This window comes from Leucobacter musarum subsp. musarum (assembly GCF_001273845.1).
GTDB classification, from domain to species: Bacteria; Actinomycetota; Actinomycetes; order Actinomycetales; family Microbacteriaceae; genus Leucobacter; species Leucobacter musarum.
On sequence record NZ_JHBW01000065.1, the window covers coordinates 285,833 to 342,418 of the forward strand.

Here is a 56,586-nt window from a genome sequence, read left to right on the forward strand (position 1 = left end):
TCGAACGCGAGCTCGGTGGCGATCGGGTCGGCTGATTCGATCCCTTCGCGCATGCGGCTCCACCCGCTCGACAGCAGCTCCCAGTTCGGCGTGCGCGCGTCGATGGTGATGCGGTACTGGAAGCTGAGCGAGGTCACCGTGCCGGCGGCCAGCTTCCGCAGTGTCGGGTTGGGGCACTGCTGCACCAAGAAGTCGTAGAGTTCGACCGCAATGGCCATGTGTCCGCGCACATCGCCCGCAGCAATTGCTTCTTGCGCACGGTCCGTGAACGCGAGCATCTCCGTGCGCGTCGCGTCGGTGAGCGCCGGAACCACCGTGCGCATCACACCGCCGAGCACGACGCCGACGGTTTGAATCGCGTCTTCGACGCTCTCCTTGCTCGGCTGCACCACTCGGGTGTGGGTCTGCGCGGCAATTTCGACGAGACCCTCGACTTGGAGTGCGATGATCGCCTCGCGAATCGGAGTGCGCGAGATGCCGAGCCACTCCTGCAGGCTGGCATCGTCGAGCTGCTCACCCGCGGCGAGTGTGCCGTCGAGAATGGCGTCGCGGATGGCGTCGTGCGCCTCGTCGCGGAGCAGACGACGGGCGATCTTGGGCTTCGAAGAAGCGGGAATGGGCATAAGTTCCTCCTGGAGGGATTCTAATGGATCAGATGTTCAAATATGATGCGTCGGCATACAAGATCTTGCCTTGCTCGGGGCCTTCGGTAGCGTTGAAGAGCCATGGAGTCTGCGCAGCGAACGACCACATAGATCACCCCCTCAGAATTGGAGAGTCTCTGTCGTCAGGCGCTCCAGAGTGCCGGGGCTGACCCTGCGTCTTGTGCATCCATCACGACGGCAACGATCGCTGCAGAACGGCGTGGTCGCGGGGAGGTCGGGGCGGCGCACCTGCTCGACTACGTGCGGGCGTTGCGAGCTGGGGACCTCAACGGATGCCCACAGCCGGTGATATCGACGTCGAGACTGGCGGTCACCCAGGTCGATGCGGATCGCGGAGCGATGCAGCGAGCATTCGACGAAGCTGTGCCCGGTTTCGTCGACCGAGCGCAGCAGATCGGGGTTGCAGTGCTCTCCGTGCATAACGCATTCAGTGCAGGAGCACTCAGCTATTACACACAGGCCGTCGCCGAACGGGGTTTGCTCGCATTCGCTGCGAGCAATGTGCGGCCGCTCATGGCAGCACTGGGCTCCGTCGCTCCGATCCTGGGAACGAACCCGATGTCGTTCGCAATACCGCACGCTGATGGGCCGCGGCTGTTCGATCAAGCATCGAGCGTTACTGCGTGGGTAAACGTGCGCGATGCGGCGCAGCGCGACGAAACCATTCCGAGTGGGTGGGCAATCGACTCGAGAGGTGAGCCCACGCAAGATGCGCACGCCGCGCTCAAGGGCGCTCTGCTTACGTTCGGCGGTGTGAAAGGTGCGAATCTCGCGTTCATGGTCGAATTGCTGGCAACGCTAAGCAGTGGCGCGGCAAAGACTCCGACGAGTGCTTCGCCCGACCGCGAAATGGATTCTCCCCGTCTGGGGCTCTTTGTCTTCGCGATCGACCCCGCTGCATTCGATCTCGAGTACGTCGAACGTTCAGAAGAACGTGTGGTCGATCTCGCGCAACGCTATCGTGCCGACTTCGGGAGGCGGAAGCCGCCGAGAGAGACCTTTGAGATTTCAGCATCGGTGTATTCGGCTCTCTTGGCGGCAGCGGGCGGATTCGCGGGTGACGACACAGAGGTCGCTGCATGAGAAGCTGCCGCACGATTCAGGCCGTCGACGCGCACATCGCGGGCCTCGGAGTACGCGTGGTCACCGGAGGCGTGCCAGCGTTTCCTGGATCCACGATGCAAGAACGGCGCGAGTGGTTCATCGAGCACTCCGATCACCTGCGCACATTCCTGCTCACTGAACCGCGCGGTCACAGCGCGCTCTCGGGGGCGATCCTGCAGCCCGCGACGCATCCCGACGCCGACTGGGGCGTGCTGTTCATCGAGGTCACCGGGGTGTTGCCGATGTGCGGGGCAGGCACCATGGCCGTCGCAACGGTACTCGTCGACACCGGCATGGTCGAGGTGAGCGAGCCCATCACTCGCGTGCCGCTCGATACCCCTATCGGGCTCATCGCAGCCGATGTCGCAGTGCAAGACGGAAAAGCGCAATCGGTGACGATCACCAACGTGCCCTCATTCGTGCAGCAGGAGGGGGTCGTCATTGACACGGCGACTCATGGTTCGGTGAGTGTCGATGTCGCTTTCGGCGGCAACTATTACGCGTTCATCGAGCTCGCGTCGCTCGGCATTCCTTGGGAACGCGATTCTGCAGATCGGCTCATCTCGGCTGCACGCGAGATTATGGACGCCGTCAATGCGCAGGCGCGTCCCGTGCATCCGGAGACCGGATACTCGGGTTGCGAACACGTCGTCTTTCTCGCACCCGATTCGAATGCGCGCCACACGCGCCACGTGCTCGTGAATTATCCGGGCTGGATCGACCGGTCGCCGGGGGGAACCGGCACGAGCGCCCGCATGGCGCTCCTCAACGCGCGCGGCGAGCTTCCGCTCGACACTGACTTCGTGAACGAGTCGTTCATCGGCACCAGGTTTACGGGGCGTCTCGTCGACCGAGTGGTCGTCGCCGACCGCGAAGCGGTGATCCCCACCATTACGGGAAGCGCGTGGATCACCTCGTTCGCGCAGTTCGTGCTCGACCCTGAGGATCCTTTTCCCGCGGGATTCGCACTGTGATCTGACGGGAGACCGCGACGGCTCGCAAGGCCCTCGCTCCTCCGTGTGGCAAGCGGCTACGGTACCGCTATGTCTCACCGCATTCTCGACCGCGTCGCCACACCCGTTGAACATGCAGCACTCGCCGCAGCCGTCGGCTGGCAGCACCATTTCGACGACGAGGTGCGCGCGTCGTCACTTCGGGCTTCGCTGGCGGGCGTCGTCTGTGTCGATGATGACGGCAGTGCGATCGGGATGGCGCGCGCCGTGGGAGACGGACTGCAGTACGCGTATGTTCAAGACGTAATTGTCTCGCCGGAAGCTACGGGAACGGGGATCGCAACGGACCTGGTTGCACGACTGCTCGAATTGCTGCGGCCGGCCGGCGACGTCGAACTGTTCGTGGGGTTGTTCGCCAGCAATGATGCGGTTGGCGTGTACGAATCTCTCGGCTTCGCTCATGAGGGAGCTTCGGGCATGCATCAGGTATTGGTCGCCAATACCGATTGACCGTCACACGCCAGTGGTGCATGGGTGTCCGCCTGCGGCAGAATATGGGAGTTCGCCTTCAGATGTGAGGACCCCGATGACGCCGACCGACGCTCCCACGCGCTCCACCACCCGACGTCGCGTGTTCGCGGCGCTCGCCGCAGCGGCGGCACTCCTCATCTTCACGGCCATCGTGGGGCAACTCGTGTACAGCCTAAGCTTCGATCCCGCAGACCGCGCGTTCTTCTACACGAACTTCTTCAGCTTCTTCACGATTCTGTCGAACGTGCTGGCCGTCATCGCACTCATCACAGCCGCATGGTTCTCGTCAACCCGGGCGGTTGATCCCGCATGGTTCACCGCATTCTTCGGCGCCGTCGCGACCTACATGGCGACCACGGGCATCGTCTACAACACCCTGCTGCGCCAGATTTCGCTCGACCAGGAGGGGACGCTCGGGTGGTCGAACGAGGTGCTGCACCTCGTCGGGCCGATCCTCGTCGTCGCAGCTTGGATCTTCGCTCCCGGTCGGGGAGCGCTCACCTTCCGGCATCTGTGGGTCGCGGCAATCTTCCCGATCATCTGGGTCATCTACACGCTCATTCGCGGCGCCGCGACCGGGTGGTACCCCTACCCGTTCCTCAACCCCGAACGCATCGGCGGGTACGGCATCGTCGCGATCTACGTCGTGGTGATCGCCGTCGTGATTCTCGGTTTCGACGCCATCGTCGTGTGGGTCAGCCGCAAGCTGCGTCCGCGCGCCTGACGACTGATTTCACGCTGATGGCTCAGTAGCATGATCGCATGACGAACCTCGAGCTTCGCCCCGACCGCCGCGCCGTCGGCTGGGGCCTCGCGGCGACCATCGTATCGGCGGCCGGGATTCTGCCCATCGCGATCGTGATCCTACTGATGGTCACCATCGATCAGAACTACGGGTGGCTGCTCCTCATCGTCATGCCACTGTCGGCATTGATCGGTGCGGTCGGTGCGGTGCTCGGGATCGTTGCACTCTGCTTCGCCATCTCGGCCAGGCGCACCTACGCCTGGCCGATCACCGGCATCGTGCTCGGCGCGGTGCAAGTCATCGCGATCGTCGGGCTGCTCACCGGGGCCTGGAGCTGAGACTTCACCCGATCGTGCGAGAGTGCATGGTGCTCCCGCCTAACGCTTGTCAACACTCAAATCGCTCGGTGTATGGCGCAAACTCGCGCATATGAAAAAAGCTCCCACCGCTGACGCGATGGGAGCTGATGTTGCAGTGCCCCCGGAGGGATTCGAACCCCCGACCTACGGTACCGGAAACCGGCGCTCTATCCCCTGAGCTACGGAGGCGAGCAGATGCAACCCAACCAGCCTAGCGCACAACCTCCGACCTCTCCTACCGGGCGAGCCCGACCTGAACGGCCGGGTGCGCCGCGGCGACTAGAATCGATGCTCGTGACGCCTCAAGAACTCGCTACCGCACTCGCCGCCATCCTCTCCGACCTCGTCGCCGCTCGCGGCTCCGACATCGTCGTGACGGAACAGGACACGCCGGTCGAGCGACCGAAGAACCGCGAGCACGGCGATTGGGCGTCGAATGCCGCCATGAAGTTCGCGAAGCGCGTCGGGGCGAACCCGCGCGAGCTCGCCGAAGAAATCGTGGCGCGCGCGCTCGAGATCGACGGCGTCGCGAAGGCCGAGGTCGCGGGCCCCGGATTCATCAACCTGACGCTCGATGCCGCGAGCGCGGGCGAGACGGCGCGTCGCGTCGTCGAACAGGGCGAGAACTACGGTCGCAGCGACATGCTCGCCGGCCAGAACATCAACCTCGAATTCGTCTCCGCGAACCCGACCGGTCCGTTGCACATGGGCCACACCCGATGGGCCGCGCTCGGCGACTCGACGGCGCGCGTGCTGCGTGCCGCGGGTGCGCAGGTCACGAGCGAGTACTACATCAACGACGCCGGCGCGCAGATGAACAAGTTCGGCCGCTCGGTGCTCGCTGCCGCGCTCGGCGAAGAGGCACCGGAAGACGCGTACCCGGGTGCGTACATCCAGGAACTCGGCCGCAAGATTCTCGAGCGCGAGCCCGAGCTGCCCGAGCTCGCTCAGAGCGACCGCGATGCGGCGCTCGAGCAGGCGCAGGAGCTGGGCTACCAGATCCAGCTCGCCGAGATCAAAGACTCGCTTGAGCGCTTCAACGTGCACTTCGACGTCTACTTCTCGGAGCGCACGCTGCACACCGAGGGGGCCGACGGCTCGCCGAGCCCGATCGCTGCGGCGGTGGATCGTCTGCGCGAGCAGGGCCACGTCTTCGAAGAGGATGACGCCATCTGGGTGCGCACCACCGCGTTCGGAGATGACAAGGACCGCGTGTTCACCCGCGGCAACGGCATCTACACCTACTTCGCTGCGGATGCCGCCTATTACCTGTCGAAGATGGATCGCGGGTTCGGTGAGAAGATCTATCTGCTCGGAGCCGACCACCACGGGTACATCGGTCGTCTGACGGCGATTGCGGGCGCCGCGGGCGACAACATCGAGACCGACGTCACCGTGCTCATCGGGCAGCTCGTGAACCTCAACGGCGCGCGCCTCTCGAAGCGTGCGGGCAACATCATCGAGCTCGACGACCTGCTCGAGTGGTTGGGGTCTGACGCTCTGCGCTACTGGCTTGCCCGTTACCCGGCCGATTCGCCTTTGGCTCTCGACGGTGAGCAGGTGCGCAGCCGCACGAACGACAACCCGGTCTTCTACGTGCAATACGCGCACGCGCGCACCTGCGCCGTCGACCGCAACGCGGCAGCTGCGGGCATCGACCGCAGCGCGTTCGCACCCGAGCTGCTGACGCACGAGACCGAAACCGAGTTGCTCGGCAAACTGCAGCAGTACCCCGGCATTGTCGCGGGCGCTGCGGAGCTGCGCGAACCGCATCGCATCGCGCGCTTCCTGGAAGAACTCGCAGCGGCGTACCACCGCTGGTACGACAACTGCCGCGTGATCCCGCTGGGCGAAGAGCCGGTCGAAGACCTGCATCGCACGCGGTTGTGGCTGAACGACGCGGCCGGTCAGGTGCTGCGCAACGGGCTCGATCTGCTCGGCGTGACCGCCCCCGAGCGGTTGTAGAGCGGAGTTTCGGCATGGGGGCCGAGCGGCGGGGGTCGCGATGGTGGACGAAGCTCATCGCGGTCGTGGTGGTCGTCGGGCTGCTGGGGGCTGCAGCGGAGTTCGCGCTGCGCCTCATCATTCCGGGTGTCATCGCGGGTGCCGTGCGCACAGAACTGAAGCTGACCGATGACCATCCGGTCGACGTGTCACTCGGCGGGTCAACGCTGCTGAACGCGGTGCGCGGCGGGGTCGGCGACGTCACAGTCGAGGTGCCCGACGCTCCGGTGATGAACGGCATCCAGGCCGGCGGTTCGCTGCACGCTGATCTCGTGCCGTTCAATCCGACGTCGGGCGACATCACCAACGGTACGGTCGATCTCACGCTCGACAAAGATCAGCTCGGACCCGTGATCTCTCTGCTCACCCAGGGAGTTGCGCAGACGGGCGAAGTGCAGGGCGGCGAACTGGTCGTCGGCCGATCGGTGGAGACGTTCGGGCAACAGCTCACGATCTCGGCGCGACTCGGCGTCAAGGCGGTGGACGGAGCGGTCGAAATCGATCCGCTCGGTCTGAGCGCTGCGGGCTTCGACCTCTCGACCGAGCAGCTCGCGCAGGCGACGGGCTCACTGCTCGACCCGATCTTAAAGCCGCAGACCGTCTGCATCGCCGACCAATTGCCCCGCGGGATCACCCTGACCGACATCGTGCTTTCGAGCACGGGTTCGGTGACGCTGCGGGCCTCGCTCGCACCCGGCATCATCTCCGACTCGGCCGAGCAGCAACAGGGCACCTGCGACTGACTTCGATCGCCGCGGCCTCGCGGAGCGTCACAGGCCGGCTGCCCGCAGCGCGAGCCATGCCGCGGCCCGGTCGTCGGCGCGGTCGAGTGCGAGCCCGGTGAGATCCTCGATGCGACGAACGCGCGAGACGAGGGTCTGCCGGTGGATTCCGAGGCGCGTCGCACTCGAGCGGTGCGCTCCATGCTCCGAGAGGAATACGTGCAGCGTGCGGGTGAGCTCGCCATGCGCTCCATCGGTTTCGCGCAAGGGGTCGAGCAGTACGGTGAGGCCGCCGCGGTTCGCGGATTGCAGGGTGGAGAGCACGAGGTCGACGGTGGGCAACTCGGCGTAGCGCACGGCGGGGCGGCCGTCGTCGAGGGCGGCACCGAGCGCCTGGTGAGCCTGGGTTGCCGAGTGCGCGAGAGCGGTGACCGGAGCAGGGTCGCCGACGCCGAGGTGCACGCGCAGGCCGCCGACCGGGGCGAACTCCAGTACACGCGCGTGCAGGTGCGCAGCGAGATCGTCGCGCACAAATCCGCGAATGTGGCCGTGATCGGCGGCGAAAACGTGCTCGGCGCCGAGCTCATCGCACCAGCGTCGCAGCAGTCGTTCGAGATCGATCGTGCGTGTGCGCGCCCCGAGTTCGAACGCGGTGAGGGTGCGCTCGTGCACACCCCAGCGGTGCAGCAACTGCTCGGCGCGATCGCCGCCGGCGACGAGGGTATCGAGCAGGGCTCCGCGCCCCAGATGCTCGGTGAGTGAAGGGTCGTGGCTGCGCAGCAGCAGGTCGAAGAGCGCGGCGGCGAGCGAGGAGAGATCGCGGGCATGGCTCGTGCGGCTCGAGCGCGTTGCGATCACGAGTGACCCGGCGAGGTCCTGGTCCGATCCGACCCGGTGCAACTGCAGGCCGTCGTGCCGCACGCGCACGGGGCGCCCCAGCGCGAAGGCTGCGGCGTCCGAGACGTGCAGGCGCCCGGCACCTGCGCTCGCGATGACCTGGCCGTGCGCGTCGAGCAACACGGCCCAGCCGTCGATGCGGTGGGCGAGCTCGGCGATCACCGCCGTCACGCCTCCGCGTCGCGCGACTTGGGTGAGCACGTTCATGCCGGCGGTGACGAGACGATCGGCGGCGGCGCGATCGTCGGCGATCTGCGCGCGCAGCGCGGCGTGCAGCGTCGCGCCCGAAAGGTCGGTGCCGAGGATCGCGGTCATGCCGTGCGTTTGCAGCGCCGAGCGCAGCACCCCGTCGTTTTCTGGCGAGATGAACACCGCGCCGAGCAGCGCTTCGCGCCGGTCTCCGGGGGAGTCGAGGCGAGCGAGCAGCAGCTCGGATGGGCCGGTCACGAGCGTGGTATATGCCGGATTGCCGATGACGACGTACCCGTCGATCTCGGCGACGCCGTCGACGGGCGTGCGATCCGTCAACCTCCCCGCGGCAACCGATCCGCCGACCGCACGCACCACCGCGGAGAGATCAAGAGCCATGTCGAGAGTGTACCAAGTGGTGAAGTGTGATGGCGAAGATCGTCACTTGGTGCAATGACAAAGGCCGTGACCGCTCCGTAGCCTCATCTGAGTCGCCATCGCGGTCGCACGCTGCGATCCGAGGCGTTCCGAATCCGTTGAACGAAGGAGTGCAGCATGCAGGCTGTCGTGTTCCGAGATCCCTCGACCCGCGCAGAGGTCACCGACGTCACACTGGCGGCGCCGAAAGCCGGTGAGGTGCGCGTGAAGATCGCTGCCGCCGGTGTCTGCCACTCCGACCTGCACGTGAAGCGCGGCGAGTGGGATGCCCCTGCTCCCATGGTCATGGGCCACGAGGGCTCCGGCGTCGTCGTCGAGCTCGGCGAGGACGTCACGTCGCTCGCCGTCGGCGACCACGTCGTGCTGAGCTGGGTGCCGCCGTGCGGCGAGTGCCGCTACTGCCTGCAGGGGCACGAAGCCCGCTGCCAGAAGGTCGTCGAGGTGAACAACACCCACGGCTCGCTCTTCGATGGCACCTCGCGTCTCAGCCGCACCGACACGGGCGAGCCGATTCACCACTACCTCAGCGTCTCTTCCTTCGCCGAAGAGGTCGTCGTGCCGGTCTCAGGCGCCATCAAGGTGCGCGATGACGCACCTCTCGATGTCATCGCGGTCGTCGGCTGCGCCGTCGCGACCGGCGTCGGCGCCGTGCTGAACACTGCGGGTGTCGAGCCCGGCTCGACCGTCGCCGTCATCGGCTGCGGTGGCGTGGGCCTCAACGTCGTGCAGGGCGCGAAGCTCGCCGGCGCTGAGCGCATCATCGCCGTCGACGTCGTGCCCGAGAAGACCGCGATGGCCCTGCAGTTCGGCGCGACGGATCGCATTGACGCCTCCGACCGCGACGCCGTGGAGCAGCTGTTTGAGCTCATTCCCGACGGTGTCGACTACGCGTTCGATGCCATCGGCCGCACCTCGACCACGGAGCAGGCGATCCGCATGCTCGGACTCGGCGGCGCCGCCGTCATCGTGGGCCTGCCGCCGACCGGCGCGAAGGCGTCGTTCGAGCCGCTCGTGCTCGCCGAAGCCGACCAGCGCATTCTCGGCTCCAACTACGGCTCGGTGCGTCCGTCGATCGATATTCCCGCGCTGGTCGACCGCTACATGGACGGACAGCTCAAGCTCGATCCGCTGATCTCGGGCCGCCGCCCCCTCGCCGAGGCCGCAGAAGCGCTCGACGATCTCGAAACCGGCGGCGTGCTGCGCACCCTGCTCATCCCGTAATCCGTTCGCGGATCACCCACCCACTCGAAGGAGAGTCACTCACATGACCACCACCACCCAGCAGGCTCCGGTCGACGCCGGCCTGCGTCGCGGCGTGATGTCGGGGCCCGAGCTCGCCGCTCAGGCCATCGCGAACATCGCACCGAGCGCGGTCATCGCGTTCACCGCGGCGTCGATCTTTATCGGCGCCAGCAACGGCACGATGCTGTCGTTCATCCTCGCGACGATCGTTATCGTCTGCGTCGGCTACTGCGTCGCAGTCTTCGCGAAGAAGAACGCGTCGGCCGGATCCCTGTACACGTACGTCGCGAAGGGCCTCGGCCCGACCGGCGCCTACATCGCGGGCGTCGCGCTCATTATCGGTTGCTGGGGGATCGCCGCCGGTTCGCTGGGCGGTGCGGTCTCGTACATGTCCGACTTGCTCGTGTCGTTCGGCCTGCCCGCATCGAGCAAGTTCTGGCTCATCGCGCTCGCCATCGTGATCGGCGGTCTCGCGACGTTCTTCACGATTCGCGGCATCCGCATCTCCGCGCGCGTCTCGCTCGTGCTCGAGCTCGCCTCGGTCGCCATCATCTTGATCCTGCTTGTCACGGCACTGATCGCGATTGGGCCCGACGCGTGGGATCCGAAGCAGTTCTCGTTCGAGGGCGTGCCGTTCCAGGGCGTCGCGGCGGGCATGGTGCTCGGCATCCTCGGCTTCGTGGGATTCTCCTCGGCCGATGCGCTCGGGCGCGAAGCGAAGAACCCCTACACCGCGATTCCCCGCGCCATCATGTGGAGCGCCGTGGTCGTCGGTGTGCTGTACGTCTTCGCCGCCTACACGCAGATCGCCGTGCTCGGCGATGATCTCGGTGAGGTCGCGAGCCCGTTGCAGGCCATCTCGGAGCGCATCGGCATGCCCGGATGGTTCACCCCCATCCTCACCTTCGGTGTCGCCGCGTCGTTCTTCGCCGTGGTCGTGGCACCGCTCAACGTGGTCGGCCGCATCGTCTACGTCATGGGCAAGGAAGGCGTCGTCGCCGAGCGCTTCGGCCGCACGCACGACACCCACCTGACCCCGCACCGCGTGCTGCTCATTGCCGGGCCGCTCGCGATCCTGCTCGATGCGATCCTGCTCATCAGCGGCACGCACCCGATGGACATCGTGGTGTGGGTCGATACCTACGGCACGTTCGGGTACATGGTCGCCTACGCGCTGGTCGCCATCGCCTGTGTGGCGTGGGTGCGCCGCGAGGGGATGCGCAGCGCGCTCGTAAGCATCTGCGCGTTCATCGCCGTCGTCGCAATGGTCTACGTCTTCTTCGCGAACGTGTACCCGGTGCCGGCCTTCCCGCTCAACGTGATTCCGTATCTGTTCCTCGCGACCATGGTCGTCGCGCTCGGGTGGTTCGTGTTCCTCCGCAAGAGCCGTCCCGAGGTCATCGCGAACATCGGCAACACCGAGACCGACATGCTCGAGGGTGTGGGCTAGCCTCACGACCCGACTGCACGGTACTCGCTCGAGGGCGGGCCGCGATCCTGCACCGTCAGGGCCGTTGCCGGCCCTCGTCGTATGTCCAGTCCTCGTGCCTCACCCGGTAAGCTGAACGGGTTCGTTCAGAGGATTCCTCCGCGCGCACGGCTTCAGGGGCCAATCCGGGTCCGCTCGCCATCGGTCGCTCTCTCGCGGCCCGCGAGTTCGACGGACACGAGATCGAGACCCCAGGAGCACACATGGCAGAGGCGAACGCTGCGAACCCGAACGCGATCGATGCGCGCGTGTTCCCGCCGTCCGCCCGCCGCGGCAGCGAATGCCGCCAGCTCAAGCTGGGAGGCGTGCGCGCCACCGACCTTACCGAGCAGTTCGGGTCGCCGCTGTACGTGATCGACGAGTCAGCGGCCCGCAGCCGTGCGCGCGAGGTGCGCGAGGCGCTGCAGCGCGAAGCCGAACGCGTCGGCACGAGCGCGACGGTGTACTACGCCGGCAAGGCCTTCCTGTGCGTCGAGGTAGCGCAGTGGATGGTCGACGAGGGGCTCGCGGTCGACGTTGCGAGTGGCGGCGAACTGGCCGTGGCACTCGCGGCGGGCGTCGACCCGGCGCGCATCGGCTTCCACGGCAACAATAAGTCTGAGCGCGAGATCCGGCGCGCGGTCGAGGCCGGAGTCGGCACGATCATCATCGACAGCGAGATCGAGACCGAGCGCATCGCCGCGGCCGCGCGCGCCGCGGGACGGCAGCAGCGCGTGCGCCTTCGGGTGAATAGTGGGGTGCATGCGTCCACGCACGACTTCCTCGCGACGTCGCACGAAGACCAGAAGTTCGGGCAGCCCCTCGACGATGCCCCGCGGCTCGTGACGGCGATCCTGGCGCATGACAGCCTCGACTTCGTCGGTCTGCACTGCCATATCGGGTCGCAGATCTTCGCCACCGATGGCTTCCGCGAATCGGCGCGCCGTCTGCTCGGCGCCTACCCCGAGCTCGAGCGGATCGCCGGGCGCCCCATTCCCGAACTCAACCTGGGCGGCGGCTTCGGCATCGCCTACACCTCGGCCCAGGCCGACGAAGCCCCCGACGTCGCGCGCATCGCCGCCGAATTGGCAGACATCGTCGCGGAGACCGCCGCTGAAGTGGGCGTCGCGATCCCGAAGCTCGCCTTCGAACCCGGTCGCACCATCATCGGCCAGGCCGGTGTCACGCTCTACACCGTCGGCACGACGAAGTCGGTCGCGCTCGCCGGCTCCGATGCCGCAACCGACCCGGCCGATCTCGGCTTCCCCGAACGGCTCTACGTGAGCGTCGACGGCGGCATGAGCGACAACGCGCGGCCGGCGCTCTACGGCGCCGATTATCAGGTCAGGATCGCCAACCGTGAGAGCGACGCCGCCCCGGCGCTCGTTCGCGTCGTCGGCAAGCACTGCGAATCGGGTGACATCGTCGTACAGCGCGACGTGCTGCCGGGTGACGTGCAGCCGGGCGACACGCTCGCCGTCGCCGCGACGGGCGCGTACTGCTGGTCGCTCTCGAGCAACTACAACTACGTGCCCCGTCCGCCGGTCATCGCGGTCGCCGACGGCACGGCCCGCATCATCGTGCGCGGCGAAACCGAAGACGAGCTGCTGGCGAAGTCGGTCATTCCGGCGCCGGTGGCCCCGGCCCGTGCAGACTGACGAACTGCCTCAGACCTCACCATTGCGCCGCGAGCGGCGATCCCGAACCACACCCTCAAGGAGATACAGATGAACGGATATCGCGACCTTCGCGTGGCACTGCTGGGCTGCGGCTCAGTGGGCGCGCAAGTGGCACGACTCATCCTCGAGCACGGCGACGAGCTCGCAGCGCGCATCGGCGCGCGCCTCACGCTCGCCGGCATCGCCGTGCGCGACGTGAACGGCAAGCGGGATGTCGAGCTGCCTCAGGAGCTCTTCACGACCGACGCTGAGCGCCTGGTGCAGGGGTCCGACATCGTCATCGAGCTGATGGGCGGCATCGAGCCCGCGCGCACGCTCATCACGCAAGCGCTGCAGGGCGGCGCCGACGTTGTCACCGCGAATAAGGCGCTCATCGCCGCTCACGGCCCCGAGCTCTCCGAGGTCGCTGAGCAGGTCGGCGCGCAGCTCTCATACGAGGCTGCGGTCGCCGCGGCGATCCCGATTCTCCGCCCCCTCCGCGAGAGCCTCGCCGGCGACCACATCACCCGGGTGCTCGGCATCGTCAACGGCTCGACGAACTACATCCTCGACCGCATGGACCGATTCGGCGACAGCGCCGAAGACGCCTCGCGCGTCGCCAGCGAGCTGGGCTTCCTCGAAGCCGACCCGACCCTCGATGTCGAGGGCTACGACGCCGCGCAGAAGGCCACCATCCTCGCGAGCATCGCCTTCCACACCGAGGTTCCGGTCGACGCCGTGCACCGCGAGGGCATCACCAGCATCACCGGGGCGCAGATCGACGCGGCGAAGAACGCCGGCTACGTCATCAAGCTTCTCGCGATCGCCGAGCGCCTGGAGGCCGCCGACGGCACTTCGGGCGTTTCTGCGCGCGTATACCCGGCACTCATCCGCCGCGACCACCCGCTCGCGGCGGTCTACGGCGGCAAGAACGCCGTGTTCGTGGAAGCCGAAGCCGCTGGTGAGCTCATGTTCTACGGTGCGGGTGCCGGCGGCGCAGAGACGGCCTCGGCCGTGCTCGGCGACGTTGTCTCCGCGGCGCGTCGACACGTGGTCGGTGGGCCCGGTATCCCGGGGTCGCTCCACGCCGAACTGCCGATCCTCCCTGTTGGCGAAGTGACGACGGCGTATCAGATCATGCTCGCCGTTCGCGACCAGCCCGGCGTGCTCGCGAGCATCGCCGGCATCCTCGCCGAGCACGGCGTCTCCGCGGCCAGCGTCGAGCAGACCGTCGCGCAGGGCGCGGAAGGCGCCGAACCGAGCGCCGCGCTCGTCATCGGCACGCACCGCGCGCGCGAAGCCGATCTCGCGGCGACCGTCGAGGCGCTGCGCGCCGCCGACGTGGTCACCGACGTCACCAGCGTGCTGCGACTCGAGGGTCAGGCGTGAGCGCGGCGAGCGGCGTCGGCCGCGCCGTCAAGGTGCGCGTTCCCGCGACCAGCGCCAACCTCGGCCCCGGATTCGACACGCTCGGCATCGCGCTTGCGTACGGTGACGAGCTCGTTGCCGTCGTACGCGACGCGCCCGGGGCCAGCGTCACCGTGTCAGGCGTCGGCGAGGGAGAGGTGCCCACCGACGAGACCAACCTGGTGGTGCGCTCGACCGCGCACGTCTACGCCCAATTGGGCCGCGACATGCCCGGACTCGACGTTTCCGCGACGAACCGGATTCCGCACGGCCGCGGCATGGGGTCTTCGGGATCCGCGATCGTCGCGGGCGTGATGATCGCAGCCGGCCTGCTGCAGAGCGACCCCGTCGCGCCGCTCGAGCTGAGCGAAGAGCAACTGCTCGCCTTCGCCACCGAACTCGAAGGGCACCCCGACAACGTCGCGCCGGCGCTCTTCGGCGGGCTGACGATCGCCTGGACCACCGAGCAGGGCCCCCGGTTCAAACGACTCATGGTGCACCGCGGGGTCGCTCCGCTCGTGCTCGTGCCCAGCTTCACGATGTCGACGGAGCTCGCGCGCAGCCTGCAACCGAAGCAGGTGCCGCACGAGGACGCGGTGTTCAACGTCTCACGCTCGGCGCTGCTCATTGCGGCGCTGACGCAGAGCCCCGAACTGCTGCTCGAAGCCACCGAGGATCGCCTGCACCAGAACTACCGCGGCGCCGCGATGCCAGCCACGCGCGACCTCATCGGTGATCTGCGATCCGCCGGTCACGCCGCCGTGGTGTCGGGTGCCGGGCCCTCCGTGCTCGTGCTCTCGAACGGGCCGCTCGACCGCATGCAAGCGGCCGACCAGGTCGCCGAAACGCACCCGGATTGGCGCGTGCTCACCCTGGCGGTCGATACCAAGGGTGCTACAGTGGAGGCGATCCCCGCGGGTTCTGCGCACTAGCCGAAGCCGTCGATGTCCGCTCAAGCGGAACTGTGGATCGTTATCTCACCGTGAAGACATCGCGCGGTGATCCCGAAGCACATCAGTGCACCACCGCGGGAAGGCGAGGCCGTATGCGCGCGCTGTTCTGGCGGCGTTCCGAAAGGAAGAACGTGGAATCCAACGTTGACGACACCACCACCCCTGCTGCGGCCGACGCCGCAGCACCGACCGAGACGGCGCCGCCGCGTCGACGTGCCTCGCGCCGCGTGAGCGCCGCCGCAGGCGCTGCGGTCGCGAGCGAGCCGGCTGTTGCCGAAGCACCCGCCGCGGCGGCTGAGTCCGCTGCGGCTCCGGCGGCTGAGGCTGCTGCGGCTCCGGCCGAGGCTGCTGAGGCGCCGAAGAAGCGCGCGACGCGCAGCCGGAAGAAGGTTGAGGCTCCTGCAGCTGACGCCGAGGTAGCCACCGACGCACCTGCGGCAGAGGCGCCGGCGGCCGAGGCTGCCGAGGCACCGAAGAAGCGCGCGACGCGCAGCCGCAAGAAGGTAGAGGCTCCTGCAGCCGACGCCGCGACAGAGGCTCCCGCGGTAGACGCCGCTGCTGCCGACACGGCTGAAGCGGAAGCGCCTGAGGCGCCGGCGAAGCGCACGCGCAGCCGCCGCGCGTCGGCCGCAACCGCGGCTCCGCAAGCGGCCGAGTCTGCCGAAGCCGAGGGTGCTGTGACGCCCGCCGCTGAGCAGCCCGCCGCCGATGCTCCGGCAGAATCGGCTGGAGAAGCCGCCGAGCAGACAGAAGCCGGAGAGAGCGAGCGCCCCAGCCGCAACCGTCGCGGCCGTGGACGTGGTCAGAAGAATGACGCCGAGGGTGCGGAATCGACCGAAGCCGCCGCTGACGACGACAACGAGACCCGTCAGAACGGCAAGGGCCAGGGCGGCAACAGCCAGAATGCGCAGCGCCAGAACGGCCAGAACCAGAATGGCCAGGGTCAGAACGGACCCAAGGACGACAAGGGCGGCGACAACTCGAACCGTTCCAGCCGTACCCGTCAGCGCGACCGCAAGCGCCGCGGTCAGGGCGACGATCTCGAGCCCGAGATCACCGAAGACGACGTACTGCTGCCGATCGCAGGCATTCTCGACGTGCTCGACAACTACGCGTTCGTGCGCACGAGCGGGTACCTTCCCGGCACCAGCGACGTGTACGTATCGCTTGGCCAGGTGAAGAAGTACGGCTTGCGCCGCGGCGATGCCGTGGTCGGCGCGATTCGTCAGCCCGGCGCCAACGACGGTGCGAGCCGTCAGAAGTACAACGCGATCGTCAAGATCGATACGATCAACGGTCGTCCGGTCGACGAGCAGCAGCAGCGCGCAGACATCGCGGAGCTGACGCCCATCTACCCGCAGGAGCGCCTGCGCTTCGAGACTGCGCAGTCGGGCGTGCTCGGCCGCGCGATCGATCTCGTGGCTCCCGCAGGACTCGGCCAGCGCACCGCGCTCGTACTCCCGGCGGGTGCCGATGGCACCGCACTCCTCGGCGAACTCGCCGAGGCGGTCAGCACCAACCGACCCGATGCGCACCTCTTGCTCGTGCTCGCCAATGCGCAGCCCGAAGAAGTGACACGTCTGCAGCGCTCCGTGCGCGGTGAAGTAGTCGCGGCCACCTTTGACCGCAGCGCTGAAGACCAGGCCACGATCGCGGAGCTCGCGATCGACCGTGCGAAGCGTCTCGTGGAGCTCGGGCACGATGTCGTCGTGCTCGTCGACTCGCTCAACCGCTTTGCTCGCGCGTACGCTCAGGCGCAGCATGCGCAGAGCCGTCCGGGGCTCGAAGAGATCGACGAGTTCGCGCTCGCTCAGATCAAGCGCTTGCTCTCGGCCGCCCGCAACGTCGAGAATGGCGGGTCGCTGACGGTCGTGGCCACCGTGCAGACGAAGACGGGTCTGTCCGCAGACAAGTTCCTGCTGCGCGAGGTGCTCGCCGTCGTCAACAGCGAAGTGCGCATCGTAAAGGCGATCCCGGGCCTTGCGGCCGAGGTTGATTTCGCTGCCTCGCGCACGCGCCAGGCAGAATCGGTGCTCGGCGCCGACGAAGCCGGTGTGCTTGCGCGCCTCCGTGCCGAGCTGACGCAGGAGGGCGCGCAGGATCGCCTGCGCGAACGCCTGGCTGCGAGCGCCTCGAATGCGGCGCTGCTCGTCGAGCTGCAGCGTTCCGGCACACTGTCCTAGTGCACCTGAGCCCGCCCTGGAATCCTCCGGGGCGGGCTCAGCCATTGCCGGATCCCGGCGGTAGATTGGGGCGCGACGACGTCGCGGCTGCGAGAGGTGAGGAAAGAACATGTTCGAACAGGTCGAAGGGCTGATCGCCGAGCACGCGAAGCTGCAAGACGAGCTGGCCGATCCCGCGTTGCACGCCGACGCGTCGCGTGCGAAAAAGGTCAACCGCCGCTATGCCGAGCTCAGCAAGATCAAGGCTGCGTCCGAGCACTGGCAGCAGGTGGGCGACGACCTCGAAGCTGCTCGCGAGCTCGCCAAAGAAGACGAGGCATTCGCCGAAGAGATCCCTGCGCTTGAGACCGCACTTGCCGAAGCGCAGGAGCGCGTGCGGCGTCTGCTGATCCCGCGCGACCCCGATGATGCGCGTGACGTGATTCTCGAGATCAAGGGTGGTGAAGGCGGTGCGGAGTCCGCGCTGTTTGGTGCCGACCTGCTGCGCATGTACATGCACTACGCCGAGTCGAAGGGGTGGAAGACCGAGCTCCTCGAGAAAGACGAGAGCGATCTGGGCGGCTACAAGAACGTGCAGGTGGCGATCAAGGCGAACCCGTCGGATCCGTCGCAGGGCGCGTGGGCGCACCTCAAGTACGAGGGCGGCGTGCACCGGGTGCAGCGCGTGCCCGTGACCGAGTCGCAGGGGCGCATTCACACGTCGACGACCGGCGTGCTGGTGTACCCCGAGGTTGACGAGCCCGAAGAAGTCGAGATCAACCAGAACGATCTCAAGATCGATGTGTACCGGTCGTCGGGCCCCGGTGGTCAGTCGGTGAACACGACCGACTCCGCCGTGCGCATCACCCACTTGCCGACCGGAATCGTGGTCGCGATGCAGAACGAGAAGAGCCAGCTGCAGAACCGTGAAGCGGCAATGCGCGTGCTGCGCGCCCGTATTCTCGCGAAGCAGCAGGAAGAGGTCGCTGCCGAGGCGAGCGCCCACCGTTCGAGCCAGATCCGCACCATGGACCGTTCGGAGCGCATCCGCACCTACAACTTCCCTGAGAACCGCATCGCCGATCACCGCACCGGCTACAAGGCCTACAACCTCGACCAGGTCATGAACGGTGCGCTCGACGCCGTGATCGAATCGTGCATTCGCATGGACGAAGAGGCGCGACTGGCCGACCTCGGCCAGTAGGATCGTCGTGCCCACCCCGCACCCGCTACGCTGAAGCCATGTCCGATGCAGTGCAGCCCCTGGTGGGCCCCCTCGTTACCCTCCGCGGCCCGCAGGCGGCCGACCTCGAACCCCTGGTGGCAATCCTTGACGAACCCGAGGTGTCGCTGTGGTGGGTGGGCTACACCCCGCAGCGCGTGCAGGCCGAGTTCATCGATGCGGCAGATGTCACCCGAATCATCGAGGTCGACGGCCAGACGGCCGGCGCGATGTTCGTGCTGCGCGGCGATGACCCGGAGTACCCGACGACCGTGATGCACCTGTTCATCGGCACGCGCTTCCGCGGGCGTCGCATCGGCGAGGAGGCGCTCGCGCTCGCGATTGGCGCCGAGTTCGCCGATGGGGTGACACGCGTCACTCTTGATCCGAATGTGAACAATGCGGGCGCGATTCGCAGCTATGAGCGGCTCGGCTTCCGCCGCATCGGGGTGCTGCGCGACTATCAGGTGCGTCCGGGCGGGCACCTGGAAGACGCCATGTTCCTGGACCTCACGCGCTCTGATTTCCCCGACGGCCCGCCGTTGCCGCAGCGTTCCTGAGTCGCTCGCTGCGTCGCGTCGATGCACGATCAGGTGGGGTCGCGGCGGTAGCATGGCACCATGCGTGCAACTCGACCAGTCCTCCCGTGGGTGGTCTGGGGAGTCGCAGCGATCTCGTATGCGGTCGCCGTCATCAATCGATCGTCGTTGTCGGCGCTCGGCCCGGCGGCGCAAGATCATTTCGGCATTGACGCCACCACGCTCTCGATCTTTCCGGTGATTCAGCTGCTCGTGTACGCGGGCCTGCAGATCCCGGTGGGGGTGCTCCTCGACCGCATTGGTGCGACCTCGATGATCTTGATCGGCGGAGCCTTGATGATCGCCGGTCAGGTCGCTATGGCGACGGTGCCCGAAGTGTCGCTCGCGATTCTCGCGCGCGTACTCGTCGGCGCCGGTGACGCGTGCACCTTCATCAGCGTGATGCGGATGCTGCCCGAGTGGTTCTCGTTGCGGCAGTTGCCGACGATCAGCCAGGTGACCGGCCTCATCGGGCAGGCGGGGCAACTCGTGTCGGTCGTGCCGCTGGCGATCCTCGTCGGCGCGACCGGGTGGATGAGCGGTTTCCTCGGGCTTGCCGCGCTCGCACTGCTCGTCGTGATCCTGGGGTGCGTAGTGCTGCGCAACGCCCCCGGAGACGCCACCCCGTTCGAGCGCGTGCTTCGGCGGCGCGGCCGAACGACGGAGAACGCGCAATCGTTCGCCGAAACTAACACGGCGGCGCTCAAAGCGATGCAACCGCCATCGACTGAGCTCATCCCGATCATCGCGGAGACGAAGCTGCCCGGTCTCGGATTCTGGAACCGCGCTCGCAAGCTACTCCGGCTGCCGGGAGTGCGTCTTGCCTACTGGTTGCACTTCGCGTCGCCGTTCGCGTCGAACGTCTTCCTGCTGCTGTGGGGCACCCCGTTTCTCGTTGGCGGGCTCGGTCTCGACCCTGCAGCGGCCCGCGGCCTGCTGAGTCTCACTGTGGTGTCGTCGATGGTGGCGAGCGTGGTGCTCGGGCCGTTGAGTTCACGGTTCATCGAGCGCCGTGTCTGGTTCAACCTGAGTATTACGGTGTTGATCGCGCTGGTCTGGACCGCAGTGATCCTGTGGCCCGGCGTGCCTCCGATGGCACTCATCATCGTGCTGCTCGTGGTCATCCCGCTCGGAGGGCCGGCCTCGATGATCTCGTTCGAGGTGTCGCGCTCGCACACGCCGCGCAGCTATTCGGGCTTCGGCACCGGACTCGTCAATACGGGCGGGTTCACGGCCTCACTGCTCGTGATTCTGCTGATCGGCCTCGTGCTCGACCTGCAGGGTGCCGGATCACCCGAGAATTACTCGCTGCACGCGTTCCAGGTGGCATTCGCCGTGCAGATCCCGTTCTGGCTCCTGGGCATCGTGATGGTGCTCATCGAGCAGCGACGCACCAAGGGGTGGATGGACGAGAACGGGCGCACGCTGCGCTGAGTCGATTCGAGACGGCTCGGCAAGGCGCCGCCGCGTTCAGATGACGTAGAAGTCAGCCATGTCGGGCTGCTCCATGATCGGCGCCCCGCGGCGCGGTCGACCCTGCGCGGGGATGCCGGTGAGCGTCGTCCACGGGGGAGCGGAGCGCACGACGACGGCGTTCGACCCGACAGCGCTGTCGTGGCCGAGCTCGATGTTGCCAAGAAGTTTTGCTCCGGCGCCGATGACGACGCGATCGCCGATGGTCGGGTGGCGTTTGCCGCGGTCGTGGCCGGTACCGCCGAGTGTGACCCCGTGGTAGATCAGCACGTCGTCGCCGACGACGGCGGTTTCGCCGATGACCACGCCCATGCCGTGGTCGATGAAGAGGCGCCGCCCGATGGTGGCGCCCGGGTGAATCTCGATACCCGAGAAGAAGCGTGAGATCTGCGAGATCGCGCGCGGCAGAAACCTCAGACCGCGCTGCCAGAGGGTGTGTGAGACCCGGTGCCACCAGACGGCGTGGAGCCCCGAATACACGAAGAACACCTCCGCCGAACCGCGCGCAGCGGGATCGTGCGCGCGGGCGGCGGAGATGTCTTCTCTGATGCGGGAGAACACGCTCACTGCAGAACTTTCGGGATCGTGACTAGGCGCCCAGATCCTCGAACAGCACGGTCGAGAAGTAGCGCTCGCCGAAGTCGGGGACGACGACCACGATCTTCTTACCCGCGTTCTCGGGGCGCTTTGCGACCTGCGTGGCGGCCCAGACGGCTGCGCCACCCGAGATACCTGCGAGGATGCCCTCTTCGGTGCCCAGGGCACGAGCCTTCGCGATGGAATCGGCGAGCGTGACGTCGATGACCTCGTCGTAGATCTCGCGATCGAGGATGTCGGGCACGAAGTTCGCGCCGAGACCCTGAATCTTGTGCGGGCCGGCCGTGCCCTCGGTGAGCAGCGGGGAGTCGATCGGCTCGACGGCGATGACCTGCACGCCGGGATTCTGCTCCTTGAGGTAGCCGCCGGCGCCGGTGATGGTGCCGCCGGTGCCGATGCCGGCGACGAAGATGTCGACGCTGCCGTCGGTGTCGTTCCAGATCTCGGGGCCCGTGGTGGCGCGGTGGATCGCGGGGTTCGCGGGGTTCGCGAACTGCTGTGCGAGAATCGCGCCTGGCGTGCTCTCCGCGATCTCCTGAGCCTTGGCGACGGCGCCCTTCATGCCGAGCGGGCCCTCGGTGAGTACGATCTCGGCACCGTAGGCGAGCAGCAGCTTGCGGCGCTCGATGCTCATCGTCTCGGGCATGGTGAGGATAACTCGGTAGCCGCGCGCCGCACCGACGAACGCGAGTGCGATGCCGGTGTTGCCGCTCGTGCCTTCGACGATGGTGCCGCCGGGCTGCAGAGCGCCCGACTGCTCAGCGGCGTCGATGATGGCGATGCCGATGCGATCCTTCACCGAGCCCGCGGGGTTGTAGAACTCGAGCTTCGCGAACACCTCTGCACCGGCCTCTTCCGTGACGCGGTTGAGGCGCACGAGGGGAGTGTTACCAAATGCCTGCGTGATGTTGTCGTAGGTCCGTGCCATGGTGCTGCATCCTCCTGAGGTCTGAGATGGGGTTCCTGCCGCATCGATGTTCCGGCAGCGAGACGCCCCGCGGCCACCTCAAATTATATCGATTCCTTATTCGAGTCGTTCGAGTGGGTTATGCAGTAAGTCGTGAGATGACAGGGGCGGCGCGTCGCAGGATGCCGATTCGAGAGTGCCGGTGACGTGTGCGAGTCTGGGGGAGTGCAGCACACCCCAGCGACCGGCGGAGCCGGTACCCCGGTCTCCCTTCTCCTTGACGAGATTGGTGAACAGCTCGTGGCGAGCGGCATCGTCGATGCGCGGGCAGACGCTGAACTGATCATCGGGCATGTGCTGGGTGTGACACGGGGGCGCGTCCAAGCGCTGGCGATTCTGGCAGGTTCGGTCTCCGACGACGACGCGTCCCGCATGCGCGAGATCGCCGACGAACGCGCCCGGCGCGTGCCGCTGCAGCACCTCACCGGGCGGGCGCCCTTCCGCTCCATCGAGCTCTCGGTCGGCCCCGGTGTGTTCGTGCCCCGGCCCGAGACCGAGACGGTGGCCCAGTTCGCGATCGACGCCGCGAGGCGGGTGCCGGATCCCCAGCCCATCGTCGTGGATCTGTGCACGGGGAGCGGGGCGCTTGCCTTGTCGATCGCCCACGAAGTGCCGCGGGCGCGTGTCTGGGCGGTGGAGAAGAGCCGAGATGCGCACGCGTGGGCGCAGCGCAACGTCGACGAGTGGGGTGACGGCCGTGTCGCGCTGCTGCTGGGTGACGTGGAGCATCTCGACGCGCTGCCCGAGCTCGCAGCGTTGCGCGGAAGGGTGCACGTGCTCGTCTCAAATCCGCCGTATGTGCCGAGCGGCATGGTTCCTCGCGACCCCGAAGTGCGCGACCACGACCCCGAGCTCGCGCTCTACAGCGGAGTCGACGGGCTCGACCTCATCAGGATCATCAGCCGCGCCGCACTTCGATGGGTGCTTCCGGGCGGATCCCTCGTGCTCGAGCATGCCGAGTTGCAGGGGCGGGCGATCCGGGAAGTACTCGCAGCCGATGGGTGGCAACAGACCGAAACCCACGTTGACCTCACCGGGCGCGATCGCACGACGACAGCGATTCGCTGAACCTGTCGAAGGCGGTGACCGGAGAGCGCTCGGAATTCAACTCGTGCGCGGGAGTAGACTGGCGCGTTATGGCCGACGTCTTCGATTGCACCGACAACTCGCAACTGCTCGCGGGCACCCGTACCGCTCGGCAAGCGATCGGGCGCGGCGAGCTCATCGTGATGCCGACCGATACCGTGTACGGTGTCGCGGCTGACGCGTTCAGCCCGGAGGCAGTGCAGCGTTTGCTCGATGCGAAGGGCCGAGGGCGGCAATCGCCGCCGCCCGTGCTGATTCCGAACACCGACACCCTCGCAGCACTCGCCGCAGAGGTCGTCGCCCCCGTTCACGCGCTCGCGGAGGCATTCTGGCCCGGTGCGCTCACCATCATCACGCGCGCCAATCCGCTGCTCAGCTGGGACCTGGGGGAGACGGGCGGCACGGTCGCCCTGCGCATTCCCGACCAGCCGCTCGCCATTGAATTGCTGCGCGAAACGGGGCCGCTCGCGGTCTCGTCGGCGAACCTGACGGGCGAGCCCGCAGCCCGCACCGCCGCCGCCGCGCAAGACATGCTCGGCGATGCGATCGCCGTGTACCTCGAAGCCGGCGAATCGGGAGCCGATGGGGTCGCCTCCACGATCGTCGACGCGACCGGCTTGACGGAAGCCGGCGGAGAGATTCGAATTCTGCGTCAGGGAGGCGTGTCGCGCGAGGCCATCGCGGAACTGCTGCCGCAGGTCGTTTTCGGGGAGTGACATGCTCGCCTACGTGACGGTCGTCGCGGTTGCCGCGCTCGTCACTGCGGCAGCCTCCTGGGGGGTGCTGCGCCTCAGCCGGCGATTCAACCTCGCCCCCGAAGTGCGTGCGCGAGACGTGCATCAGGCCCCAACTCCTCGGCTGGGTGGGATCGCGATGTTCGTCGGCATCATCGCCGCGTTCATCGTCGCTGCGACGCAGCGAGAGTTCGCATCGCTGTTTTCGGGCAGCAACCAGATGTGGGCACTCTTTGGGGCCTGCGCGCTCATCGCGGTCGTCGGTGTGCTCGACGATCTGCTCGACTTGGACTGGATGATCAAGCTCGCCGCGCAACTCGCTGCGGCGGGACTACTCGCCTGGAACGGTGTGCAGATCGTGTCGTTGCCCTTCGGCGACACCCTCATCATCGGGTCTCCACTCGTGAACTTCGTCATCACGGTCTTTCTCATGACGCTCGTGATGAACGCGGTGAACTTCGTGGACGGCCTTGATGGACTCGTCGCCGGTGTCGCCATCATCGCCAATGCGCTCTTCTTCGTCTACACGCTGCTGCTCAACGACCAGATCGGCCGCGTCGATTCCGTGATCTTCGCGAGTCTCATCGCCATCGTGGTCGTCGGCATCTGCATCGGCTTCCTGCCATTCAACTGGCACCGTGCGCGCATGTTCATGGGAGATACCGGGGCGCTGCTGGTGGGGCTGCTCATGGCGACGTCGACGGTCTCGGTGACCGGTCAGTTGAACCCGGCGGCACTCGACCAGAAGCTGGTGCTTGCGAGCTACATCCCGATCATTCTGCCGATCGCGGTGCTCGCGCTTCCGCTCGCCGACTTCTCACTCGCGGTCTTCCGCCGGCTCCGTGCCGGAACAAGCCCCTTTACCGCGGATCGCCTGCACCTGCACCATCGTCTCCTCGACATGGGCCACTCGCCGATCCAGGCCGTGTGCATCTTCTACTCGGGAACCGCGACGATTTCGATCGCGGTGCTCTTAGTCTTCACGACGCAGGACTTCCTGCTCCCGGGCATCGTGCTCGCCGCCGGTACCGCTGCGACCTTCGCACTGTTGCGATTTCCGGCGAATCGGGTACGCGCAGCGCTCGCACGCCGTCACTTGGTACCGTTGAGCGGACGGAACTCCCGAGCCGACGCAGCGCGCGCCGAATCGCTCGCCAGGAAGACTCCGCTGAAAGGACCCCAGAGTGAGTGACGCCGTGCAGCCCGACGAGATCGAGCCGAGGCCAATGCCGGCTTCGCAGCCCGTATTGCTGCGGGCGCTGCGATGGGGGCTCGTCGTCATCGGTGCACTCGTCGTCGTGTTCGCCGTGATCGGCTACCTCGTCAGCGGCACGGCCGGGCTGTGGGGAGGCATCATCGGGACGGCGCTCGGCGGCCTGTTCCTCATGATGACGGTCGGCAGCATCGCGTTTGCGAACCGATTCATCGAGCGAGACTTTTACATCACCGCGTTCTTCGGCATCGTGCTCGGCAGTTGGGTGTTCAAGTTCATCGTCTTCATCGTTGTGGTCGTGCTGCTGCGCGACGCGGAGTGGCTCGACACGCGAGTGATGTTCTTCGGAGTGATCGCGAGCGTCATCGCATCTCTGGCCCTCGACGTCGTGGTCATCACCCGCTCGCGCATCCCGATTCTCTCCGCTCCGACGCAGTCGTAGTCAACTTCATCACACCAAGCCGCTTCGGGTTTCTCCTGGAGCGGAATTATTGATAGACTCAGATACGTTCCCTGCAGGGCTGGCTTGAGCTGTGCCTACGACGCCCCGGGGTATGACCACCGTTCGACACTGTGCAGGCTGATGCCGCACCGAAGTCAGGAGAATGGCGCTGTTCGCTAACGCTTTGCACCTCGTGGCCCCCGTCTTTTTCGCGGCCGAAGAGGGTGAATTCCACGCGCCGACGATGGCCGAGTTCTTCCCCGACATCGTGCTCTTCGAAGGCACCCCGTTTGCCATGAACCGGATCATGATGATCCGCGTCCTCATGATGGTCGTGCTGCTCGTCCTGTTCTGGCTGGGCACCCGCCGCATGCGAGTCATCCCAACCCGTGGCCAGTCGCTCACGGAGATGGCGCTCGACTTCGTGCGCGTCAACATCGCCGAAGACCTGCTGGGCAAGAAAGACGGCCGTCGCTTCCTGCCGATCCTCACTGCGATGTTCTTCTCGATCCTCGCGCTGAACATCACCGGCATCGTGCCCGGCCTGAACATCGCCGGCACGTCGGTCATCGGCTATCCGCTGGTGCTCGCCGTCGTCTCGTACGTCACGTTCATCTACGCAGGCGTCAAGAAGAGCCCCGGCAACTTCTTCAAGAACGCGCTGTTCCCCTCGGGTGTGCCCAAGGCGATCTACATCATCGTCACCCCGATCGAGTTCATCTCGACCTTCGTCATCCGTCCGGTCACGCTGACCCTCCGACTCCTGATGAACCTGCTCGTCGGCCACCTGCTGCTCGTGCTGCTGTTCGCAGCGACGCAGTTCTTCCTCTTCTCGGGCGAGGGCTTCTTCAAGCTCTTCGGCGTCGGCACCTTCGCCTTCGGTGCAGCGTTCACGCTCTTCGAGATTCTCGTCGCCGTTCTGCAGGCCTACGTCTTCGCACTTCTCACCGCCGTCTACATCCAGCTCGCGCTGGCTGAAGAGCACTAAACCCACGGGTTCGGCAACCGCCGCACTCACATACGGAAGGAAACACATACCGTGTCTGTTCTCGCTGAAATCTCGGGCAACATCGCAACCGTCGGTTACGGCCTCGCCGCTATCGGCCCCGCCATCGGCGTGGGTATCGTCGTCGGCAAGACCATCGAGGGTGTCGCTCGCCAGCCCGAGCTCGCCGGCCGCCTCCAGGTCCTCATGTGGATCGGTATCGCGTTCACCGAGGCCCTGGCCTTCATCGCGATCGCAACGCCGTTCATCTTCGCCGCGTAACCCGATTCCACCTTTCCCTAGTCTCGAAAGGGAGGCTCGATGAATAACGCAGTCTTCGTTGCTGCGGAAGAGGGCGCGAACCAAAACCCGCTCCTCCCCGCGACGTACGACATCGTGTGGTCTGCGGTCGTCTTCGTCATCATCCTCGTCGCGTTCTGGAAGGTCTTCCTCCCCAAAATGCAGACGATGCTCGATGCACGTGCAGAGGCGATCGAGGGCAACATCGCCAAGGCCGACGAGGCTCAGGCGAAGGCCGAAGCCGCACTCCAGGAGTACACCGCGCAGCTCGCCAGCGCACGCCAGGAAGCCGGCGAGATTCGCGAGTCGGCTCGCCTCGATGCGAACAAGATCGTCGCCAAGGCAAAGGACGACGCGACGACCGAGCAGGCCCGCATCGTTCACGCGGCGCAAGCGCAGATCGAAGGCGAGCGCCAGAGCGCGGTCGTCTCGCTCCGCAAGGACGTCGGCTCGCTCGCGATCGACCTCGCCTCGAGCGTGGTCGGCGAATCGCTCTCCGATGATCAGAAGGCTTCGGCGCTCGTCGATCGCTTCCTCGCTGATCTCGAAGCATCAGAGAAGGCGGCACAGTAATGGGCAGCGCGTCACGCGAAGCACTGGCTCAGGCGCGCACCGCGCTGGGAGCCGGACTCGACTCGAACGCCGGGAGTGAGCTGCTCGCAGCGGCTCGTCAGATCGCGGGGAGCCCTGCGCTCGCTGCGGCGCTCGGCGACGCCTCGGCCGATGTGCAGGCCAAGACGCAGGTGGTCGAGCGGCTGTTCAGCGGTCTCTCCGCTGGCGCGCGCTCTGTTCTCGCCGCAGCCGTTCAGGGACGCTGGTCGAATGTCGACGAGTTCGTCTCGGGCGTCGAAGAGCTGGGGATCCGCGCCGTGGGCGCGGCGAACCCGACTCTCTCGGACGATCTGCTCGCGGTGGTCGACGTGATCGACCGCAACCACGATCTGCAGCTCAGCCTCGGCAGCAAGCTCGCTGAACCCGCTGGGAAGGCCGCACTCGTGCAGCGTCTCTTCGGAGGCAAGACCTCGGAGGCCGCGCTCGCCGTGGTCTCGCACCTGGTCACCAGCCCGCGCGGTCGTCGTCTCGATGCGACGCTGCGACAGGCTGCGCACACCGCGGCCGACCAAGCCGGAAGCGAACTCGCGACGGTGACCGTCGCCGCGCCGCTCTCTGCTGCGCAGCAGGATCGCCTCGCTCGAGCTCTCGAGCAGTCCGCCGGACGCCCGGTGCGCATCACCACAGTGATCGACACCGAGCTCGTCGGCGGCATCCGCGTGCAGGTCGGTGACAACGTCATCGACGGTAGCGTCCGTGCCCGACTCGACGATCTGCGCCAGCAGCTCGCCGCGTAGCGACAACTTTTCACACCCGGGGGCGGCGCTTCCGGAACAGACAGAGGAAACGAAATGGCAGAACTCTCAATCAGCCCGGACGAGATCCGTAACGCGCTGAAGGATTTCGCAGCGTCCTACGAGCCGACCGACGCTGGCAAGACTGAGGTCGGCACTGTGGTCGACGCCTCCGACGGCATCGCGCACGTCGAGGGCCTCCCCGGCGTCATGGCGAACGAGCTCGTTCGCTTCGCCGACGGCACCCTGGGCCTTGCCCAGAACCTGGAAGAGAACGAGATCGGCGTCGTCGTGCTCGGCGAGTTCACCGGCATCGAAGAGGGCCAGCAGGTCACTCGCACCGGTGAGGTGCTCTCGGTTCCCGTGGGCGAGGGCTACCTCGGCCGCGTGGTCGACCCGCTGGGCAAGCCCATCGACGGTCTCGGCGAGATCGCGGGCATCGAAGGCCGTCGCGCACTCGAGCTCCAGGCCCCGGGCGTGATGCAGCGTAAGTCGGTGCACGAGCCCCTGCAGACCGGCATCAAGGCGATCGACGCCATGATCCCTGTCGGCCGCGGTCAGCGCCAGCTCATCATCGGCGACCGCCAGACCGGTAAGACGGCCATCGCGATCGACACGATCATCAACCAGAAGGCCAACTGGGAGTCGGGCGACACCACCAAGCAGGTGCGTTGCATCTACGTCGCCATCGGCCAGAAGGGCTCGACCATCGCTTCGGTGAAGGGCGCGCTCGAGGACGCCGGCGCGATGGAGTACACCACCATCGTCGCTTCGCCCGCATCTGACCCCGCAGGCTTCAAGTACCTCGCTCCCTACACCGGTTCGGCTATCGGCCAGCACTGGATGTACGCGGGCAAGCACGTTCTGGTGATCTTCGATGACCTGTCGAAGCAGGCCGAGGCATACCGCGCCGTGTCGCTGCTCCTTCGCCGTCCGCCGGGACGCGAGGCATACCCGGGCGACGTCTTCTACCTGCACTCGCGTCTGCTGGAGCGTTGTGCAAAGCTCTCTGACGAGCTCGGCGCAGGTTCGATGACCGGTCTCCCGATCATCGAGACGAAGGCCAACGACGTCTCGGCGTACATCCCGACCAACGTGATCTCGATCACTGACGGCCAGATCTTCCTCCAGTCCGACCTCTTCAACGCGAACCAGCGCCCCGCTGTCGACGTGGGCATCTCGGTGTCCCGCGTGGGTGGCGACGCTCAGGTGAAGTCGATCAAGAAGGTCTCGGGCACGTTGAAGCTCGAGCTCGCGCAGTACCGTGCGCTCGAGGCGTTCGCAATGTTCGCTTCGGACCTCGACGCGACCAGCCGCAAGCAGCTCGCTCGAGGTGCTCGCCTCACCGAGCTCCTCAAGCAGCCGCAGTACACGCCGTACCCGGTTGAAGAGCAGACCGTGTCGATCTGGGCCGGCACGAAGGGCTTCCTCGACGAGGTTCCGGTTGAAGACGTGCTGCGCTTCGAGCGCGAGTTCCTCGACTACCTCGGGCGCAACTCGGAGGCACTGTCGAAGCTTCGCAGCACCAACGTGCTCGATGACGACATCGTCGCCGAGCTCGAGAGCCAGATCGCGAAGTTCTCGAGCGAGTTCCGCACCTCGAGCGGTAAGACGCTTGCGGAGCAGTTCGACGCTATCGACGAAGCCGAGATCCAGCAGGAGCAGCTGGTCGTCACCAAGAAGTAGGGGCTCCGGGGCGGCGGTATGAGCCGCCGCCCCGATCCCGAACCTTGATCACCAGCCAGCCCCAACCACTACAGGAGAGACATGGGAGCGCAACTTCGGGTCTACCGGCAGAAAATTCGTTCTGCCCAGACGACCAAGAAGATCACCCGTGCGATGGAGCTGATCGCGGCATCTCGCATCCAGAAGGCGAAGGCACGCGTTGAGGCTTCGACGCCCTACGCCACGGCGATTACTCGCGCCGTGTCGGCCGTCGCCACGCACTCGAACACCGATCATCCGCTGCTCACCGAGGCCGACAAGGTCGAGCGCGCAGCGGTCGTCATCTTCACGTCGGACCGCGGCCTCGCCGGTGCCTTCAACTCACAGGTGCTGCGTGAAGCCGAAGAGCTGAGCGAATTGCTTCGTTCCGAGGGCAAGGAAGTCGTGTACTTCCTCTTCGGGCGCAAGGCGCAGGGCTACTTCGCGTTCCGTCGCCGCCCTTCGGAGCGCGTCTGGACCGGAGACACCGAGAACCCGACGTTCGAGACGGGTGCCGAGGTCGCGGAAGCACTGCTCGAGATCTTCGGTCGCTCAGCGGCCGAGGGTGGCGCGCAGGAGATCCACCTTGTCTACAACCGCCTCGTGAGCATGGTCAGCCAGGTGCCCCAGGTGCACCGTCTGCTGCCCCTGCAGATCGTTGAGGGTGTCGCCGAGGCCACTGATGGGCCGGCACCGCTGTACGAGTTCGAGCCGGACGCAGATACCGTGCTCGATCGCCTGCTTCCCGCATACATTGAGTCCCGTGTGTACAACGCGATGCTCGAGTCGGCGGCCGCGAAGCACGCAGCGACGCAGAAGGCGATGAAGTCCGCGAGCGATAACGCAGATTCGCTGATCCGGGATTACACCCGCCTCGCGAACAACGCGCGTCAGGCGGAGATCACCCAGCAGATTTCCGAGATCGTGGGCGGCGCTGACGCGCTGTCCGGTTAATACAGCACGAAGAGAGAGAATCATGACCGAAACCGCCGCAGTGGCGACTGAGGCCACCAAGGTTGTCGGGCGGATCGCTCGAGTTACCGGGCCCGTCGTCGACATCGAGTTCCCCCACGATGCCATCCCCGCCGTATACAACGCACTCGAGACCACCGTCGATTTCGGTGATGGCACCGAATCGTCGAAGCTCGTGCTCGAGGTTGCCCAGCACCTCGGCGACAACCTCATCCGCGCCATCGCGCTGAAGCCCACCGACGGCCTCGTCCGTGGCCAGGAAGTGGTCGACACCGCTGGTCCGATCAGCGTTCCCGTCGGCGACATCACCAAGGGCAAGGTCTTCGACGTTGCCGGTAACGTGCTGAACCTGCCCGAGGGCGAGACCATCGAGGTCACCGAGCGCTGGGGCATCCACCGCACCCCGCCGGCATTCGATCAGCTCGAGTCGAAGACCGAGCTCTTCGAGACCGGCATCAAGTCGATCGACCTTCTGACCCCCTACGTGCAGGGTGGAAAGATCGGTCTGTTCGGTGGCGCCGGTGTGGGCAAGACCGTTCTGATCCAGGAGATGATCCAGCGCGTGGCGCAGGATCACGGTGGTGTGTCGGTGTTCGCCGGTGTCGGCGAGCGCACCCGTGAGGGCAACGACCTCATCCACGAGATGGAAGAGGCCGGCGTCTTCGACAAGACGGCCCTCGTGTTCGGCCAGATGGATGAGCCGCCGGGAACGCGTCTGCGCGTCGCACTGTCGGCACTGACCATGGCGGAGTACTTCCGCGATGTGCAGAAGCAGGACGTGCTGCTCTTCATCGACAACATCTTCCGCTTCACGCAGGCCGGTTCCGAGGTCTCGACGCTGCTCGGCCGCATGCCCTCCGCTGTGGGCTACCAGCCGAACCTCGCCGACGAGATGGGCATTCTCCAGGAGCGCATCACCTCGACCCGCGGTCACTCGATCACCTCGCTGCAGGCGATCTACGTCCCCGCGGACGACTACACCGACCCGGCTCCGGCCACGACGTTCGCGCACCTCGATGCGACGACCGAGCTCTCGCGTGAGATCGCATCGAAGGGTCTGTACCCCGCGATCGATCCGCTGACCTCGACCTCGCGTATTCTCGACCCCCGTTACTTGGGCGAGGATCACTACCGCGTGGCGACCACGGTCAAGGCGATTCTGCAGAAGAACAAGGAGCTCCAGGAGATCATCGCGATCCTCGGTGTCGACGAGCTCTCCGAGGAAGACAAGATCACCGTCGCGCGTGCGCGTCGCATCCAGCAGTTCCTCTCGCAGAACACCTACATGGCGAAGAAGTTCACCGGTGTCGAGGGTTCGACGGTTCCCCTCAAGGAGACCATCGAGTCGTTCGACGCCATCGCCAAGGGTGAGTTCGACCACGTGGCCGAGCAGGCCTTCTTCAACGTCGGCGGTATCTCCGACGTCGAAGAGAACTGGGCGAAGATGCAGAAGGACCTGGCATAAGCATGGCGTTGAACGTCAGCGTCGTCTCGGCTGAGCGACAGGTCTGGGCGGGCGAAGCCTCCCAGGTCATCGCGAAGACGGTCGAAGGCGAGATCGGCATCCTCACGGGTCACGAGCCGCTCCTTGCTCTGCTCGCGCAGGGCGAGGTGCGCGTGACCACCGCAGGTGGCGAGAAGGTCTCGGTCGAGGCAGAGGGCGGTTTCCTCTCGGTCGACCACGACACGATCACCATCGTCGCGGGTCGCGCCACCGTCGCGTAACCCGATATCACCACACTGAGGCCGACCGCCCTCCTTCGGGAGTGGCGGCCGGCCTCACGTGTGTGCACTCCAGAAAGGTTCTCCATGCTCCTCCTGCTCCCACCGTCGGAGACGAAGCGCACCGGTGGATCCGGCGCGTTCGATCCGACCGCGCTGCGTCACGCCGAATCCTTGCGCTCAGCGCGGGAACGTGTGCGCGGTGCGCTGGAAACGGTGAGCAGCGACCCGGAGAGCGCCGTCAAGGCGCTGAAGCTCGGCGTGAAGAACCGCGATGAGGCGCAACGCAATCTCGAGCTCGAGTCGAGCGGGGTGCTCCCCGCGATCGAGCGATACACCGGAGTGCTCTACGACGCGCTTGATGTTGCGTCGCTCGACGCGGACGCGCGCGCGTGGCTGCATGCGCACGTCGCGGTGCAGTCCGCGCTGTTCGGATTGATCGGTGCGGGCGATCCGATCCCGGCGTACCGACTTTCCGCGAGCTCGCGGCTCCCAGCGCTCAGCGCGCCCATGAAGCGGATCTGGACTGAGGCGCATGAGCATGCGGGGTGGCACGCGGAGAGTGACTTCATTCTCGATCTCCGTTCCCAGGACTACGCCGCGCTCGCACCGTTGCCGGAAGGCGCAGGCTGGTTCTTGCACGTTGCCCAACGTGCGGAAGACGGTGAAGTGCGCGCGCTCAACCACTTCAACAAGTCGGCGAAGGGGGATCTCGTGCGTCGGCTCGCCACGTCGGCCGCGCGCATCGACGACATTGACGGGCTGCTCGTCTGGGCGGTTGCCCAGCAACTGGAGATGCAAATCGACGCCGCACATGCCGTCGTGACCCTGGTCACCGACCATGGTGCTCCTGGCCGGGACGCCGTGCGCGCGTCAGAGGCAGGGTAGTATGGCTCGGGTGTCTATGAGAGGGAAGCTGTGACGGCTCGCGGAGAGAACGGCGTTCGACGTCGTCTGAACTACCGCGCCGGCGGCGACCTCGAACTCGAGCTCTCGTGGTTCGCGCTGACCGATGTCGGTCGCAGGCGCGAAACGAACCAGGACAGCTACGTGACCACGCCGCCGGTGTTCGCGATCGCCGATGGCATGGGCGGGCACTCCGCGGGTGAAATCGCGTCGGCTGCCGTGGTGCGGCGGCTTGCCGAACTCGGCGGAAGAGAAACGGTTTCCGAGACCGACATCGATGACACCCTCGGAGATGCGGTCGACGATATCGAGCTCGACGCCGGCGACACCGAACTGGGTGCTGGAACGACGGTCACCGGTGTCGTGCTCGGCACTGACGCCGACCCGACCTGGAAAGTCTTCAACATCGGGGATTCCCGGGTCTACCAGTACTTCAAGGGCGCGTTGAGTCAGATCACCGTGGATCACTCGGTCGTGCAGCACCTGATCGATACGGGTGCGATCACCGAAGAAGAAGCCGAAGTGCACCCGCACGCGAACGTGATCACCCGCGCGGTGGGGTTCAATGAGGCACCGATTCCCGATTACACGTCGCTCGCGCTGATTCCCGGCCAGCGGTTGCTGATCTGCTCCGATGGGCTCACCAAAGAGCTCACCGATATCGGCATCCAGCACTTCCTTGCGACTGAGCCGACCGCCGAGGCTGCCGCTCGGGCGCTCGTGCATCACGCGCTCGATAACGCTGGTCGCGACAACGTCACGGTCGTCGTGATCGACGTGCACGCAGTGGGCGATGTCGTCGACACGGGCAGCCTCGCCGGCTCCGGCATTGAACTCGAAGATGCGCCGGTGCCAGAGACCCCTGTGGCGGACGACGACACCGTGTCCGCTCCCGAACGCGATGGCGCGGAATCGGCCGAAGCCGGCCCAGACGCACCTGATGCAGAGGTCGACGTCGCAGATGAGGAGCCGGCCGATACCGAGCCCGTGATCCTCCCGGATACTCCGACGGCTGAGCGGGCCTAGCCAGCACTCACCCCGCAGCCCGGGCTGCACTACTTCGAAAACGATAGAGCGCCCCGAGCCATGATCGGCTCGGGGCGCTCAATCGTCAACCGGGGTTACTGGCTCGCGATCGCGAATGACTCGTCGAGCACGGAGAGCACATCGGCGATGAGTTCGTCAGTGATCTTGAGCGAGGGCAAGAAGCGGATCGCCTGGTTGTGCACGCCGCTGCTGAGCAGCAGCACGCCGCGCTGCGCCGCCGCATCGATGACGCGGGCGACGAGTTCGGCGTCAGGCTCGAGCGTGCCGGGTCGCGTCACCTCGATGGCGAGCATCGCGCCCTTGCCGCGCACCTCGGCGATTGAGGGGAAACGCTGCTGCAGTTCGCGCAGGCCGCCCCCGAAGTTGGCCTCGATGCGGCGTGCCTCTGCGAGCAGGTCGAGCTCTTCGATCTGTTCGAACACGGCGACGGCCGCGGCGCACGACACCGGGTTGCCGCCGAAGGTTCCGCCGAGCCCGCCGGGCTGCGAGGCATCCATGATCTCGGCGCGACCGGTGATGCCGGCGAGCGGGAGGCCCCCGGCGATGCCCTTGGCCGAGAGCACGATGTCGGGGACGACGCCGAACTGCTCGATCGAGAAGACGGAGCCGGTGCGGGCCATGCCGGCCTGCACCTCGTCGGCGATGAACACGATGCCGTTCGCGCGGCACCACTCGGCGAGCGCCGGGAGGAACCCATCGGCGGGCACGATGAAGCCGCCCTCGCCCTGGATGGGCTCGACCACGAGGCAGGCGAGATCGGATGCGCCGGCCTGCTTCTCGAGGTAGGCGATCGTGCGCTTCGCGGCGTCGACGCCGCTCAGACCGTCGTGGAGGGGGTACGAGTTCGGTGCTTTGTAGATATCACCGACGCGGGGGCCGTAACCGAGGGCGTAGGGCGCGGCCTTGTGGTTCATGCTGCTCGTGAGGAGCGTGCGGCCGTGATACGCGTGCTCGAGCACGGCGACGCCAGGGCGGCCGGTGAACTTGCGTGCGATCTTCACGCCGTTCTCCACGGCTTCAGCACCCGAGTTCATGAGCAGGGTCTTGTACGGTGCGGCAGCGGTCGAACCCGGTACGTGCTTCGCGAGGTGCTCGGCAACGGCGACGTACGGCTCGTACGGCGTCATGGTGAAGAGCGTGTGGGTGACATTCTGGAGCTGCTCGGTCGCGGCAGCCACCACGCGGTCGTCGGTGTGCCCGATCGTGGTGACGCCGATGCCGCCGCACACATCGATGATCTGGTTGCCGTCGACATCGACCAGGATCGAGTCGTGGGCGCGCTCGATGTAGACGGGCAGCACGCTGTGCACTCCGGGCGGCACCACGGCGCGACGTCGCTCATGGATCTGCTGCGAGCGGGGGCCGGGGATCGCGGTGCGCACGAGGCGCTCCTGCGGCACGGAGGATTCGGTGCGGACTGCTGCGGTGCTGGTCGCTGAACTCATGGAGTCGATCCTACTCTCGCGTGTCGGGGGTTCCGTTTAGTCTGGACGCATGAAGGATCTGCACGAGTACCGGGTTGGCATCGAGTGGACGGGCAACCGGGGGAGCGGCACCAGCGGCTATCGGGAGTACGGGCGCGAGCTCCTCGTCCATGCCGACGGTAAAGCGGCGCTGGAGGCGTCCGCAGATCCGACATTCCATGGCGATCGGGATCGCTGGAATCCCGAAGAGCTGCTCGTCACCGCGCTCGCGCAGTGCCATATGCTCTCCTATCTGCACATGGCGGTGCGCGCCGGGGTCGTGGTGACCGCGTACACCGACGCTGCGACGGGAACGATGCGGCAGAGCGGCGTCGGGGGTGCGTTCGAAGAGGTGGTGCTGCATCCGCGTGTCACCGTCACCGACGCTTCGATGGTCGAGGCGGCTCGCGCGGCGCACGCCGATGCCTACGCAGCGTGCTTCATCGCCAGCTCCGTGAACTTCCCCGTGCGCCATGAACCCGAGATCATCGTGGCATCTGCGTAGTGCACCACCGAGCCGCGCGGACCGCCGGCTCCGCTGCTTCCCAATAGAATGGAACTCATGGCCAACCCCTCCCCGTTCTACCTGACGACCCCGATCTTCTACGTCAATGACGCTCCGCACATCGGGCACGCCTACACCGAGGTAGCCGCCGACGTGCTGGCTCGCTGGCACCGGCAGTCGGGTGACGACACGTGGTTCCTCACGGGTACCGATGAGCATGGTCAGAAGATCCTGCGCACGGCGACCGCGAACGGGGTCGCACCGAAGGAGTGGGCCGATCGACTCGTCGAATCGTCGTGGAAGCCGCTGCTCGATCTCATCGATATCTCGAACGACGACTTCATTCGCACGACGGATGAGCGCCACGAAGCGGGCGTCGCGAAGTTTCTGCAGAAGCTTTACGACGACGGCCACGTCTACGCGGGCGAGTTCGAAGCGCTGTACTGCGTCGGCTGCGAAGAGTTCAAGCCGAAGAGTGAGATCGTCGACGGCACGGGCGAATTCGAGGGCCAGAAGGTGTGCGCCATCCATTCGAAGCCGCTCGAACTGCTCCAGGAGAAGAATTACTTCTTCAAGATGAGCGCATTTCAAGATCGTCTGCTCGCGCTCTATGAGGAGCGCCCCGATTTCGTGCAGCCGGCCAGTGCGCGCAACGAGGTCATCGCCTTCGTGCAGCAGGGGCTCGAGGATCTCTCGATCTCGCGCACCTCGTTTGACTGGGGCATTCCGATTCCGTGGGACGCATCGCACGTCACGTACGTGTGGTTCGACGCGCTGCTTAACTATGTGACCGCGATCGGGTACGGCCAAGACGACGCCGAGTTCGATCGCCGTTGGCCCGCGAACCACCTCGTCGGCAAAGACATCCTGCGCTTCCACGCCGTGATCTGGCCCGCGATGCTGATGGCGGCCGGTCTCGAGGTGCCGAAGCACGTCTTCGCGCACGGCTGGCTGCTCGTCGGCGGCGAGAAGATGTCGAAGTCGAAGCTCACGGGCATCGCTCCGAACGAGATCACCGACACCTTCGGTTCCGACGCGTTCCGCTACTACTTCATGCGTGCCATCTCCTTCGGGCAAGACGGCTCGTTCAGCTGGGAAGACCTGGCGGCGCGCTACCAGGCCGAACTCGCCAATGGCTTCGGCAACCTCGCGAGCCGCGTGCTCGCGATGAACGCCAAGTACTTCGGCGGACGCGTGCCCGAGGCAGGGACCGAGCAGCCCGCTGACGCAGCAATTCGTGAGTTGGCCGCTACGGTTGCCGAGCGCGCAGACGCGCGCATCGAGGCATTCGTGATCCACGAGGCGATTGCTGCCGTCTGGGAGCTCGTCGACGCACTCAACGGATACATCACCGACCAGGAGCCGTGGGCGCTGGCGAAAGATCCGGCGCAGCGCGAGCGTCTCGGTACGGTGCTCTACACGGCGACCGAGGGGCTGCGCGTGCTCGCCGAGCTGCTGGCTCCAGTGGTACCGCTCGCAACTGCAAAGCTCTGGTCGGCGCTCGGCGCCGAAGCAGCACTCGGTGAACTCGATGCGCGCCCGATTCGTGAAGCGGGCATCTGGGGCGCCTTGCCCGCAGGCACTGAGCAGCACGCGCTCGCCGTGCTCTTCCCGCGCATCGAAACGGACGAGTCAAGCAAGTGAACGACGCATCCGCCGCTGTGCCGACCGGGGGAATCCGGAAGCGCACGAGCGCGAGCGGCCGCGACCTGACGCGCCCCGAACCTCCGGAGCCGCTGCCCGTCGCGATCTACGACAACCACACGCACCTCGAATTCGAAGACGGCGTCGACCAGCTCGATCCGCTCGACTCGCTCGCGCGCGCCGAGCAGGTCGGCGTTCGCGGGGTCGTGCAGGTCGGCACCGATCTTGAGACGAGCCGGTGGAGCGCACAACTTGCCGCAAGCGATCCGCGCGTGCTCGCTGCGGTCGCGCTCCATCCGAACGAGGCCCCACGCGTCGCCGCGCAGGGGCTGCTCTGCGAGCAGCTCTCCGAGCTCTCGCGTCTCGCCGCCCAGCCGCGGGTGCGCGCGATTGGCGAGACCGGCCTCGACTTCTTCCGCACCGGAGAAGACGGTCGCGAGGCTCAGATCGAGTCGTTCGAGGCGCACATCGACATCGCGAAGGCGAACGGCATCGCGCTGCAGATTCACGACCGCGATGCGCACGACGAGGTGGTGGCGACGCTGCTGCGCGTGGGGGCACCTGAGCGCACCGTGTTCCACTGCTTCTCGGGCGACACCCGCCTTGCCAAGCTCTGCAACGAGCATGGTTGGTATCTTTCCGTCGCGGGAACCTCGACGTTCAAGAACGCCCCGGCACTGCGCGAAGCCTTCGCGATCGCGAAGCCGGAGCTGCTGCTGGCGGAGACCGACGCGCCATTCCTGACGCCCGAGCCGTATCGTGGCCGCCCGAACGCGCCCTACCTGTTGCCCTACACGGTGCGCCGCCTCGCCGAGACGCTCGGAACGCCGCTCGACGAGCTGTGCGCCCTGCTCGCGGCCAACACGGAGCGCGTCTACGGCAGCTGGGACGCCGAAGTCGAAGCGCAGGCGACCGCATGAGCGCGCTCGAACACGCTCACGACGCGTCTTCGGCCGGGCTGCTCGGCCCGACGCAGGTCCGTGAACTCGCCGAGCGCCTGGGGGTCTCGCCGACGAAGAAGCTCGGGCAGAACTTCGTCATCGACCCGAACACCGTGCGCAAGATCGTGCGGCTCGCGGGCATCGAATCGGGAGCGCGCGTGGTTGAGGTGGGCCCGGGTCTCGGGTCGCTGACGCTCGGCATCACCGAGATCGGCGCTGATGTGACCGCGGTCGAAATCGATCATCGCCTCGCGGCCGAGCTTCCTGCGACGGCGCGGGCGATGCAGCCAGACGTTTTCGCTGATCCCGCGCACCCGCGCCTCCGTGTGGTGCGCAGCGACGCTCTCGAGGTCACGGCCGGCGATTTTCCGCATCCGCCTGAGCACCTGGTAGCGAATCTGCCGTACAACGTGTCGGTGCCGATCCTGATGCACCTGCTCGAACTGATTCCCGAGCTGCGCAGTGGCCTGGTGATGGTGCAGGCAGAAGTTGGCTACCGCATCGCGGCGCAGCCGGGCTCGAAAGAGTACGGGTCGCCGAGCGCGAAGGCGGCCTGGTATGGGCCGTGGCGCATCGCTGGGACGGTGAGTCGCAAGATCTTCTGGCCCGTTCCCGGCGTCGACTCGGTGCTCGTCGGGTACGAACGTCGTGAAACGCCGCGAGGCAGCGAAGCGGAACGCCGTGCCACCTTCGACCTGGTGAACGCCGCGTTCGCGCAGCGTCGCAAGATGCTGCGTCAGGCCGTGCAGCCCGTACTCGGCAACTTTGATCGCACGGTGGCGATCCTCACCGCCGCCGGAATCGACCCCCAGGTGCGTGCCGAGCAGCTCGGCATCGACGACTACGTGTCGATCGCCCGGGCAGCGGCGAACTTCACGGAGTAAGCCCCGTCGACAGCGCGTGCAGCAGTTCGGTGAAGCGCGTGATGTCGGCGACCGACCACGCGCGCATCGCGTCGCGAAGCTCATGCTCTTTCTCGCCGCGCGTGGCGGCGAGGCGCTCGGCACCGAAGTCGCTGATCGAGAGTCGGATCGACCGCCCGTCCGACGGGTCCGGTGCGCGGTCGATCAACCCGCGCTCATCGAGGTCGCGCACGGTGCGACTGAGCTGACCCTTGTCGGTCATGAGCAGCTCGGTGAGTTCCGAGAGCGACACGGTGCCGCACCGCGAGATCGAGGTCAGCACCTTGTAGGAGCCGGGGAGCATGCCCTCGCTCACCGCAGCGGCGTTCGCCACGGCCGAGCGGCGGAACTGGTTGAACAGGTCTTCGAACTCGCGCTCGAGCGCCTCGAACGCCTGCGTGCGGGCGCCGCCCCCATCGCCTGACGTGGTGATGGGGGACGGCGCCGGAGTGCGTGTCATGACGTTACCGCTCGTTCGACCGTGTCGACCGGGCTGCGTCTGCGGTTTCGCCGACCACGGGAACACTGCCCGTGGCGGTGAGCACGGCCATGCCCTCGGCAGTCGAAACAGTGGCGAGGTCGGCTTCGGCGGCCTGTGCGCGCTCGGAGTTCGTCATGCGAGTGAGCGGCGCGTTCGGCAGGAAGATGATCGCGAGGAGGCTGAGTACCGCGAACGGCACGGCGATCAAGAACGAGTGCGAGATGCCCTGTGCGTAGACGTCTTCGACGATCACTCGCACGGCCTCAGGCATCTTCGACACCTCGGGCAGTGTTCCCGATTGGAGCTGGGCGGCGACGGACGCGCCCTCCTCGCCGAGCGACTTGATCGCTGCAGCCATCTTCGCCAGGATCGAGTCCGATCCCATGAGGTCGGCGACCTTCGTCGCGAGGGCCGCACCCATCACCGAGACCCCGATGGTGCCGCCGAGGCTGCGGAAGAAGGTGACTCCCGAGCTCGCGACGCCGATCTGCTCGGGGTTCGTGGTGTTTTGCACGACGAGTACCAGGTTCTGCATGGTCATGCCGACCCCGGCACCGAGCAAGAACATGTAGAGCGAGACCAGTGCGAAGTTGGTGTCGTAGTGGATCGTCGAGAGCAGCGTCGAGCCGGCGATGAGCAGCACGGCACCGACGATCAGGTACGGCTTCCATTTGCCGAACCGCGTGATGAGGGCGCCCACACCGATCGAGGCGAGCAGCAGGCCCGCGATCATCGGGATGGTCATGATGCCCGCCTGGGTGGGGGTGGCGCCGCGCGACAGCTGCATGTACTGGCTGAGGAACACCGAGGAGCCGAACATCGCGATCCCGGTGGCGATCGAGGCGATCACGGCGAGGGTGAACGTGCGGCTGCGGAAGAGCGTCAGCGGGATGAGCGGCTCCTTCGAGCGGAGTTCGACGATGATGAAGAGCACGGTCGACACGATGGCGCCACCCACCATGAGCACCGTGGTCAGGCTCCACCAGTCGTAGTCCTTGCCGGCGTTGGTGACCCAGATGAGCAGCAGCGACACGGCCGCCGAGAGCAGCACGATGCCGAAGTAGTCGATGCTGGTGCGCTTTGCGGGGCGTGTCGGCAGATGCAGCGTCTTCTGCACGATGATCAGTGCGGCGACGGCGAAGGGGAGAGCGACGAAGAAGTTCCAGCGCCAGTTGATCGAGTCGGTGATAACGCCACCGAGCAGCGGGCCGCCGACGGTCGACAGTGCCATCACGGCGCCGAAGAGTCCCATGTATCGTCCGCGTTCGCGCGGGCTGATGATGTCGGCCATGATCACCTGGCTGAGGGCGGCAAGGCCACCGGCGCCGACGCCCTGCACGGCGCGGAACGCGATCATGGTGCCGGGATCCTGCGAGAAGCCCGCCGCTGCGGTCGCGAGCACGAAGATCGCGATTGCGAGCTGGAACAGCACCTTGCGGTTGAAGAGGTCGGAGAGCTTGCCCCAGATTGGCGTCGAGATCGCCGTCGTGAGCAGGGTCGCGGTGACGACCCAGGTGTAGGCGGTCTGGTCGCCCTTGAGGTCGTGGATGATGACAGGGAGCGAGCTCGAGACGACGGTCGAGGCGAGCATCGAGACGAACATGCCGAGGAGGAGGCCCGACAGGGCTTCGAGAACCTGCCGGTGCGTCATCTTCGGGCGCTCCGTGTGCGCGGAAGCGGGGAGTGACATGAATTCCTGGTTTCTGTGTGCTGCGGGGTCGCGCCGGGCGGACGCGCGTCGGTTGACGTGGATCAACTGTTGACGGAGATCAACGATAGCACTTGGTTGATGGATGTCAACTAAGTGATTCGTTGGCGTGGCGAGGTGACGGAAACCGTCAAAAGAATGTTGGAGCGTGCGCTAGCGTAGGGGCATGGGTAGGAGCGGAGGGGGTCCGGTCACAGTCAGGGCTCCGGGGAAGATCAATGTCTTCTTCCGCGTTGGCGCGCTGCAAGACGATGGCTACCACGACGTCGCCTCCCTCTATCAAGCGGTCTCGCTCTTCGAAGAGGTCACGGCCGAGCACGCCGATGGTTTCTCGGTGCGTTTCGTCGGGCCCGTCGACGCATCGCAGCTGCCGTGCGACGACACCAATCTCGCGCTCATCGCCGCGAAGCTGCTTGCCGAGCGCACCGGGTACGCGGGCGGGGTGGCACTGACCGTGCTGAAGCGCGTGCCGATCGCCGGTGGCATGGGCGGCGGGTCGGCCGACGCTGCCGCCACGCTGGTCGCCTGCGATGAGCTCTGGGGCACCGGCCTGGGTCGCCACGGGCTCCTGCCGCTCGCAGCCGAGCTCGGGGCCGACGTTCCCTTCGCGCTCGAGGGCGGCACGGCCGTGGGCACGGGACGCGGTGACGAATTGAGCCCGGCGCTCGCCAAGGGCGACTTCCACTGGGTGCTCGCCATGTCCGACTCCGGCTTGAGCACTCCCGTCGTCTATCGCACCCTCGATGAGCATCGCGATCGCCACGCGCGCGATCTCGGCCCGCAGCCCGACCTCGTCAAGGTCGAGACCGCGGTGCTACAAGCCGTGCGCATCGGTGATGCGGGGTCGCTCGCCGAAGCCATGCACAACGACCTGCAGGTCGCCGCGCTCAAACTCGCGCCCGAGCTGACCGAGATTCTGGAGCTGGGGGAGTCGCGCGGCGCGCTCGCCGGCATCGTTTCGGGCTCGGGGCCGACGATCGCGTTTCTCGTCGGTACGCCCCAGGAGGCCGCGGAACTGCGCGCTGTGCTGGGGCGGCAGGGCACTCGCGCACTGACGGTCTCGGGGCCGGTGCCGGGCGCCCGCGTCATCTGAGACCGCTGAGCGGCGCCGGATCGCCGGGACTCCTCGGGCTCCGCGATCCTGAGCGGGAATACGGCGTGGCCCGCGAACGCTGCACTCGGTGTGAGTGAAACGATCCGCGTCGACATCTGGTCCGATATCGCCTGCCCGTGGTGCTACCTCGGCAAGCACCGCTTCGAAACGGCGGTGCAGGCGTTCCGCGAGCAGCACCCCGAGGTTGCCATCGAGGTGGAGAGCCACAGCTTCGAGCTCGCCCCCGATACGCCCCTCGATTTTCAGGGCAGCGAGGTCGACTTCCTGGTGAAGCACAAGCGCATGCCGGCTGAGCAGGTCGAGCAGATGCTCGGTCAAATGACCGATCTGGGTGCATCCGAAGGGGTCGAGTTCGGGTTCCACGAGGTGAAGCACGCCAACACGCAGCGCGCGCATCGCGTGCTGCACCTCGCGAAAGATCGCGGCGTGCAGGCGGCCGTGCAGGAGCGACTGTTCCGTGCGTACTTCGCCGAGGGTGAGGACATGTCCGACGCCGACGCGCTCGCGCGGCTCGGCGCCGAAGCCGGGCTCGACCCCGATGAGGTGCGCTCCGCGCTGGATGATGAGGCGTACGGAGAGGCAGTGCAGCGCGACATCACCCGCGCGCAGCAGCTCGGCATCAGCGGCGTACCGTTCTTCCTGCTCGATCAGCAGTACGGTGTCTCGGGCGCGCAATCGGCCGACGCCTTCGCGAACGTGTTCGAGCAGGTGCTCGGATTCCAGCGCGGTGCGGCACCCGCGACCGCCCAGTAACATCAGCCGTATCAGCGGCGTTCCCGTTCGAACCGCACAAGGAGTTCCCATGACTGACCAGCAGCCCACCACAGGTGCCCGCACCGACGTTGCCACGGCCCCTGAGCCAGCCGCACCCCAGTTCTCGGCCGAAGCCGGCCTCGAGGGCGCCGCGTCGTTCGCCGACGCCGAGGCCCGCGAGATTCTCAACCTGCTCGGCGACGCCGAGTCAGGCGGATCGTGCTGCGGCGGGTCCTGCTGCTCGGTGTGACCCGGCGCTGAGGCTGTAACTCCGCGCTGAGGCTCGCAGCTCCCTCGAGCGCACCCCTTTCGTGCGAGTGCACATCGTTGTGAACGGTGCACTCGCAAGAAAATGGTGCGTTCGCGAGAAAGCGGGGCGCGCCGGAGCGCTGCCCAGCTAGTCGGCGACCGAGTTCGGCAGGTCGTCGCAGTTCGGGGTCGCCGGCTTGTCGTCCCAGCGATCCAGCGTCCACTGCACGAGCTGCGGGGTGAGCGGGGAGTCCTCGGCCACGAGCGTGCCGTGATTCAGGCCCGGGTAGGTGCGGTAATCGAGCGCGACGCCCGCAGCGCAGCGGCCCTCGACGTAGTCGAGTTGCAACTGCGGCTTCACCAGCGGATCCGCGAGCCCCTGCGCCACGAGCACCGGTGCAGGGAAGGGACCATCCGGCGTCTGCTGCTTGAGCAGGTCACCGAAGGGACCCGCGAGTGCGCTGTCGGGGAAGATCTGATTGGGGACCTGGGTGCCGAGCAGGATCGCCGCGAGTCCGTCGTGCCCGCTGAAGCAGAGCTCACGAATCTTTTCGACCCCGCCGGCCGACCCCGGGGTGAGGTGCCGCTCGAGGTCGAGTTCCGGAAACACGTCGTTCCAGGTCGTCGCGATGTAGGCCGAGACCGTCTTGCCCGCAGGGTCGTTCTTGTCAGCATCTGCGAGCCCGTAGAGATTTGCCGCCGGTGCGAATGCGGCGATGCCCTTCACCGTGAGCTCGGGCGCGTACGACGCCGCTTCCTGCCCCGTCCAGAGCGCTCCTTGGCCGCCCTGCGAGTGGCCCCACACGACGGTGTCGGTGGAGAGTGCCAGGCCCGAGAGCTGCTGGGCGGCGCGCGAGGCATCGAGCACGTTCCGGGCCTCCGCCTCGCCGACGAGGTAGGGGTGCGTGCCGGCGGTGCCGAGGCCGATGTAGTCGGAGGTCACCGCCGCCCAGCCGTGCTGCGTCACCATCTCGGTGAGCGCGGCGCCGGCCCCATCTGAGAACGGGGTGGCACTGAGTGAGGGCGCACACGCCGCGACGACGCCGCTCGTACCGTGCGCGATGCTCAGCAGCGGCAGTGCCTCGCCGGTGCGGTCGGCGGGGGCGATGACGGTGCCGCTTGAGATGGCGGGGCTGCCGTCGGGGTGCGTCGTTGTGTACAAGATCTTCCACGCCTCGGCGCCCGCAGCGACGCCGGTGGTGAGCGGTTCCGAACGAATGAGCTGGCCCGGCGCGTCGGGCACCTGCGCTGCAGCCGGTGCGGCGTAGAAGGCGTCGGGCGCCGGCATCGGCACGCCGCCGAGTACGAACCCGCTGCCGAGTGCGAGCGCGACCGAAGCGACGAGCGCGATACCCGACGCGATCGTGCGCGCCCATCGCCACGGTGTGGCGAGCGCGGCGGGGCGGCGGGTCGCAGGGCTCGTTGCAGTGGCAGCAGCAGTAGCAGCAGTGCGAACCTCCCGTCGCGCGCGCACGGCGGTGATCACCGGATCGAGCAAGAGCTGCAGCCCGAGCAGTACGAGCCACGCGCCGACGCCGTAGCGGAAGAGCAGGAGGGTGAGCACGGGCCAGGAGAACGTGATGCCTCCGACGAAGACCGTTGCGAGCGCGAGGCAGATGCCGCTGACGCGATGATCGAGCGTCGCCGTGCGGTCCACGACCGCCGCGACGAGCGCCAGTGCGCCGTGCACGACGAGCGCGGATCCGGCGAGGAAGGCCAGCCACGGGGCGCCCGCGACCGGCCACGCCGCCATGACCAGGCCGACGACAATGAGCACGATCGCGCCCAGGCGCCGGGTCAGCGTCGACGTGCGCGCATCTCTCGCCGAGGCATCGCCTGCAGAGGCATCACCCGGCAGCACCGCGGCGATGCCGATCGCGACGAGACCGCAACCCGCGATGACCGCGATGCCGTGCACGGTGATCGGGGCCAGTACAAGCACCGCACCGAGCGCGACTGCAATGAGGCCGAGGGCGATCCGGAGCGGAGTGCGCACCGTGCCGAGCGTGTGAACGATGCGTGCGAGCGGTGCGGACTGAGTCGTGCGGGCCACCGGTGAGCCTTCCGAGCGGGATCCAGTGCGGATCGAGGCGGATCGCCGCGTGCTCGCGACTGCGCTCAGTGTACTGAGCACCCGGCGCGCACGGCTACGCTGGAGGGGTTATGGCGCATCTCTTGGGGGCCGAGGCCCTGCATCTCGAAGTTCCGACGAAGACCGTCTTCGACTCGGTGACGCTCGGCGTCGCCGAGGGCGATCGCATCGGCATCGTCGGCCGCAACGGCGACGGCAAATCGAGTCTGCTGATGATGCTCGCCGGGCGGCGCGAACCCGACGGCGGGCAGGTGACGATGCGCGGCGGCACGACGATCGGGGTGCTCGATCAGGCCGACAATTTCGACGACGGCGAAACCGTCGGGCACGCGATCGTGGGGGATCGCCCGGAGTACGAATGGGCCGGAGACGCGCAGGCGCGGGAGGTCATCTCGGGCCTGGTCTCTGACCTCGACTGGGAGGCGTCGCTCGATGCCCTCTCGGGCGGGCAGCGCCGTCGCGTGGCCCTCGCCCGGTTGCTGGTGCAGGAGTTCGACATCCTCTTCCTCGACGAGCCGACCAACCACCTCGACGTCGAGGGCATCGCCTGGCTCGCGAACCATCTGAAGCGCCGTTGGCAGCCCGGGCAGGGGGCGCTGCTGGTCGTGACCCACGATCGCTGGTTCCTTGACGAGGTGTGCACCACCACCTGGGAGGTGCACGACCGCATCGTCGAGCCCTTCGAGGGCGGGTACGCCGCCTACATTCTGCAGCGCGTCGAGCGCGACCGTCAGGCCGCGAGCATTGAGCAGAAGCGCCAGAACCTGGCGCGCAAGGAGCTAGCCTGGCTGCGTCGCGGTGCCCCCGCGCGCACCTCGAAGCCGAAATTCCGCATCGATGCCGCGAATGAGCTCATCGCCGATGTTCCTGAGATCCGCGACCGCGTGTCGCTCCAGTCGATGGCCGTCGCCCGCCTCGGCAAGGAGGTCGTGAACCTCGTCGAGGCCGGGGTCGCCTACGGCGATCGCACCATCATCGAAGACGTCGACTGGATGCTTGCGCCCGGCGAACGCACCGGCATTCTGGGCGTGAACGGTGCCGGAAAGTCGACGCTGCTCGGCCTCATCTCGGGCACGATCGAGCCGACTTCGGGTCGTGTGAAGCGCGGCAAGACCGTGCAGGTCGCGACCCTGACGCAGCGCCTCGACGAGCTCGAGGAACACCTGCAGGAGCCGGTGCGCACGGTTATCGGCCGCCTGCGCACGAGCTTCACCGTCGGCAGCGGCTCGAAGGCGCAGGAGCTGACACCGGGGCAGCTGCTCGAACGCATGGGGTTCACCAGCGCGCAGCTCTCGACGCCCGTGAAAGATCTCTCGGGCGGCCAGAAGCGGCGACTGCAGCTGCTGCTGATCTTGCTCAACCAGCCCAACGTGCTGATTCTCGATGAGCCGACCAATGACCTCGACACCGACATGCTCGCGGCGATGGAAGACCTGCTCGACTCGTGGCCGGGAACGCTCATCGTGGTGTCGCACGACCGCTACTTCCTGGAGCGCGTGACCGATCAGCAGTTCGCGATTCTCGACCGGCATCTGCGCCATCTGCCAGGCGGCGTCGATCAGTACCTCGAGTTGCGCACCGCGCAGGAGCAGGGCCGCGACGTAAGTACCGCATCGGTGGCGGGTGCTGCCGGGTCACCGAACGCCTCTGCACCCGCACCCGCGGCGGGTCTCAGCGGTGCCGACCGCCGGGCCGCCGAGAAAGAGCTCGCCGCGGTGGAGCGCAAGATGGAGCGCCTGCAGGCCGACATCGTACGCTCGCGCGACGGGCTCGCGAATTTCGATCAGACCGATTACACGCTGCTCAACGCGGAGATGACGAAGATCACCGCCATCGAAGACGAGGTCGCCGCGCTCGAGGAGCGCTGGCTGGAGCTGTCGGGCGAGCTGGAGTAGGGGAGCCGCCGCGTGCACGTACTCGATCCGCTCACCGCAGACGATGAGCGCGCGCTCGCCGCAGTGCTCGTCGAGCACTTCGGGGTCCGTGTGAGCGCTGTGCGGCGGCTGGGCGGCGAGCTCGACATCAACTATCACGCGGTCGGCGACCTCCCTGGCGCGGATCGCTTTGTGCGCCTCTCGCCTGAGCCGGTCGAGCCCACCGCGTTCGCCTGGCAGAACGCGGTGCTCGCGCAACTCGTTCGCACCCCGCTGCCGGTCGCGGCGCCGGTGCCGCAGCCCTCCCTCGCCGGCAACATTTCCGTGCCCTTCGCCGCCGCCGATGGGCGCGCGTTCCGGGTGCGGGTCACGACCTGGTTGCGCGGGCGCAGCGTGGCTGAACTCGGAGCGGTCGACGCCTCGTACCGGAGGCAACTGGGGGAGCTGGCCGCTCGGGTGCCGCTGAGTTTGGCGGCACTGCACGGTCAGCACGCCGGCCAGAACGAGCATCACTGGATGGCGGTGCGCGCGGGCCAATCTATTCGCGAGACCATCAGCGCCGTAACTGATCTCGATCGCCGGGGCATGGTGAGCGAGGCGCTGCGTCGTTTCGAGGTGATCGATTCGCAGCTCGACGATCTGCCGACCGCCGTGGTGCACCAGGACTTGCACGACTTCAATCTGCTCGCCGAACGTGATGCCGCGGGGCGCACGCGCATCACCGGAATCGTCGACTTCAACGACGCGGTCGTGACCGCGCGCATCGCCGAGGTCGCGATCGCTGCGGTGTATGCGGCGCTGCGTCAGGTCGACGCGTTCGGCGCGTTCTCGGAGGTTGTGGCGGGATATGTGGAGGCCGCGGTCGCTGCGGGAACGCCACCGAGCGATGCGGAACTTGCGGTGCTCTACCCGCTTGCGGTGGCGCGGCTTGCCGTCAATGGCAGCACCTGGACGATGCGGGGGTGCGAGGGCAACCGCGAGTACGCGGAATCGCGGATGACGGCGACGTGGCCGGCACTTGAGCAGCTCCTTCAGGTGACGCCCGAGCGGGCGGAATGGGTCTTCCGGAACTTCACGGCCGCGAGCTGAGGGGACGCGCGGTCTATGCCCGCGTCACCACGCGCAGCGCCTGCGTCAACGACTCGAGCAGGCGCGGGGCGTGCGTTTCGTCGAAGACGAGCGGCGGGCGAATTTTCAGCACGTTTGCGGCGGGCCCGGAGGCGCTGATCAGTACGCGATCGTCGCGCATCCGGTTGACGACCGCAGACGCCCTGGTCGCGTCGGGGAGCCCGGCGTCATTGACGATGTCGAGTGCGAAAAAGAGCCCTGATCCGCGGACGTCGCCGACCACTTCTGCGGCCTCGGCGATCCCGCGCAACTCCCCGAGCATGGCGGCGCCCAGCGTGCCGGCTCGCGCCACGAGGTCGCGATCGATCAGTTCGTCGAGCACCGCCTGACCCGCGGCGACGCTGACCTGGTTGCCGCCGAAGGTGTTGAAGAAGCGCATGTCTGCGCCGAAGCGATCGAGGTGCTCGGGCCGCGAGAAGAGTGCGGCGATCGGCATACCGTTGCCCATCGGCTTGCCCACGACGACGAGGTCGGGTTCGACTTCCTGGCCGGGAAAGCCCCACCATGCGCCGGTGCGACCGAACCCGGGCTGCACCTCGTCGGCGATGTAGAGGCCGCCATGGGCGCGAATCGCCTCGGCAGCGGGGCCGAGCACACCGGGAGAGGTGCCCTGCAAGCCATCGCTCGACAGAATCGAGTCGATGATGAGCGCCGCGGGCTCGACACCTCGTGCGCGGAGGGCGGCCACGGCCGCGTGCACGCGATCGGCGAGCGCAGCCGCGGCGGCCTCGGGGCTTTCGGTCGCGAGGTCGGGCGCCGAGATGAGCTCGACGTCGGTCGGTATCGGGTTGTTCGGACCGAGACTCGGCGAGATCGCTGCGGCCGCCGCCGTCGTGCCGTGATACGCGTGCGCGGTCGCGATGACGCCGCTTCGTCCGGTGACATGCCGCGCGACGCGCAGGGCGAGATCGACGGCCTCGCTGCCGGTGCAGACGAAGACCGCTTGGGCGAGCCCGTGCCCGACGAGCCCGGTGAGACGCTCGGCGTAGTCGACCACGTCGTCGCCGAGGTAGCGGGTGTGTGTGCCGAGCACGCCGAGCTGCGCCGCGACCCGCTGCTGCACGACCGGGTTGGCGTGCCCGACGACCGGAACATTGTTGTAGGCGTCGAGGTAGGCGTTGCCATCGGCGTCATACAGCCACACGCCCTCTCCGCGCACCGGGTGCACCGGGCGGTCGTAGAAGAGCCGGTAGGCGGCACCCATCGACCGTTGGCGGCGGGCGACGAGGTCGGCGTCGGCCGCGCTGAGCGAGCGTGCGCGAGCGGGATCGAAGCTGTTGGCCATGTGCAGGTTGGCGGCGGTGCTCATCGTGCCCTTTCCCGGGCCGGAGGTCGGTGGCCCCGCCACCACTGTATCCGCCGCGCGCGTCGGCTCGGGTGTGCCGCACGCCGTTCGTCGCTAGCCTGGACGCATGCGCAGTTCGGCCGTCGTGGCCGCGCTGCGGTGACCGCTCTGCCCCCGTGTGAAAGGAACCCCATGGCGTACCGAGTGCAAGGCGTTGTCGTTCGCGAGAAGAACGCGCCGGCGACCATCGAAACGGTGATCGTGCCCGACCCGGGCCCCGGTGAGGCCGTGGTTGACATCATGACGAGCGGCGTCTGCCACACCGATCTGCACTACAAGCTGGGCGGCATCAGCGACGACTTCCCGTTCCTGCTCGGTCACGAGGCGACCGGTCGTGTGGCGGCGGTCGGCGAGGGCGTCACCGAGGTGGCCGTGGGGGATCGCGTGATCCTGAACTGGCGCGCCGTCTGCGGGCAGTGCCGCGCGTGCGCCAAGGGGCTGCCGCAGTACTGCTTCGCGACGCACAACGCGACGCAGAAGATGACGCTCGAAGACGGCACCGAGTTGTCGCCGGCGCTCGGCATCGGTGCGTTCATCGAGAAGACGCTCGTCGCAGCGGGTCAGTGCACCAAGATCGACGAGGAGTCGGATGCGGCTGCGGTCGGCCTGCTGGGCTGCGGCGTGATGGCGGGCATCGGTGCCGCCATCAACACTGGCGAGGTCAAGCGTGGCGAGTCGGTCGCCGTGATCGGCTGCGGCGGCGTCGGCACCGCAGCGATCGCGGGCGCACAGCTCGCGGGCGCCACGACGATCATCGCCGTCGATATCGACGACGCGAAACTCGAGCAGGCGAAGCGCTTCGGCGCCACGCACACCGTGAACTCGAAGAATGAGGACGCGGTCGAGGCGATTCGCGCGCTCACCGACAGCTTTGGCGCCGACGTCGTGATCGACGCGGTCGGGCGCCCCGAGACGTACCGACAGGCGTTCTACGCACGCGATCTGGCCGGGCGCGTGGTGCTCGTCGGCGTGCCGACGCCTGAGATGCAGCTCGAGCTACCGCTGCTCGACGTCTTCGGGCGCGGCGGCTCGCTGAAGTCGTCGTGGTACGGCGACTGCCTGCCCAGCCGCGACTTCGAGATGCTCATCGACCAGTACAAGCTCGGACGTCTGGATCTCGACGGCTTCGTGACGGAGCGGGTCGGCCTCGGCGACGTCGAGGCGTCGTTCAACCGCATGCACGACGGCACGGTGCTGCGTTCGGTGGTGGTGCTCTGATGGGCGCACGCATCGAACGCCTCGTCACGAGCGGCACGTTCTCGCTCGATGGGGGCACCTGGGACGTCGACAACAATGTCTGGCTCGTCGGAGACGACGCCGAGGTGATCGTGATCGACCCGGCCCACGATGCCGCAGCGGTGGCCGAGGCGGTCGCGGGTCGCACCGTGCGGGCGATCCTGCTCACCCACGGGCACGACGACCACATCCGGGCCGCTCGCGACACCGCCGCGCTGCTCGGCGCACCGCTGCACCTCAACCCGGCAGACGCGATGCTGTGGGAGACGGTGCACGAGACCGCGCCCGACGCCGAGATCGCAGACGGCGACGTGTTCACCGTGGTGGGCGTCGAACTCACCGCGCTGCACACACCCGGCCATTCGCCCGGATCGACCTCGTTCAGCGCACCCGCGCTCGGGGCGGTCTTCACCGGCGACACGCTGTTCCAGGGTGGCCCGGGGGCCACGGGACGCTCGTTCAGCGATTTCCCGTTGATCATCGAATCGATTCGCGAGCGCCTGCTCACGCTGCCCGCAGACACCACCGTCTACACGGGGCACGGCGACACCACGACGATCGGTGCCGAGGCGCCGCATCTCGAGGAATGGATCGCGCGCGGTCACTGACCACGGCGCAGGCACGAGCGCCGGCGACGCCCGCGCCCAGCCCCGACACCACTCGCGTGACCGCGTGTGACGTCAGGGCTGGGCGCGGGCGTCTGCAGTGTGGTGAAATCGCGGTATGAGCATTCCGAGCCTTCTGGATCACATCGTCATCGCAGGCCCCGACCTCCCCGCACTCGTCGACTGGTTCGCGGAACGCACCGGTGTCGTCGCGGCTCCGGGCGGCGCCCACCCCACGGGCACGGCGAACGCGCTCGTCGCGCTCACGATCGGTGGGCAGCGCGGCCCGCAGTACATCGAACTCATCGGGCCGAACCCCAATCGCGAAGACCCCGCAGTGCCGACGACCTTCGGCATCGACGGGCTCACCGAGCCTGCGGTGCAGGCGTACGCGGTGCATCCCTCCGACATCGACGCCGTGGTGGCCGGGGCGCGTTCGCGCGGCTTCGACCCCGGTGACGTATGGGAGCTCTCCCGTTGCACCCCCGCGGGCGACCTGCTCGAGTGGCGCCTCACCGGTGCTGCGCTGGATCGCCTCGACGTGCCGTTCCTCATCGACTGGGGCACGACGACGCAGCCCGGGCTCAGCGACCTGCCGACCCTCGAACTCGTGCGGTTCGTTCGCGCCGAGGTCGATGCCACGGCGGTGCAGCATGCGCTGGACGCGCTCGATCTGGGGGACGGGGTGACTGAGATCATCGCCGACGGCTCCGCGGGCTACCGCCTCGAATTGCGCCGTGCCGACGGTGAGACCGTCACCTTCTGATCACACGGCACGAGACGGAATCACGCGAGATGACTGATCCCTACGACATCTACGTCGACTACCAGCGCCGGGCGCAGACACCCCCGCAGCCTCCCGAGCACCGCGCGTCGGCGTTCGCCGGGGCGGGATCGGTGGCGCACGAGCGCCTCGCGGCCGCGGTCGACGACCTGCGCCCCAAGCTCGAAACGCTCGCGCGCACACTGTACGCCTCGCCCGAGGTCGGCTTCGCGGAGCACGCATCCGTGGGGCTGATCAGTGACGTGCTGGCCGCGCACGGCATCGAGACCGAGGTCGGCGTCTTCGGACTCGACACCGCGTTTCGCGCGAGCGTCGGCGACGGTACCGGGCCGCACTTCGCGGTAATCGCCGAGTACGATGCACTGCCCGGTGTCGGGCACGCGTGCGGGCACAACATCATCGCCGGAGTCGCGGTCGGCGCCTTTCTGAGCGCGGTGCCGATCGCGCAGGAGCTCGGTGCGACGCTCTCGCTCATCGGAACGCCCGCTGAGGAGAACGGCGGAGGCAAAGAATACATCTTGCGCGCCGGCGGCTTCGACGATGTCGACTCCGCCGGAATGGTGCACCCCGCCGCCGGGTCTCGAGTGTCGGCGATCTGGGGCGAGCGCACGACGGGCGTGCGTCGCGTCGCGGTGACGTATCGCGGGCGCGCGGCCCACGCCGCCGGCACCCCGTGGCTCGGGCTCAACGCCCTCGACGCGGCGGTCACGGCGTACCAGTCGGTGGCGCAGCTGCGGCAGCACATCCTGCCCATCGATCGCGTGCACGGCATCATCACCGACGGGGGAGCTGCGCCCAACGTGGTTCCCGAGCAGGCGTCGGCGCTGTTCTACGTGCGCTCCGGTGAGATCGATACCCTGCGAGTGTTGACCGATCGCGTCGTCGCGGCGCTCGAGGGGGCCGCGCTGGCGACCGGGACGACGGCCGAGATCGAGGTCGATCCCGTGCCGCCCTACCTGCCGCTCGAGCCGAACGTCGAGCTCGGTCGGCGCTGGGCCGACGCACTCGCCGCGCGCGGCCGCCAGACTCCGGCTCCACCGCCCGTGCCCACCCAGGGCGGGCCGTCGACCGATATGGGCAACGTCACGCAGTTCATCCCGTCGATCCACCCGTCGATCGGTCTGGGCGGGCCCGACGACGTCTTCCCGCACAACGCCGCGTTTGCTGACCTCACGGTGCAGCCCCCGGCATTCGACGCGCTCGCCGATGCGGCCGTCGCACTCGGATCGGCCGCGATCGACTACCTCGCGGACGCCGAGTTGCGTGCAGCGGTGCAGCACGAATTCGAGGCCCGGGGTGGGCGCTACCGCTGGGAGGCGTGACGCCTAGCGGCGCAGTTGGGCCGCGATCGCATCGAGCACCGATTCGGGGGTGCCGAGCGCATCGTAGACCGCGACCATGACGCGCTGCTCGGCGACCTCGTCACTGGGCGCCAACCACCGGGCGTAGAGCGCGGTGAGCTGGTCGAGGTCGTCGTGCAGCGCGCGCACGGCATCGGTCACGCGCCCGCGCAGCCACGATCGCAGGGCGGCGTTGTGCGCCGCGACCAGCGATGCGCCGAGCGCCGAAGCCACCCAGGCCGGGGTTCCCGGCTGCTGCACTTCGCGGATGTAGCGGGTGTAGACGCGCTCGTAGCGGTGCGTGATGACGAGTTCGCGGTCGCGCAGCGCCGGGGTGAGGCGCATCAGCTCGAACCGCAGTCGGGCGGCATCGGGATCGCGGATGAGGAGCCGCAGCACCTCGGTCGTTCCCTCGACCAGCGCGGCTGCCGGGGCGAGCGTCGTCGTCTCGAGACCGCTCTCGAGCTGCGCAAGCGCGTGGTCGTGATCGGCGAAGACCACGTCGTCCTTGCTGCCGAAGCGCCGAAAGAACGTGCTCCGACTCATGCCGACGGCCGCAGCCAGGTCTTCCGCCGTTGTGGCGTCGTAGCCGCGCTCGGCGAGGTGGCGGATCGCGGCGGTCGAGCTCTCGGGAGCCGGTGCTGCGGTGTTCGATGACATGCCCCGAACGTAGCACAGTTCGGCAGGTTTGGGACTCCGTTCCAGTGCAATTTGGCGGCGATCTGCCTGTGAAATCTGGGTGATCCCGCGTACCGAGTCACTTGACGTGGCACCGCGTCTCAGGCATGCTCGGAGACGAAGCGCCGGTGCCGGCCGACGCGCGAAAGGAACGCATGTCGCACGCGAAGCCCGTCACCAGCCAGGGAACCGCCGAACCCGAGTACGCGCTCTGGGAGCCGCTCGACCCCGATGTCGCGGGAGTCTTCCGCGATGTTTCGGCCGATGACCGCGCCTATTGGAATCGCGCGCGGGCCTTCGTGCAAGACGAGGTGCGACCCGTGATCGCCGGGATTTGGGATCGTGCGGAGTACCCGCTTGATCTCGCCCGTCGACTCGGAGACCTCGACCTGCTGCGCGACGGCATCGATGTGCCCGGCTTCCCCGAGCAGAGCCTGCTCGCCGCCAGTCTCACGATGATGGAGCTCTCTCGCGGCGACGGGTCGATCGCGACCATCGTCGGCGTGCAGGGTGGTCTGGCGCTCCGTTCGATCGCGTACTGCGGGTCCGAGGAGCAGCGCGAGCGCTGGGGCGAACCGCTCGCCCGCGGCACGAAACTCGGGGCGTTCGCGCTGACGGAGCCGACGCACGGCTCCGACTCGGTGAGTCTGGAGACGCGAGCCGAGGCCGATGGTGAGGGCTACCGCATCACCGGGCACAAGAAGTGGATCGGTTCGGGCAGCGTCGGGCAGGTGTCCGTCGTCTGGGCGCGCGGTGACGACGGGCAGGTGCAGGGATTCCTCGTGCCGCAAGACAGTGCGGGCTATCGCGCGCGCACCATCGAGCAGAAGGTGTCGCTGCGCGCGATCTGGCAGGCGCACATCGAGCTCGACGGCGTGCAGGTGCCGGCGAGCGCGAAGCTGCCGGGCGCGAACAGCTTCAAAGACACCGCGCGGGTGCTGCAGGCGACCCGA

At 67.2% G+C, this 56,586-nt stretch carries 54 protein-coding genes and 1 tRNA gene (2 of these 55 only partly in view); 44 read left to right on the forward strand and 11 right to left on the reverse strand.

Annotated features, from left to right (window positions below; genetic code table 11):
- Positions 1–623, reverse strand: the 5' portion of a protein-coding gene (locus tag CH42_RS04180) for a GntR family transcriptional regulator (RefSeq protein ID WP_053351937.1). Its footprint begins 73 nt before the window's first position; the window shows 623 of its 696 coding nt (coding positions 1–623); the start codon lies at positions 621–623; its stop codon lies off the left edge, out of view.
- A 147-nt stretch (positions 624–770) separates the two neighbouring features.
- Between CH42_RS04180 and CH42_RS04185 the strand changes: the two genes are divergently transcribed.
- The 5 genes from CH42_RS04185 to CH42_RS04205 all read left to right on the forward strand — a co-directional run bounded on the left by CH42_RS04185 (position 771) and on the right by CH42_RS04205 (position 4,336).
- Complete coding sequence (locus CH42_RS04185) at positions 771–1,748, forward strand: Ldh family oxidoreductase (protein WP_075205226.1); 978 nt, start codon at positions 771–773, stop codon at positions 1,746–1,748.
- Complete coding sequence (locus tag CH42_RS04190; RefSeq protein WP_053351939.1) at positions 1,745–2,743, forward strand: proline racemase family protein; 999 nt, start codon at positions 1,745–1,747, stop codon at positions 2,741–2,743. Before CH42_RS04185 ends, CH42_RS04190 begins: the two co-directional genes overlap by 4 nt.
- Before the next feature lie 69 nt (positions 2,744–2,812).
- Complete coding sequence (locus CH42_RS04195) at positions 2,813–3,232, forward strand: GNAT family N-acetyltransferase (protein WP_053351940.1); 420 nt, start codon at positions 2,813–2,815, stop codon at positions 3,230–3,232.
- Positions 3,233–3,308: 76 nt separating this feature from the next.
- Positions 3,309–3,977 (forward strand): Pr6Pr family membrane protein, encoded by a 669-nt coding sequence (locus CH42_RS04200; protein ID WP_053351941.1) that lies wholly within the window; start codon positions 3,309–3,311, stop codon positions 3,975–3,977.
- 38 nt (positions 3,978–4,015) lie between these two features.
- Complete coding sequence (locus CH42_RS04205) at positions 4,016–4,336, forward strand: hypothetical protein (RefSeq protein WP_053351942.1); 321 nt, start codon at positions 4,016–4,018, stop codon at positions 4,334–4,336.
- Between the two features lie 137 nt (positions 4,337–4,473).
- Here CH42_RS04205 and CH42_RS04210 read toward each other — a convergent pair.
- Positions 4,474–4,546 (reverse strand) — tRNA-Arg (locus CH42_RS04210).
- Positions 4,547–4,651: 105 nt separating this feature from the next.
- On the opposite strand from CH42_RS04210, the gene argS reads away from it, so the two are divergent.
- Together argS and CH42_RS04220 are read left to right on the forward strand one after the other, a co-directional pair.
- Entirely contained in the window at positions 4,652–6,322 is a 1,671-nt protein-coding gene (gene argS, locus CH42_RS04215; protein ID WP_053352058.1) for an arginine--tRNA ligase, read from the forward strand.
- 14 nt (positions 6,323–6,336) lie between these two features.
- Positions 6,337–7,104, forward strand: a complete 768-nt coding sequence (locus CH42_RS04220) for an LmeA family phospholipid-binding protein (RefSeq protein WP_053351943.1) — start codon at positions 6,337–6,339, stop codon at positions 7,102–7,104.
- A gap of 27 nt (positions 7,105–7,131) precedes the next feature.
- Here the strand turns inward: CH42_RS04220 and CH42_RS04225 are convergent, their stop codons facing one another.
- Positions 7,132–8,568: a PucR family transcriptional regulator gene (locus CH42_RS04225; protein WP_053351944.1), complete on the reverse strand. Its 1,437-nt coding sequence runs from the start codon at positions 8,566–8,568 to the stop codon at positions 7,132–7,134.
- Positions 8,569–8,724: 156 nt separating this feature from the next.
- Here CH42_RS04225 and CH42_RS04230 point away from each other — a divergent pair, with 156 nt between their 5' ends.
- The 9 genes from CH42_RS04230 (at position 8,725) to CH42_RS04270 (ending at position 20,731) form a co-directional block, all read left to right on the forward strand.
- Positions 8,725–9,828, forward strand: a complete 1,104-nt coding sequence (locus CH42_RS04230; protein ID WP_053351945.1) for an alcohol dehydrogenase catalytic domain-containing protein — start codon at positions 8,725–8,727, stop codon at positions 9,826–9,828.
- Between the two features lie 43 nt (positions 9,829–9,871).
- Positions 9,872–11,299, forward strand: coding sequence for an APC family permease (locus CH42_RS04235; RefSeq protein WP_053351946.1), 1,428 nt, complete (start codon positions 9,872–9,874; stop codon positions 11,297–11,299).
- A gap of 242 nt (positions 11,300–11,541) precedes the next feature.
- Complete coding sequence (gene lysA, locus CH42_RS04240; protein WP_053351947.1) at positions 11,542–12,975, forward strand: diaminopimelate decarboxylase; 1,434 nt, start codon at positions 11,542–11,544, stop codon at positions 12,973–12,975.
- A gap of 69 nt (positions 12,976–13,044) precedes the next feature.
- Positions 13,045–14,364 (forward strand): homoserine dehydrogenase, encoded by a 1,320-nt coding sequence (locus CH42_RS04245; RefSeq protein ID WP_053351948.1) that lies wholly within the window; start codon positions 13,045–13,047, stop codon positions 14,362–14,364.
- Positions 14,361–15,314 (forward strand): homoserine kinase, encoded by a 954-nt coding sequence (gene thrB, locus CH42_RS04250; protein ID WP_053351949.1) that lies wholly within the window; start codon positions 14,361–14,363, stop codon positions 15,312–15,314. Before CH42_RS04245 ends, thrB begins: the two co-directional genes overlap by 4 nt.
- A gap of 152 nt (positions 15,315–15,466) precedes the next feature.
- The gene (locus CH42_RS04255; RefSeq protein WP_053351950.1) at positions 15,467–17,518 is read left to right on the forward strand and encodes a transcription termination factor Rho; all 2,052 of its coding nucleotides are present in this window, start codon (positions 15,467–15,469) and stop codon (positions 17,516–17,518) included.
- Between the two features lie 109 nt (positions 17,519–17,627).
- Entirely contained in the window at positions 17,628–18,701 is a 1,074-nt protein-coding gene (prfA, locus tag CH42_RS04260) for a peptide chain release factor 1 (RefSeq protein WP_053351951.1), read from the forward strand.
- Positions 18,702–18,739: 38 nt separating this feature from the next.
- Positions 18,740–19,279: a GNAT family N-acetyltransferase gene (locus CH42_RS04265; RefSeq protein WP_053351952.1), complete on the forward strand. Its 540-nt coding sequence runs from the start codon at positions 18,740–18,742 to the stop codon at positions 19,277–19,279.
- 60 nt (positions 19,280–19,339) lie between these two features.
- Positions 19,340–20,731 (forward strand): MFS transporter, encoded by a 1,392-nt coding sequence (locus CH42_RS04270; protein ID WP_053351953.1) that lies wholly within the window; start codon positions 19,340–19,342, stop codon positions 20,729–20,731.
- A 36-nt stretch (positions 20,732–20,767) separates the two neighbouring features.
- Here the strand turns inward: CH42_RS04270 and cysE are convergent, their stop codons facing one another.
- Both cysE and cysK read right to left on the reverse strand, forming a co-directional pair.
- Positions 20,768–21,337 carry a serine O-acetyltransferase gene (cysE, locus tag CH42_RS04275; RefSeq protein ID WP_053351954.1) on the reverse strand — a complete coding sequence of 190 codons (570 nt, stop codon included), beginning with the start codon at positions 21,335–21,337 and terminating at the stop codon, positions 20,768–20,770.
- Between the two features lie 22 nt (positions 21,338–21,359).
- The gene (gene cysK, locus CH42_RS04280; protein ID WP_053351955.1) at positions 21,360–22,295 is read right to left on the reverse strand and encodes a cysteine synthase A; all 936 of its coding nucleotides are present in this window, start codon (positions 22,293–22,295) and stop codon (positions 21,360–21,362) included.
- Positions 22,296–22,499: 204 nt separating this feature from the next.
- Here cysK and prmC point away from each other — a divergent pair, with 204 nt between their 5' ends.
- From prmC to CH42_RS04350, 14 genes are all read left to right on the forward strand, one after another.
- The gene (prmC, locus tag CH42_RS04285) at positions 22,500–23,402 is read left to right on the forward strand and encodes a peptide chain release factor N(5)-glutamine methyltransferase (RefSeq protein ID WP_053351956.1); all 903 of its coding nucleotides are present in this window, start codon (positions 22,500–22,502) and stop codon (positions 23,400–23,402) included.
- A 68-nt stretch (positions 23,403–23,470) separates the two neighbouring features.
- A complete protein-coding gene (locus tag CH42_RS04290; protein ID WP_053351957.1) occupies positions 23,471–24,136 on the forward strand; it encodes an L-threonylcarbamoyladenylate synthase in 666 nt (221 codons plus the stop codon).
- 1 nt (position 24,137) lies between these two features.
- Positions 24,138–25,346 (forward strand): MraY family glycosyltransferase, encoded by a 1,209-nt coding sequence (locus CH42_RS04295; protein WP_156322459.1) that lies wholly within the window; start codon positions 24,138–24,140, stop codon positions 25,344–25,346.
- On the forward strand, positions 25,339–25,809 hold the full coding sequence (locus CH42_RS04300; RefSeq protein WP_053351958.1) for a hypothetical protein: 471 nt from the start codon (positions 25,339–25,341) through the stop codon (positions 25,807–25,809). The genes CH42_RS04295 and CH42_RS04300 overlap by 8 nt, the downstream gene beginning before the upstream one ends.
- Positions 25,810–25,972: 163 nt before the next feature.
- Positions 25,973–26,797 (forward strand): F0F1 ATP synthase subunit A, encoded by an 825-nt coding sequence (gene atpB, locus CH42_RS04305; RefSeq protein ID WP_156322460.1) that lies wholly within the window; start codon positions 25,973–25,975, stop codon positions 26,795–26,797.
- A 51-nt stretch (positions 26,798–26,848) separates the two neighbouring features.
- Positions 26,849–27,076: an ATP synthase F0 subunit C gene (atpE, locus tag CH42_RS04310; protein ID WP_010157574.1), complete on the forward strand. Its 228-nt coding sequence runs from the start codon at positions 26,849–26,851 to the stop codon at positions 27,074–27,076.
- A gap of 39 nt (positions 27,077–27,115) precedes the next feature.
- Entirely contained in the window at positions 27,116–27,667 is a 552-nt protein-coding gene (locus CH42_RS04315) for a F0F1 ATP synthase subunit B (RefSeq protein ID WP_053351959.1), read from the forward strand.
- Positions 27,667–28,443 (forward strand): F0F1 ATP synthase subunit delta, encoded by a 777-nt coding sequence (locus CH42_RS04320; RefSeq protein WP_053351960.1) that lies wholly within the window; start codon positions 27,667–27,669, stop codon positions 28,441–28,443. The genes CH42_RS04315 and CH42_RS04320 overlap by 1 nt, the downstream gene beginning before the upstream one ends.
- Before the next feature lie 54 nt (positions 28,444–28,497).
- On the forward strand, positions 28,498–30,126 hold the full coding sequence (gene atpA / locus CH42_RS04325; protein ID WP_053351961.1) for a F0F1 ATP synthase subunit alpha: 1,629 nt from the start codon (positions 28,498–28,500) through the stop codon (positions 30,124–30,126).
- An 81-nt stretch (positions 30,127–30,207) separates the two neighbouring features.
- Complete coding sequence (locus tag CH42_RS04330; RefSeq protein ID WP_053351962.1) at positions 30,208–31,098, forward strand: F0F1 ATP synthase subunit gamma; 891 nt, start codon at positions 30,208–30,210, stop codon at positions 31,096–31,098.
- Between the two features lie 22 nt (positions 31,099–31,120).
- A complete protein-coding gene (atpD, locus tag CH42_RS04335) occupies positions 31,121–32,581 on the forward strand; it encodes a F0F1 ATP synthase subunit beta (protein ID WP_053351963.1) in 1,461 nt (486 codons plus the stop codon).
- 2 nt (positions 32,582–32,583) lie between these two features.
- Positions 32,584–32,841: a F0F1 ATP synthase subunit epsilon gene (locus CH42_RS04340; protein WP_053351964.1), complete on the forward strand. Its 258-nt coding sequence runs from the start codon at positions 32,584–32,586 to the stop codon at positions 32,839–32,841.
- Positions 32,842–32,925: 84 nt separating this feature from the next.
- A complete protein-coding gene (locus CH42_RS04345) occupies positions 32,926–33,726 on the forward strand; it encodes a YaaA family protein (RefSeq protein WP_053351965.1) in 801 nt (266 codons plus the stop codon).
- A gap of 30 nt (positions 33,727–33,756) precedes the next feature.
- Positions 33,757–34,770: a PP2C family protein-serine/threonine phosphatase gene (locus CH42_RS04350; protein ID WP_053351966.1), complete on the forward strand. Its 1,014-nt coding sequence runs from the start codon at positions 33,757–33,759 to the stop codon at positions 34,768–34,770.
- Between the two features lie 95 nt (positions 34,771–34,865).
- Here the strand turns inward: CH42_RS04350 and CH42_RS04355 are convergent, their stop codons facing one another.
- Positions 34,866–36,236, reverse strand: a complete 1,371-nt coding sequence (locus CH42_RS04355; RefSeq protein WP_053351967.1) for an aminotransferase class III-fold pyridoxal phosphate-dependent enzyme — start codon at positions 36,234–36,236, stop codon at positions 34,866–34,868.
- 49 nt (positions 36,237–36,285) lie between these two features.
- Here CH42_RS04355 and CH42_RS04360 point away from each other — a divergent pair, with 49 nt between their 5' ends.
- The 4 genes from CH42_RS04360 to rsmA are packed head-to-tail and all read left to right on the forward strand — an operon-like array spanning position 36,286 to position 40,228.
- Positions 36,286–36,759 carry an OsmC family protein gene (locus CH42_RS04360; protein WP_053351968.1) on the forward strand — a complete coding sequence of 158 codons (474 nt, stop codon included), beginning with the start codon at positions 36,286–36,288 and terminating at the stop codon, positions 36,757–36,759.
- A gap of 57 nt (positions 36,760–36,816) precedes the next feature.
- Positions 36,817–38,403 carry a methionine--tRNA ligase gene (gene metG / locus CH42_RS04365; RefSeq protein WP_053351969.1) on the forward strand — a complete coding sequence of 529 codons (1,587 nt, stop codon included), beginning with the start codon at positions 36,817–36,819 and terminating at the stop codon, positions 38,401–38,403.
- Positions 38,400–39,323 (forward strand): TatD family hydrolase, encoded by a 924-nt coding sequence (locus CH42_RS04370; RefSeq protein WP_082309287.1) that lies wholly within the window; start codon positions 38,400–38,402, stop codon positions 39,321–39,323. Before metG ends, CH42_RS04370 begins: the two co-directional genes overlap by 4 nt.
- On the forward strand, positions 39,320–40,228 hold the full coding sequence (gene rsmA / locus CH42_RS04375; protein WP_053351970.1) for a 16S rRNA (adenine(1518)-N(6)/adenine(1519)-N(6))-dimethyltransferase RsmA: 909 nt from the start codon (positions 39,320–39,322) through the stop codon (positions 40,226–40,228). The genes CH42_RS04370 and rsmA overlap by 4 nt, the downstream gene beginning before the upstream one ends.
- Here the strand turns inward: rsmA and CH42_RS04380 are convergent.
- Positions 40,218–40,706: a MarR family winged helix-turn-helix transcriptional regulator gene (locus tag CH42_RS04380; RefSeq protein ID WP_053351971.1), complete on the reverse strand. Its 489-nt coding sequence runs from the start codon at positions 40,704–40,706 to the stop codon at positions 40,218–40,220. The two genes, rsmA and CH42_RS04380, sit on opposite strands and share 11 nt — an antisense overlap.
- 4 nt (positions 40,707–40,710) lie before the next feature.
- On the reverse strand, positions 40,711–42,417 hold the full coding sequence (locus tag CH42_RS04385; protein ID WP_053351972.1) for an MDR family MFS transporter: 1,707 nt from the start codon (positions 42,415–42,417) through the stop codon (positions 40,711–40,713).
- A 184-nt stretch (positions 42,418–42,601) separates the two neighbouring features.
- Between CH42_RS04385 and CH42_RS04390 the strand changes: the two genes are divergently transcribed.
- The 3 genes from CH42_RS04390 (at position 42,602) to CH42_RS04400 (ending at position 44,552) form a co-directional block, all read left to right on the forward strand.
- Entirely contained in the window at positions 42,602–43,528 is a 927-nt protein-coding gene (locus CH42_RS04390; protein WP_053351973.1) for a 4-(cytidine 5'-diphospho)-2-C-methyl-D-erythritol kinase, read from the forward strand.
- A 90-nt stretch (positions 43,529–43,618) separates the two neighbouring features.
- Positions 43,619–44,302 (forward strand): DsbA family oxidoreductase, encoded by a 684-nt coding sequence (locus CH42_RS04395; protein WP_053351974.1) that lies wholly within the window; start codon positions 43,619–43,621, stop codon positions 44,300–44,302.
- Between the two features lie 49 nt (positions 44,303–44,351).
- Positions 44,352–44,552: a hypothetical protein gene (locus CH42_RS04400; RefSeq protein ID WP_053351975.1), complete on the forward strand. Its 201-nt coding sequence runs from the start codon at positions 44,352–44,354 to the stop codon at positions 44,550–44,552.
- A 147-nt stretch (positions 44,553–44,699) separates the two neighbouring features.
- Here the strand turns inward: CH42_RS04400 and CH42_RS04405 are convergent, their stop codons facing one another.
- Complete coding sequence (locus CH42_RS04405) at positions 44,700–46,604, reverse strand: lipase family protein (RefSeq protein ID WP_239683935.1); 1,905 nt, start codon at positions 46,602–46,604, stop codon at positions 44,700–44,702.
- A gap of 110 nt (positions 46,605–46,714) precedes the next feature.
- Here CH42_RS04405 and CH42_RS04410 point away from each other — a divergent pair, with 110 nt between their 5' ends.
- Together CH42_RS04410 and CH42_RS04415 are read left to right on the forward strand one after the other, a co-directional pair.
- Positions 46,715–48,538: an ABC-F family ATP-binding cassette domain-containing protein gene (locus CH42_RS04410; protein WP_053351976.1), complete on the forward strand. Its 1,824-nt coding sequence runs from the start codon at positions 46,715–46,717 to the stop codon at positions 48,536–48,538.
- Between the two features lie 12 nt (positions 48,539–48,550).
- Complete coding sequence (locus CH42_RS04415; protein WP_053351977.1) at positions 48,551–49,606, forward strand: phosphotransferase; 1,056 nt, start codon at positions 48,551–48,553, stop codon at positions 49,604–49,606.
- Between the two features lie 13 nt (positions 49,607–49,619).
- On the opposite strand, the gene CH42_RS04420 is transcribed toward CH42_RS04415, so the two are convergent.
- The gene (locus CH42_RS04420) at positions 49,620–50,954 is read right to left on the reverse strand and encodes an aspartate aminotransferase family protein (protein WP_075205229.1); all 1,335 of its coding nucleotides are present in this window, start codon (positions 50,952–50,954) and stop codon (positions 49,620–49,622) included.
- A 168-nt stretch (positions 50,955–51,122) separates the two neighbouring features.
- Between CH42_RS04420 and CH42_RS04425 the strand changes: the two genes are divergently transcribed.
- The 4 genes from CH42_RS04425 to CH42_RS04440 all read left to right on the forward strand — a co-directional run bounded on the left by CH42_RS04425 (position 51,123) and on the right by CH42_RS04440 (position 54,937).
- Entirely contained in the window at positions 51,123–52,208 is a 1,086-nt protein-coding gene (locus CH42_RS04425) for an S-(hydroxymethyl)mycothiol dehydrogenase (RefSeq protein WP_053351978.1), read from the forward strand.
- Positions 52,208–52,834 carry an MBL fold metallo-hydrolase gene (locus CH42_RS04430; RefSeq protein ID WP_053351979.1) on the forward strand — a complete coding sequence of 209 codons (627 nt, stop codon included), beginning with the start codon at positions 52,208–52,210 and terminating at the stop codon, positions 52,832–52,834. The genes CH42_RS04425 and CH42_RS04430 overlap by 1 nt, the downstream gene beginning before the upstream one ends.
- Before the next feature lie 115 nt (positions 52,835–52,949).
- A complete protein-coding gene (locus tag CH42_RS04435; protein WP_053351980.1) occupies positions 52,950–53,597 on the forward strand; it encodes a VOC family protein in 648 nt (215 codons plus the stop codon).
- A 29-nt stretch (positions 53,598–53,626) separates the two neighbouring features.
- Complete coding sequence (locus CH42_RS04440; RefSeq protein WP_082309288.1) at positions 53,627–54,937, forward strand: M20 family metallopeptidase; 1,311 nt, start codon at positions 53,627–53,629, stop codon at positions 54,935–54,937.
- A 3-nt stretch (positions 54,938–54,940) separates the two neighbouring features.
- Here the strand turns inward: CH42_RS04440 and CH42_RS04445 are convergent, their stop codons facing one another.
- Positions 54,941–55,615 (reverse strand): TetR/AcrR family transcriptional regulator, encoded by a 675-nt coding sequence (locus tag CH42_RS04445; RefSeq protein ID WP_053351981.1) that lies wholly within the window; start codon positions 55,613–55,615, stop codon positions 54,941–54,943.
- A gap of 173 nt (positions 55,616–55,788) precedes the next feature.
- On the opposite strand from CH42_RS04445, the gene CH42_RS04450 reads away from it, so the two are divergent.
- Positions 55,789–56,586, forward strand: partial view of an acyl-CoA dehydrogenase family protein gene (locus CH42_RS04450; protein WP_053352064.1) — the 5' portion only. It continues 426 nt past the right edge of the window; only the first 798 of its 1,224 coding nucleotides appear in the window; the start codon lies at positions 55,789–55,791; the stop codon falls past the right edge of the window.

Excerpts from the sequence above, each read along its gene's own strand:
- CH42_RS04190 (WP_053351939.1), top strand. The coding sequence starts at position 1,745 with ATGAGAAGCTGCCGCACGATTCAGGCCGTCGACGCGCACATCGCGGGC.
- CH42_RS04195 (WP_053351940.1), top strand. The coding sequence starts at position 2,813 with ATGTCTCACCGCATTCTCGACCGCGTCGCCACACCCGTTGAACATGCA.
- CH42_RS04200 (WP_053351941.1), top strand. The coding sequence starts at position 3,309 with ATGACGCCGACCGACGCTCCCACGCGCTCCACCACCCGACGTCGCGTG.
- CH42_RS04205 (WP_053351942.1), top strand. The coding sequence starts at position 4,016 with ATGACGAACCTCGAGCTTCGCCCCGACCGCCGCGCCGTCGGCTGGGGC.
- CH42_RS04220 (WP_053351943.1), top strand. The coding sequence starts at position 6,337 with ATGGGGGCCGAGCGGCGGGGGTCGCGATGGTGGACGAAGCTCATCGCG.
- CH42_RS04225 (WP_053351944.1), bottom strand. The coding sequence starts at position 8,568 with ATGGCTCTTGATCTCTCCGCGGTGGTGCGTGCGGTCGGCGGATCGGTT.
- CH42_RS04230 (WP_053351945.1), top strand. The coding sequence starts at position 8,725 with ATGCAGGCTGTCGTGTTCCGAGATCCCTCGACCCGCGCAGAGGTCACC.
- CH42_RS04235 (WP_053351946.1), top strand. The coding sequence starts at position 9,872 with ATGACCACCACCACCCAGCAGGCTCCGGTCGACGCCGGCCTGCGTCGC.
- lysA (WP_053351947.1), top strand. The coding sequence starts at position 11,542 with ATGGCAGAGGCGAACGCTGCGAACCCGAACGCGATCGATGCGCGCGTG.
- CH42_RS04245 (WP_053351948.1), top strand. The coding sequence starts at position 13,045 with ATGAACGGATATCGCGACCTTCGCGTGGCACTGCTGGGCTGCGGCTCA.
- prfA (WP_053351951.1), top strand. The coding sequence starts at position 17,628 with ATGTTCGAACAGGTCGAAGGGCTGATCGCCGAGCACGCGAAGCTGCAA.
- CH42_RS04265 (WP_053351952.1), top strand. The coding sequence starts at position 18,740 with ATGTCCGATGCAGTGCAGCCCCTGGTGGGCCCCCTCGTTACCCTCCGC.
- CH42_RS04270 (WP_053351953.1), top strand. The coding sequence starts at position 19,340 with ATGCGTGCAACTCGACCAGTCCTCCCGTGGGTGGTCTGGGGAGTCGCA.
- cysK (WP_053351955.1), bottom strand. The coding sequence starts at position 22,295 with ATGGCACGGACCTACGACAACATCACGCAGGCATTTGGTAACACTCCC.
- CH42_RS04290 (WP_053351957.1), top strand. The coding sequence starts at position 23,471 with ATGGCCGACGTCTTCGATTGCACCGACAACTCGCAACTGCTCGCGGGC.
- CH42_RS04295 (WP_156322459.1), top strand. The coding sequence starts at position 24,138 with ATGCTCGCCTACGTGACGGTCGTCGCGGTTGCCGCGCTCGTCACTGCG.
- atpB (WP_156322460.1), top strand. The coding sequence starts at position 25,973 with ATGGCGCTGTTCGCTAACGCTTTGCACCTCGTGGCCCCCGTCTTTTTC.
- CH42_RS04315 (WP_053351959.1), top strand. The coding sequence starts at position 27,116 with ATGAATAACGCAGTCTTCGTTGCTGCGGAAGAGGGCGCGAACCAAAAC.
- CH42_RS04320 (WP_053351960.1), top strand. The coding sequence starts at position 27,667 with ATGGGCAGCGCGTCACGCGAAGCACTGGCTCAGGCGCGCACCGCGCTG.
- atpA (WP_053351961.1), top strand. The coding sequence starts at position 28,498 with ATGGCAGAACTCTCAATCAGCCCGGACGAGATCCGTAACGCGCTGAAG.
- CH42_RS04330 (WP_053351962.1), top strand. The coding sequence starts at position 30,208 with ATGGGAGCGCAACTTCGGGTCTACCGGCAGAAAATTCGTTCTGCCCAG.
- atpD (WP_053351963.1), top strand. The coding sequence starts at position 31,121 with ATGACCGAAACCGCCGCAGTGGCGACTGAGGCCACCAAGGTTGTCGGG.
- CH42_RS04340 (WP_053351964.1), top strand. The coding sequence starts at position 32,584 with ATGGCGTTGAACGTCAGCGTCGTCTCGGCTGAGCGACAGGTCTGGGCG.
- CH42_RS04345 (WP_053351965.1), top strand. The coding sequence starts at position 32,926 with ATGCTCCTCCTGCTCCCACCGTCGGAGACGAAGCGCACCGGTGGATCC.
- CH42_RS04355 (WP_053351967.1), bottom strand. The coding sequence starts at position 36,236 with ATGAGTTCAGCGACCAGCACCGCAGCAGTCCGCACCGAATCCTCCGTG.
- CH42_RS04360 (WP_053351968.1), top strand. The coding sequence starts at position 36,286 with ATGAAGGATCTGCACGAGTACCGGGTTGGCATCGAGTGGACGGGCAAC.
- metG (WP_053351969.1), top strand. The coding sequence starts at position 36,817 with ATGGCCAACCCCTCCCCGTTCTACCTGACGACCCCGATCTTCTACGTC.
- rsmA (WP_053351970.1), top strand. The coding sequence starts at position 39,320 with ATGAGCGCGCTCGAACACGCTCACGACGCGTCTTCGGCCGGGCTGCTC.
- CH42_RS04380 (WP_053351971.1), bottom strand. The coding sequence starts at position 40,706 with ATGACACGCACTCCGGCGCCGTCCCCCATCACCACGTCAGGCGATGGG.
- CH42_RS04385 (WP_053351972.1), bottom strand. The coding sequence starts at position 42,417 with ATGTCACTCCCCGCTTCCGCGCACACGGAGCGCCCGAAGATGACGCAC.
- CH42_RS04390 (WP_053351973.1), top strand. The coding sequence starts at position 42,602 with ATGGGTAGGAGCGGAGGGGGTCCGGTCACAGTCAGGGCTCCGGGGAAG.
- CH42_RS04400 (WP_053351975.1), top strand. The coding sequence starts at position 44,352 with ATGACTGACCAGCAGCCCACCACAGGTGCCCGCACCGACGTTGCCACG.
- CH42_RS04410 (WP_053351976.1), top strand. The coding sequence starts at position 46,715 with ATGGCGCATCTCTTGGGGGCCGAGGCCCTGCATCTCGAAGTTCCGACG.
- CH42_RS04420 (WP_075205229.1), bottom strand. The coding sequence starts at position 50,954 with ATGAGCACCGCCGCCAACCTGCACATGGCCAACAGCTTCGATCCCGCT.
- CH42_RS04425 (WP_053351978.1), top strand. The coding sequence starts at position 51,123 with ATGGCGTACCGAGTGCAAGGCGTTGTCGTTCGCGAGAAGAACGCGCCG.
- CH42_RS04430 (WP_053351979.1), top strand. The coding sequence starts at position 52,208 with ATGGGCGCACGCATCGAACGCCTCGTCACGAGCGGCACGTTCTCGCTC.
- CH42_RS04435 (WP_053351980.1), top strand. The coding sequence starts at position 52,950 with ATGAGCATTCCGAGCCTTCTGGATCACATCGTCATCGCAGGCCCCGAC.
- CH42_RS04440 (WP_082309288.1), top strand. The coding sequence starts at position 53,627 with ATGACTGATCCCTACGACATCTACGTCGACTACCAGCGCCGGGCGCAG.
- CH42_RS04445 (WP_053351981.1), bottom strand. The coding sequence starts at position 55,615 with ATGTCATCGAACACCGCAGCACCGGCTCCCGAGAGCTCGACCGCCGCG.